This window comes from Bifidobacterium vespertilionis (assembly GCF_008698145.1).
Taxonomy (GTDB): Bacteria; Actinomycetota; Actinomycetes; order Actinomycetales; family Bifidobacteriaceae; genus Bifidobacterium; species Bifidobacterium vespertilionis.
Genome location: NZ_RZNZ01000002.1, coordinates 228,896 through 285,927, shown reverse-complemented (window position 1 = coordinate 285,927; position 57,032 = coordinate 228,896). Strand labels below are relative to the sequence as shown.

Annotated in this window: 54 protein-coding genes, 1 tRNA gene and 2 pseudogenes (2 of these 57 running past the window's edge); 21 read left to right on the top strand and 36 right to left on the bottom strand. The window is 64.6% G+C overall.

The window, feature by feature from the left end:
- The 6 genes and pseudogenes from gmk to efp form a co-directional block, all read right to left on the bottom strand.
- Positions 1-4: the start of a guanylate kinase gene (gene gmk, locus EMO90_RS02560; RefSeq protein WP_150353279.1), read on the bottom strand. Its footprint begins 608 nt before the window's first position; only the first 4 of its 612 coding nucleotides appear in the window; the start codon lies at positions 2-4; the stop codon falls past the left edge of the window.
- Positions 5-398: 394 nt separating this feature from the next.
- Positions 399-1,232: pseudogene (gene pyrF, locus EMO90_RS02555) on the bottom strand (orotidine-5'-phosphate decarboxylase); the annotation flags it as partial.
- A 68-nt stretch (positions 1,233-1,300) separates the two neighbouring features.
- On the bottom strand, positions 1,301-4,684 hold the full coding sequence (gene carB / locus EMO90_RS02550; protein WP_150353280.1) for a carbamoyl-phosphate synthase large subunit: 3,384 nt from the start codon (positions 4,682-4,684) through the stop codon (positions 1,301-1,303).
- Between the two features lie 3 nt (positions 4,685-4,687).
- Entirely contained in the window at positions 4,688-5,878 is a 1,191-nt protein-coding gene (gene carA, locus EMO90_RS02545) for a glutamine-hydrolyzing carbamoyl-phosphate synthase small subunit (protein ID WP_223849659.1), read from the bottom strand.
- Between the two features lie 58 nt (positions 5,879-5,936).
- Entirely contained in the window at positions 5,937-6,494 is a 558-nt protein-coding gene (nusB, locus tag EMO90_RS02540) for a transcription antitermination factor NusB (protein WP_150353282.1), read from the bottom strand.
- A gap of 34 nt (positions 6,495-6,528) precedes the next feature.
- On the bottom strand, positions 6,529-7,092 hold the full coding sequence (efp, locus tag EMO90_RS02535) for an elongation factor P (RefSeq protein ID WP_150353283.1): 564 nt from the start codon (positions 7,090-7,092) through the stop codon (positions 6,529-6,531).
- A gap of 257 nt (positions 7,093-7,349) precedes the next feature.
- Here efp and EMO90_RS02530 point away from each other — a divergent pair, with 257 nt between their 5' ends.
- The 8 genes from EMO90_RS02530 (at position 7,350) to EMO90_RS02500 (ending at position 14,060) form a co-directional block, all read left to right on the top strand.
- Positions 7,350-7,577, top strand: a complete 228-nt coding sequence (locus tag EMO90_RS02530; protein WP_150353284.1) for a hypothetical protein — start codon at positions 7,350-7,352, stop codon at positions 7,575-7,577.
- A gap of 62 nt (positions 7,578-7,639) precedes the next feature.
- Positions 7,640-8,272, top strand: coding sequence for a hypothetical protein (locus EMO90_RS02525; protein WP_150353285.1), 633 nt, complete (start codon positions 7,640-7,642; stop codon positions 8,270-8,272).
- 426 nt (positions 8,273-8,698) lie between these two features.
- Positions 8,699-8,923, top strand: coding sequence for a hypothetical protein (locus tag EMO90_RS12325; RefSeq protein ID WP_223849660.1), 225 nt, complete (start codon positions 8,699-8,701; stop codon positions 8,921-8,923).
- Positions 8,902-10,302, top strand: a complete 1,401-nt coding sequence (locus EMO90_RS02520; protein WP_223849661.1) for a beta strand repeat-containing protein — start codon at positions 8,902-8,904, stop codon at positions 10,300-10,302. Before EMO90_RS12325 ends, EMO90_RS02520 begins: the two co-directional genes overlap by 22 nt.
- A gap of 84 nt (positions 10,303-10,386) precedes the next feature.
- A complete protein-coding gene (locus tag EMO90_RS02515) occupies positions 10,387-11,142 on the top strand; it encodes a hypothetical protein (protein WP_150353286.1) in 756 nt (251 codons plus the stop codon).
- Positions 11,143-11,325: 183 nt separating this feature from the next.
- Complete coding sequence (locus EMO90_RS02510) at positions 11,326-12,192, top strand: DUF3737 family protein (protein ID WP_223849662.1); 867 nt, start codon at positions 11,326-11,328, stop codon at positions 12,190-12,192.
- Positions 12,189-13,472 (top strand): MalY/PatB family protein, encoded by a 1,284-nt coding sequence (locus EMO90_RS02505; protein WP_223849663.1) that lies wholly within the window; start codon positions 12,189-12,191, stop codon positions 13,470-13,472. The genes EMO90_RS02510 and EMO90_RS02505 overlap by 4 nt, the downstream gene beginning before the upstream one ends.
- 60 nt (positions 13,473-13,532) lie before the next feature.
- Entirely contained in the window at positions 13,533-14,060 is a 528-nt protein-coding gene (locus EMO90_RS02500) for an NAD(P)H-dependent oxidoreductase (RefSeq protein ID WP_150353287.1), read from the top strand.
- Positions 14,061-14,081: 21 nt separating this feature from the next.
- Here the strand turns inward: EMO90_RS02500 and EMO90_RS02495 are convergent, their stop codons facing one another.
- Complete coding sequence (locus EMO90_RS02495; RefSeq protein ID WP_150353288.1) at positions 14,082-14,666, bottom strand: TetR/AcrR family transcriptional regulator; 585 nt, start codon at positions 14,664-14,666, stop codon at positions 14,082-14,084.
- Positions 14,667-14,727: 61 nt separating this feature from the next.
- Between EMO90_RS02495 and EMO90_RS02490 the strand changes: the two genes are divergently transcribed.
- Entirely contained in the window at positions 14,728-15,363 is a 636-nt protein-coding gene (locus tag EMO90_RS02490; RefSeq protein ID WP_150353289.1) for a sugar O-acetyltransferase, read from the top strand.
- Positions 15,364-15,484: 121 nt separating this feature from the next.
- Complete coding sequence (locus EMO90_RS02485) at positions 15,485-16,093, top strand: sugar O-acetyltransferase (protein WP_150353290.1); 609 nt, start codon at positions 15,485-15,487, stop codon at positions 16,091-16,093.
- A gap of 20 nt (positions 16,094-16,113) precedes the next feature.
- On the opposite strand, the gene EMO90_RS02480 is transcribed toward EMO90_RS02485, so the two are convergent.
- The 3 genes from EMO90_RS02480 to EMO90_RS02470 all read right to left on the bottom strand — a co-directional run bounded on the left by EMO90_RS02480 (position 16,114) and on the right by EMO90_RS02470 (position 18,455).
- The gene (locus tag EMO90_RS02480) at positions 16,114-16,521 is read right to left on the bottom strand and encodes a cupin domain-containing protein (protein ID WP_150353291.1); all 408 of its coding nucleotides are present in this window, start codon (positions 16,519-16,521) and stop codon (positions 16,114-16,116) included.
- Between the two features lie 68 nt (positions 16,522-16,589).
- Positions 16,590-17,879, bottom strand: a complete 1,290-nt coding sequence (locus tag EMO90_RS02475) for an MFS transporter (protein ID WP_223849664.1) — start codon at positions 17,877-17,879, stop codon at positions 16,590-16,592.
- A 105-nt stretch (positions 17,880-17,984) separates the two neighbouring features.
- Positions 17,985-18,455 (bottom strand): MarR family winged helix-turn-helix transcriptional regulator, encoded by a 471-nt coding sequence (locus EMO90_RS02470; protein WP_150353293.1) that lies wholly within the window; start codon positions 18,453-18,455, stop codon positions 17,985-17,987.
- 137 nt (positions 18,456-18,592) lie between these two features.
- Between EMO90_RS02470 and EMO90_RS02465 the strand changes: the two genes are divergently transcribed.
- Entirely contained in the window at positions 18,593-19,177 is a 585-nt protein-coding gene (locus tag EMO90_RS02465; protein ID WP_150353294.1) for a TetR/AcrR family transcriptional regulator, read from the top strand.
- Positions 19,178-19,262: 85 nt separating this feature from the next.
- Here EMO90_RS02465 and EMO90_RS02460 read toward each other — a convergent pair whose 3' ends face one another.
- Complete coding sequence (locus tag EMO90_RS02460) at positions 19,263-21,974, bottom strand: ABC transporter permease (protein WP_150353295.1); 2,712 nt, start codon at positions 21,972-21,974, stop codon at positions 19,263-19,265.
- Between the two features lie 11 nt (positions 21,975-21,985).
- Positions 21,986-22,687, bottom strand: coding sequence for an ABC transporter ATP-binding protein (locus EMO90_RS02455; protein ID WP_150353296.1), 702 nt, complete (start codon positions 22,685-22,687; stop codon positions 21,986-21,988).
- A gap of 290 nt (positions 22,688-22,977) precedes the next feature.
- On the opposite strand from EMO90_RS02455, the gene EMO90_RS02450 reads away from it, so the two are divergent.
- Positions 22,978-23,496 (top strand): NAD(P)H-dependent oxidoreductase, encoded by a 519-nt coding sequence (locus tag EMO90_RS02450; protein WP_150353297.1) that lies wholly within the window; start codon positions 22,978-22,980, stop codon positions 23,494-23,496.
- Here EMO90_RS02450 and EMO90_RS12320 read toward each other — a convergent pair.
- Together EMO90_RS12320 and EMO90_RS12315 are read right to left on the bottom strand one after the other, a co-directional pair.
- Complete coding sequence (locus tag EMO90_RS12320; protein WP_223849665.1) at positions 23,472-24,017, bottom strand: LysR family transcriptional regulator substrate-binding protein; 546 nt, start codon at positions 24,015-24,017, stop codon at positions 23,472-23,474. The two genes, EMO90_RS02450 and EMO90_RS12320, sit on opposite strands and share 25 nt — an antisense overlap.
- Positions 24,007-24,402, bottom strand: coding sequence for a LysR family transcriptional regulator (locus tag EMO90_RS12315; RefSeq protein WP_223849666.1), 396 nt, complete (start codon positions 24,400-24,402; stop codon positions 24,007-24,009). The genes EMO90_RS12320 and EMO90_RS12315 overlap by 11 nt, the downstream gene beginning before the upstream one ends.
- Positions 24,403-24,528: 126 nt before the next feature.
- Here EMO90_RS12315 and EMO90_RS02440 point away from each other — a divergent pair, with 126 nt between their 5' ends.
- Complete coding sequence (locus EMO90_RS02440; protein WP_150353298.1) at positions 24,529-25,869, top strand: MFS transporter; 1,341 nt, start codon at positions 24,529-24,531, stop codon at positions 25,867-25,869.
- Between the two features lie 14 nt (positions 25,870-25,883).
- On the opposite strand, the gene EMO90_RS02435 is transcribed toward EMO90_RS02440, so the two are convergent.
- The 4 genes from EMO90_RS02435 to EMO90_RS02420 form a co-directional block, all read right to left on the bottom strand.
- Complete coding sequence (locus EMO90_RS02435) at positions 25,884-26,687, bottom strand: methyltransferase domain-containing protein (protein ID WP_150353299.1); 804 nt, start codon at positions 26,685-26,687, stop codon at positions 25,884-25,886.
- Between the two features lie 108 nt (positions 26,688-26,795).
- Entirely contained in the window at positions 26,796-27,596 is an 801-nt protein-coding gene (locus EMO90_RS02430) for an SDR family NAD(P)-dependent oxidoreductase (RefSeq protein ID WP_150353300.1), read from the bottom strand.
- Positions 27,597-27,653: 57 nt separating this feature from the next.
- Positions 27,654-28,310 carry a GNAT family N-acetyltransferase gene (locus tag EMO90_RS02425; RefSeq protein WP_150353301.1) on the bottom strand — a complete coding sequence of 219 codons (657 nt, stop codon included), beginning with the start codon at positions 28,308-28,310 and terminating at the stop codon, positions 27,654-27,656.
- A gap of 66 nt (positions 28,311-28,376) precedes the next feature.
- The gene (locus EMO90_RS02420) at positions 28,377-29,252 is read right to left on the bottom strand and encodes an SDR family NAD(P)-dependent oxidoreductase (RefSeq protein WP_150353302.1); all 876 of its coding nucleotides are present in this window, start codon (positions 29,250-29,252) and stop codon (positions 28,377-28,379) included.
- A 154-nt stretch (positions 29,253-29,406) separates the two neighbouring features.
- Here EMO90_RS02420 and EMO90_RS02415 point away from each other — a divergent pair, with 154 nt between their 5' ends.
- Positions 29,407-30,021: a TetR/AcrR family transcriptional regulator gene (locus EMO90_RS02415; protein ID WP_190971925.1), complete on the top strand. Its 615-nt coding sequence runs from the start codon at positions 29,407-29,409 to the stop codon at positions 30,019-30,021.
- A 97-nt stretch (positions 30,022-30,118) separates the two neighbouring features.
- Here the strand turns inward: EMO90_RS02415 and EMO90_RS02410 are convergent, their stop codons facing one another.
- From EMO90_RS02410 to EMO90_RS02400, 3 genes are all read right to left on the bottom strand, one after another.
- The gene (locus tag EMO90_RS02410) at positions 30,119-30,793 is read right to left on the bottom strand and encodes an endonuclease III domain-containing protein (RefSeq protein ID WP_150353304.1); all 675 of its coding nucleotides are present in this window, start codon (positions 30,791-30,793) and stop codon (positions 30,119-30,121) included.
- A gap of 23 nt (positions 30,794-30,816) precedes the next feature.
- Entirely contained in the window at positions 30,817-31,344 is a 528-nt protein-coding gene (locus EMO90_RS02405; protein ID WP_150353305.1) for a PadR family transcriptional regulator, read from the bottom strand.
- Between the two features lie 69 nt (positions 31,345-31,413).
- Positions 31,414-31,791, bottom strand: a complete 378-nt coding sequence (locus EMO90_RS02400; RefSeq protein WP_223849667.1) for a type II toxin-antitoxin system HicB family antitoxin — start codon at positions 31,789-31,791, stop codon at positions 31,414-31,416.
- Between the two features lie 255 nt (positions 31,792-32,046).
- Between EMO90_RS02400 and EMO90_RS02395 the strand changes: the two genes are divergently transcribed.
- The gene (locus EMO90_RS02395) at positions 32,047-32,433 is read left to right on the top strand and encodes a hypothetical protein (protein WP_150353306.1); all 387 of its coding nucleotides are present in this window, start codon (positions 32,047-32,049) and stop codon (positions 32,431-32,433) included.
- Positions 32,434-32,490: 57 nt separating this feature from the next.
- On the opposite strand, the gene EMO90_RS02390 is transcribed toward EMO90_RS02395, so the two are convergent.
- The 12 genes from EMO90_RS02390 to rpsL form a co-directional block, all read right to left on the bottom strand.
- Positions 32,491-33,291 (bottom strand): MazG family protein, encoded by an 801-nt coding sequence (locus EMO90_RS02390; protein WP_190971926.1) that lies wholly within the window; start codon positions 33,289-33,291, stop codon positions 32,491-32,493.
- Between the two features lie 48 nt (positions 33,292-33,339).
- Positions 33,340-35,859, bottom strand: coding sequence for an excinuclease ABC subunit UvrA (locus EMO90_RS02385; RefSeq protein ID WP_150353308.1), 2,520 nt, complete (start codon positions 35,857-35,859; stop codon positions 33,340-33,342).
- 74 nt (positions 35,860-35,933) lie between these two features.
- Positions 35,934-36,974 carry a zinc-dependent alcohol dehydrogenase family protein gene (locus EMO90_RS02380; protein ID WP_150353309.1) on the bottom strand — a complete coding sequence of 347 codons (1,041 nt, stop codon included), beginning with the start codon at positions 36,972-36,974 and terminating at the stop codon, positions 35,934-35,936.
- Positions 36,975-37,098: 124 nt separating this feature from the next.
- Entirely contained in the window at positions 37,099-38,907 is a 1,809-nt protein-coding gene (locus EMO90_RS02375) for a 1-deoxy-D-xylulose-5-phosphate synthase (protein WP_223849668.1), read from the bottom strand.
- Positions 38,908-39,207: 300 nt separating this feature from the next.
- Positions 39,208-39,621, bottom strand: a complete 414-nt coding sequence (locus EMO90_RS02370) for a GntR family transcriptional regulator (RefSeq protein ID WP_223849669.1) — start codon at positions 39,619-39,621, stop codon at positions 39,208-39,210.
- On the bottom strand, positions 39,618-40,649 hold the full coding sequence (locus EMO90_RS02365) for a hypothetical protein (protein ID WP_150353310.1): 1,032 nt from the start codon (positions 40,647-40,649) through the stop codon (positions 39,618-39,620). Before EMO90_RS02365 ends, EMO90_RS02370 begins: the two co-directional genes overlap by 4 nt.
- Entirely contained in the window at positions 40,649-40,981 is a 333-nt protein-coding gene (locus tag EMO90_RS02360; RefSeq protein WP_150353311.1) for a hypothetical protein, read from the bottom strand. Before EMO90_RS02360 ends, EMO90_RS02365 begins: the two co-directional genes overlap by 1 nt.
- Before the next feature lie 209 nt (positions 40,982-41,190).
- Positions 41,191-42,300 carry a DUF2974 domain-containing protein gene (locus EMO90_RS02355; protein WP_150353312.1) on the bottom strand — a complete coding sequence of 370 codons (1,110 nt, stop codon included), beginning with the start codon at positions 42,298-42,300 and terminating at the stop codon, positions 41,191-41,193.
- A 146-nt stretch (positions 42,301-42,446) separates the two neighbouring features.
- Complete coding sequence (gene tuf / locus EMO90_RS02350) at positions 42,447-43,646, bottom strand: elongation factor Tu (protein WP_150353313.1); 1,200 nt, start codon at positions 43,644-43,646, stop codon at positions 42,447-42,449.
- A 174-nt stretch (positions 43,647-43,820) separates the two neighbouring features.
- Positions 43,821-45,947: an elongation factor G gene (fusA, locus tag EMO90_RS02345; RefSeq protein WP_150353314.1), complete on the bottom strand. Its 2,127-nt coding sequence runs from the start codon at positions 45,945-45,947 to the stop codon at positions 43,821-43,823.
- Between the two features lie 30 nt (positions 45,948-45,977).
- Positions 45,978-46,448 carry a 30S ribosomal protein S7 gene (gene rpsG, locus EMO90_RS02340; protein ID WP_150353315.1) on the bottom strand — a complete coding sequence of 157 codons (471 nt, stop codon included), beginning with the start codon at positions 46,446-46,448 and terminating at the stop codon, positions 45,978-45,980.
- A 6-nt stretch (positions 46,449-46,454) separates the two neighbouring features.
- Positions 46,455-46,826 (bottom strand): 30S ribosomal protein S12, encoded by a 372-nt coding sequence (gene rpsL, locus EMO90_RS02335; RefSeq protein ID WP_093960336.1) that lies wholly within the window; start codon positions 46,824-46,826, stop codon positions 46,455-46,457.
- A 678-nt stretch (positions 46,827-47,504) separates the two neighbouring features.
- On the opposite strand from rpsL, the gene EMO90_RS02330 reads away from it, so the two are divergent.
- From EMO90_RS02330 to EMO90_RS02320, 3 genes and pseudogenes are all read left to right on the top strand, one after another.
- The gene (locus EMO90_RS02330) at positions 47,505-49,412 is read left to right on the top strand and encodes a bifunctional ADP-dependent NAD(P)H-hydrate dehydratase/NAD(P)H-hydrate epimerase (RefSeq protein ID WP_150353327.1); all 1,908 of its coding nucleotides are present in this window, start codon (positions 47,505-47,507) and stop codon (positions 49,410-49,412) included.
- Positions 49,413-49,493: 81 nt separating this feature from the next.
- Positions 49,494-50,378 carry a YwiC-like family protein gene (locus tag EMO90_RS02325; RefSeq protein ID WP_190971927.1) on the top strand — a complete coding sequence of 295 codons (885 nt, stop codon included), beginning with the start codon at positions 49,494-49,496 and terminating at the stop codon, positions 50,376-50,378.
- 151 nt (positions 50,379-50,529) lie between these two features.
- Positions 50,530-51,637: pseudogene (locus tag EMO90_RS02320) on the top strand (IS30 family transposase).
- A 181-nt stretch (positions 51,638-51,818) separates the two neighbouring features.
- Here the strand turns inward: EMO90_RS02320 and EMO90_RS02315 are convergent.
- Positions 51,819-52,286 carry an NUDIX domain-containing protein gene (locus EMO90_RS02315; protein ID WP_150353839.1) on the bottom strand — a complete coding sequence of 156 codons (468 nt, stop codon included), beginning with the start codon at positions 52,284-52,286 and terminating at the stop codon, positions 51,819-51,821.
- Between the two features lie 120 nt (positions 52,287-52,406).
- A tRNA-His gene (locus EMO90_RS02310) sits at positions 52,407-52,482 on the bottom strand.
- 108 nt (positions 52,483-52,590) lie between these two features.
- On the opposite strand from EMO90_RS02310, the gene EMO90_RS02305 reads away from it, so the two are divergent.
- From EMO90_RS02305 to EMO90_RS02295, 3 genes are all read left to right on the top strand, one after another.
- Entirely contained in the window at positions 52,591-53,634 is a 1,044-nt protein-coding gene (locus EMO90_RS02305; protein WP_190971980.1) for a glycosyltransferase family 2 protein, read from the top strand.
- A 129-nt stretch (positions 53,635-53,763) separates the two neighbouring features.
- On the top strand, positions 53,764-54,789 hold the full coding sequence (locus tag EMO90_RS02300) for a threonine aldolase family protein (protein ID WP_150353841.1): 1,026 nt from the start codon (positions 53,764-53,766) through the stop codon (positions 54,787-54,789).
- Between the two features lie 82 nt (positions 54,790-54,871).
- Complete coding sequence (locus EMO90_RS02295; RefSeq protein WP_150353842.1) at positions 54,872-56,254, top strand: MATE family efflux transporter; 1,383 nt, start codon at positions 54,872-54,874, stop codon at positions 56,252-56,254.
- A 28-nt stretch (positions 56,255-56,282) separates the two neighbouring features.
- Here EMO90_RS02295 and EMO90_RS02290 read toward each other — a convergent pair whose 3' ends face one another.
- On the bottom strand, positions 56,283-57,032 hold the 3' portion of the coding sequence (locus EMO90_RS02290; protein WP_150353843.1) for a glycosyltransferase. The gene runs 405 nt beyond the window's last position; only the last 750 of its 1,155 coding nucleotides appear in the window; its start codon lies beyond the right edge, outside the window; it ends in the stop codon at positions 56,283-56,285.

Genomic DNA, 57,032 nt, shown 5'->3' with positions numbered 1-57,032 from the left:
TCAAACTGCGTCCTTTCTAAGAACTGTGGCGAATATTGCGCCGACTGCAAAAAACGTCAGCGGGTTCCGGCGGGACTCGCCGGGCTAGACTGGGCGGGACGGACCGCGGGAGCGGGCTCGGAATCCGTCGCCGGCGTCTTCGTCTCGTCCTCGTCCTCACCCGTGTCGGAGGCAGAGGCAGCGGGAGCGGGGGCCGAATCGGGCTTCGCAGACGGTTCAGCCGTCGCAGCGGTATCTTCGACCGGCTTCGTCTCTTTCGCATCGGTCGCGGCCGCAGCGGCATCAGTCGGAACCGCAACCGCAACCGGAACGGGAGCGTCGGGCGTCACGGGTGCCGAAGATGAGGACGAAGGCGTATCAAAGGCGGCCAGCGTCGCGGACTCCTCGTAATCATCAGGCTCCTCGGTGGCCTCAAGCAGCGCCTGACGCACATCGAGCGCGATAGACTCGGTGGCCTGCGCCAGCATGGCGATGTCCGGGCCGTGCGAGGCGATGAAGCGGGACACGGTGACGAGCACGTTGCCCTTGGTGCCTTTGAACACGGTCTTCAGGTCCTTGGCCTCGGCGCCCTGCCAGCCGTAGCCAGGAGACAGGATCGGGCCGGTGAACTTGGCCGGATCGACGCCGGCGTCCTTTATCCACTGGCCGATGGTCGCGCCGATGATCAGACCGACGGAGCCCATGCCCTCAACGCCCTGATTGTGCTTCTGGGCGGTCGCCGCGATGCCGAAGGCGACCGTCTTGCCCTTGTAGTCGCCGCTCTGGCGAATGGCGGTCTGCAGGCTCGCGCCCTCCTCGTTGGAGGTCAGGGAGGCGATGAACACGCCGCGGCCGTTGTCCAGGGCCTCTTCGATCAGACCGGACAGCGATCGCGCGCCGTAATACGGCAGCAGGGTGATCGCGTCGGCCAGCAGCGGGGCACCCGGCTTGAAGTAGGCGTCCGCGATGGCGGAGATGGTGGTGGACAGGCCACCGTGCAGGCAGTCGACGATGGTGATGATGCCCATCTGACGCGCCGCATAGAGCACCCGCTCGAGCGCCGCGAAGCCCTTGGCCCCGTAGCGCTCGAACATGGGCGCCTGGAATTTGACCGCCGCGGCCCTGCCGTGTGCGGCCTGGAGCATGCGCATGGCGAAGAGCTCGGCGCCCTCCGCGTCCACGTTGTACCCCCAATCGGTGAGGATCTTCCGGTGCGGGTCGATGCCCACACATAACGGACCGTATTGGTCCATGCACTTCCTGAGTCGCAGACCGAAGTCCGACTTCATTGCATTCTGTTCTGCCCCACCGATTGTGTCCATCAGAATTCACGGCTTTCTAGCTCGAAGAGCTGCTTGGAATGTTCCTGAATGCTCATGATCTGATAGTCATTATTGCGCACGGCCTCGATCGCCAGCAGCACGGCCGAGAACTCGGTCATGGTGGTGAACTGGGGCAGATCCGCTGCAATGGCGGCTGCACGGATGGAGTAGCCGTCCGAGCGGGAGCCACGCGAGTTCGGCGTGTTGAGGATCATGTCGATCTGGCCGTCCTCGATGAGCTCGACGACGTTCTTGCCCACCGAGCCGCGCGCGTGGGTGACCTTCACCGGGGCTTCCGGATCGGAGTCGACGCGCGTGTTGATCTTGTCCACGATCTTCGAGTCGATGCCGTAGCGGCTCAGCACGGAGGCGGTGCCCTCGGTGGCCCAGATCGTGAATCCAAGCTCCACCAGTCGCACGGCCATGAGCGGCAGCTGCTTCTTGTCCGCGTCGTTCACCGAGATGAACACGTTGCCCTTGGTGGGCAGGCCGCCGTCATACGCGGCGAGCTGGCTCTTGGCGAAGGCGTGCGGGAAGTCGCGGTCGAAGCCCATGACCTCGCCGGTCGAGCGCATCTCCGGGCCGAGGAGGATGTCCACGGTCTTGCCCACGGGGGTGCGGAAACGCTTGAACGGCAGCACGGACTCCTTGACGGCCACCTGCTGGCCCGGGCGGATGATGCCGCCGTCGCCCTTGGGCAGGAGCAGACCGTTGGCGCGCTGGTCGGCGATGGTCTCACCCACCATGATGCGCGCGGCGGCCTTGGCCAGCGCCACGCCGGTGGCCTTCGAGGCGAACGGCACGGTGCGGGAGGCGCGCGGGTTGGCTTCGATCACGTACAGCGTGTTCGCCATGAAGGCGTACTGCACGTTGACCAGTCCCTTGACGCCGCAGCCCTTGGCGATGGCGTAGGTGCCCTCGCGAAGCCTGCGGATCTGGTCGTCGGACAGCGTGCACGGGGGCAGCGTGCAGGCCGCGTCGCCCGAGTGGACGCCGGCCTCCTCGATGTGCTCCATGATGCCGCCGATGTACAGCTCCTCGCCGTCGAACAGGGCGTCCACGTCGATCTCGATGGCGTCCTGCAGGAACTTATCGATGAGCAGCGGGCTGGGGAGCCTGCCGGAGACGACCGTGTCGGCCTTCGCCTCGTCGAGCGCGCGGTTGACGTACTTGGTCAGCTGCCTGTCGTCGTACACGATCTCCATGCCGCGGCCGCCGAGCACGTAGCTCGGGCGCACCAGCACCGGGTAGCCGATGTTGTGGGCGGCCTCGCGGGCCTCCTCGAGGCTCAGGGCGGTGCCGTAGCGCGGGGCGTTCATGTGCTCGCGGGCCAGGACCTCGCCGAAGAGCTCGCGGTTCTCCGCAAGATCGATGGATTCCGGAGTGGTGCCGAGGATCGGCACGCCGGCGGCCTTCAGACGTGCGGCGAGCGACAGCGGGGTCTGGCCTCCGAGCTGCACGATCACGCCCTTGACCGGGCCCATCTTCTTCTCCGCCTCGTAGATCTCAAGCACGTCCTCGAAGGTGAGCGGCTCGAAGTACAGGCGATCGGACATGTCGTAGTCGGTGGACACGGTCTCGGGGTTGCAGTTGACCATGATCGTGTCGTAGTCCTTGCCGAGCTCCTGCACCGCGTGCACGCAGGTGTAGTCGAACTCGATGCCCTGACCGATGCGGTTGGGGCCGGAGCCGAGGATGATCACGGCCTCGCGGTCGCGCGGGCGCAGCTCGGACTCGTCGGCGTAGCAGCTGTAGTAGTACGGCGTGACCGCGTCGAACTCGGCGGCGCAGGTGTCCACGGTCTTGTAGACCGGACGCAGGCCGTAGCTCCAGCGCAGCTCGCGCACGGTGTTCTCACCCTCGTCCCCCAGACCGCGCAGATGGGCGATCTGCAGGTCGGACAGGCCGGCCAGCTTGGCCTTCTTCAGCAGGCGCGGGGTCAGGGTCTCGGCGTCGCGCACCGCAAGGGCGGTCTCGTTGATGCGGCGCAGCTGCTCCACGAACCACGGGTCGATCTTGGTAGCCGCGTGGATCTGCTCGGGCGTGGCGCCGCCCCACATGGCGCGCTGGATCTGCAGGTAGCGGTGCTCGGTGGGGACCTTGATGGCCTCGAGCAGCTCGGCGACCTCCGCCTCGGAAGGCTTGTCGCCATCCCAGCTGAAGCCCATGTGACGCTTGTCGATGGAGCGCATGGCCTTGCCAAGGGACTCCTGGAAGTTGCCGCCGAGGGCCATGGCCTCGCCGACGGACTTCATGGAGGTGGTGAGCCTCGGATCGGCGCCCGGGAACTTTTCGAACGCGAAGCGCGGCACCTTGGTGACCACGTAGTCGATGGTCGGCTCGAAGGAGGCCGGCGTGGACTGGGTGATGTCGTTGCGGATCTCGTCCAGCGTGTAGCCGAGGGCCAGCTTGGTGGCGATCTTGGCGATCGGGAAGCCGGTGGCCTTGGAGGCCAGGGCGGACGAGCGGGAGACGCGCGGGTTCATCTCGATGACGATGATGCGGCCGGTCTGCGGATGCACGGCGAACTGGATGTTGCAGCCGCCGGTGTCCACGCCCACGCCGCGGATGATCGCGATGCCGATGTCGCGCAGCTTCTGGTACTCGCGGTCGGTGAGAGTGAAGCAGGGGGCCACGGTGATGGAGTCGCCGGTGTGGACGCCCACCGGGTCCACGTTCTCGATGGGGCAGACGACCACCACGTTGTCGTTGCGGTCGCGCATGAGCTCGAGCTCGAATTCCTTCCAGCCCTCGATGCCCTCCTCGATCAGCACCTCGTCCGTGGGCGAGTAGTGGATGCCGGCGCCGGCGATGCGGTGCAGCTCCTCCTCGTTGTGCGCGATGCCAGAGCCGAGGCCACCCATGGTGAAGCTCGGACGGACGACCAGCGGGTAGCCGAAACGCTCCGCGATGCGGTCCACCTCCTCGAGGGAGTGGGCGATGTCCGAACGGGCCGACTCGGCGCCGGCCTCGTCCACGACCTTCTTGAACAGCTCGCGGTCCTCGCCGCGGTCGATCGCCTCAAGGGAGGCGCCGATCAGCTCGACGCCGTACTTCTTGAGGATGCCGGCCTCGCCCAGCGCCATCGCGGCGTTCAGGGCCGTCTGGCCGCCCAGCGTGGGCAGCAGCGCGTCGGGGCGCTCCTTGGCGATGATCTTCTCGAGGATCGGGGTGGCGATCGGCTCGATGTAGGTGGCGTCGGCCATCTCCGGATCGGTCATGATAGTGGCCGGGTTGGAGTTCACGAGGATGACGCGGATGCCCTCCTCACGCAGCACGCGGCAGGCCTGCGTGCCGGAATAATCGAACTCGGCGGCCTGTCCGATGACGATCGGGCCGGAGCCGATGACCATCACGGACTTGATGTCAGTGCGCTTGGGCATGTGTCACTTACCTTCCTTGGAGCTCTTCATCAGGTCGACGAAACGGTCGAACAGATAGGCGGCGTCGTGCGGGCCGGCGGCCGCCTCGGGGTGGTACTGCACGGAGAACGCGGGGATGTCCAGGCACTGCAGGCCCTCCACCACATCGTCGTTGAGGTCGATGTGGCTCACGCGCACCTTGCCGTACCTGCCGTCCGCATACGGGGAGGCGACCGGCTCGCCCTTGGGGGCGTCCACGGCGAAGCCATGGTTGTGCGCGGTGACCTCCACCTTGCCGGTGGTCAGGTCCATTACGGGCTGGTTGATGCCACGATGGCCGAACTTGAGCTTATACGTGCCGAAACCGAGCGCGCGGCCCAGAATCTGGTTGCCGAAGCAGATGCCGAAGAACGGATAGCCGGCGTCCAGCACCTGGCGCAGCAGGTCCACGACGGCATCCGCCTCGCCCGGATCGCCCGGACCGTTGGAGAAGAACACGCCATCCGGGTTGAGCTCCTGAATTTCGCTGAACGTGATGGTGGAGGGGACCACGTGCACGCGGCAGCCGCGCTCGGCCATGCGGTGCGGGGTCATGCCCTTGATGCCCAGATCCACGGCGGCGACGGTGAACAGCGGCTCCTTGCCTTCGAAGTCGCCGCACGGCTCCACCGTGTACATGGCCTTGGTGCTCACCTCGTTATACAGGCTCAGGCCCTGCATCTGGGGGGTGGCCTTGACGCGCTCGAGCAGCTGCTCCACGGTCTTTTCGCGGCCGTCCGCGTCCACAAGCTCCTCGCCGGAGAAGATGCCGGCGCGCATCACGCCCGCGCTGCGCAGGTGGCGCACCAGCTTGCGGGTGTCGATGCCGCTGATGCCCACGATGCCCTCGGCGATCAGATCGTCGTCCAGGCTGCCGGTGGCGCGCCAGTTGCTGACGACCGGGCTGGGATCGCGAACCACGTAGCCGGCCACCCAGATGCGGCTCGACTCGGGATCCTCGCGATTGACGCCGGTATCGCCGATGTGCGGGAAGGTCTGCACCACGATCTGGCGGTCATAGCTGGGATCGGTCAACGTTTCCTGGTAGCCGGTCATGCCGGTCGCGAACACGATCTCTCCAGTGGTCGCGCCGCACGCGCCGAACGGCTCGCCGACGTAGACCTGTCCGTCCTCCAGAACGAGGACGGCATCCTCCGGGGAAAAGCTCAGGTTCACCACAACCCCCTTGTTATTTCAAGTTATTCGTACTTACCATAATCGCCGGCGCGGACGCTCAGTCGGCCTGCGTCCCGGCGGTTTCGGAGTCCTCCGCGGGCGTGTCCGCGGCGGTGTCCTCGCCATCGGCGCCTTCGGATCCATCGGCCGTCTCAGCCGCCTCGGACTCCTGCGCGGCCTCCGCCTCCTCCTTGGCCTTGCGCGCCTCGCGCAGGGGCTTCTCCTCGGAGCACACGGCGGACAGCAGGCCGTGGATGAAGCTGGGCGAATCGGCGTCGGACAGGGACTTCGCCAGCGTCAGCGCCTCGTCGATGGCCACCATGTCCGGCACATCGTCGTTGAACAGGATCTCCCACACGCCGATGCGCAGGATGTTGCGGTCCACGACGGCCATGCGGCTGACCTTCCAGCTGGTGGACCGGGCATTGAGAACGCCGTCGATGTCGCGACGGTGCTCGGCGACGCCACGCACGATCTCGATGGCGTATTCGGGAAGGGGGGTCTGCGCGCCGGGATGTTCGATGCGTTCAGCAAGAAGGGACAGGATATCCTGTCCCTTCTCATCCGCTTCGTACAACGTATTCAGCGCCCTCTTGCGAGCGGTGGAACGTGCCATGTGAAGCTTTCTCCTTGTGGTCCTCGGTTGAGAATCAGTTCTCGCGGCCGATGTAGGAGCCGTCGCGGGTGTCGACCTTGACCTTGTCGCCCTCGTTGATGAACAGCGGGACCTGGATCTCGGCGCCGGTCTCGACGGTCGCGGGCTTGGTGCCGGCGGTGGACCGGCTGCCCTGCAGGCCGGGCTCGGTGTGGGTGATCTCGAGCACCACGGAGGCCGGCAGTTCGACGTTCAGCGGGTTGCCATCATGGAAGGAGACGATGCAGTCGGTGCCCTCGAGCAGGAACTTGGCCTGATCGCCAACGAGCTCTCTGGGGATGTAGGTCTGGTCGTAGGTCTCCATGTCCATGAACACGAAGTTGTCGCCGTCCTCGTAGGAGTACTGGAGGTTGCGGTTGTCCACGGTCTCGAACTGAATCTTCATGCCGGCGTTGAAGGTCTTGTCCACGATCTTGCCGGTCAGGACGTCCTTAATGGTGGTGCGGACGAAGGCCGGGCCCTTGCCGGGCTTCACATGCTGGAACTTGATGACGGTCCAGAGCTTGCCGTCCAGGTTGAGGACGGAACCATTCTTGATGTCGTTGGTAGTCTGTGCCACGTTATTCACCTATTTTCAAACTAGCGTATGGGGCAAACCCAAAAATTGCCTTGGCTATTATGCCACAACCCGCATACAGCGCGTCGCATCATGGCCAGGAGCAATCGTTCCCCGCCCGCACGCCCGCTTCTCAGCCGATGCGCAGGCTTCGGACAGATGATTCCGGGCGACGCCGAAGGCTTTCCCAAGCGTTGGCGCAGGCCGCATTGGGGAGCAGCGCGTTCAATCGAAGGCAACCCCACGAAAGGATGGCCAGCATGAACGCCAACATCAATTCACACCAATCATCCCGACTCCATGGCTCCGGGCCGCGTCGATTCGCCGGCATCGCCGCCGCGCTCCTGTTGGCCGCCGCCCTTGCGATGGGGTTCGCGGTCGCCTCAACCGCGCAGGTGGATGACTCCCCCGCGCGGCAGGCCACCACCGTCAGCCAGTTCGAGGAGGCGGTGGGCGACTCCTCGGATGAGGCGCCGATCACCGTGTGATCGAGCTATCCGGAGCCCCGCCATCTCCACCATCAACCCCGCCATCAACGAAAGGACCAATCATGACCAATACCGTCAATGGGGGCAACAACCCCGCCAAGGTCTCCGGAGATTCGGCAGACGGCAACGCAGCCGACTTCGACAGGACGAAGGCGATCGCCGCGGATCCCACACCCGCCAAGCGCTCTGAAGCCTCCGACCAACCCACCCCGCAGGATCAGCCGACGCAGCCCATGCAGCCGGCTCAGGCTGCGCAATCCCCACAGGCTGCGCAGCCGCCGCAACCCGTCTCCGCGGAACCTGTCCAAGGCGCACAGCCCCAAGCCGCACGGATTCCCCAGCCCAGCCAGCCCTCCCCCGCCGCACCTGCCGCATCCATCCCAGGCGCATCCACCCCAAGCGCGCCGATTCCCACGGTCGCCGGTCCGAAGCCGAACAAGGCTCCGGGCGCATGGACGCTGGCATTCAAGTCGATCGACAGGAAGGTCTGGGCCATCTTCGCCGCAGGCGCGCTGGTCTTCGGTCTGGCCGGCGGAGCGGCAAGCGCGGCGCTGGTCTCATCGTTCGACGGCGGCTCCCATTCCGGAGGATTCAGCCGACATGTGAGGATGTCCGGCAGCGGCTCCTCCGACGGCTCCATCGGGCGTTCCGGTGGAGCCTCGCAGGGCGGATCAGGCGAAACGCGCGCCTCCTGATTCGAGATCCCGCCGGCCCGGTGTGCAGCACAGACTGGGCGAAACCGATCATAGCATTCGCAAACTGGGCGGATCGGTTCATTCAGAGGCCGATTTTGCGGTCTGGATGAACCGATCCGCCCAGTTTGCGTCATCGACCGGGGCGGCCAATTGACATCCGCACCCATCCTGCCTCCAAGCGGTCGGTGGCGAACGATAGCCCTTTGGGGTTTCGTCCGCCACCGGCCGCCGTTCGTATACCCGTCCATGCCCCGACTCCCATGCCCGCAGCTTCATTGCCATGCACCCGCAGCACAATCCAGAAACCTCCCAGACAACGTCCAGAGACTCTTGCCCAACCCCCTAGCGCACATTGCGTGGACTTTGGACAAGCGCCGAGGCGCAGACCGTTCAATGGAGGCATCGAACACGAAAGGACGGTCGATTATGAACAGGAACACCATCGCGGCGGCGCATGCCCCGCAGACCCCTTCCCTGGTCACCGGCAAACTCGTCGCCATCGTCATGGCGGCCTCCCTGACCGCCGGATTCGCCGCCGGGGCGATCGGCACCGCCATAACGGGCAGCGCCACCACGTCCGCCGGCGGCAGCCAATCCGCCATGGGCACGCCCCGAACGGGACGGGCGGCATGGGCGGCGCGAACACCATGACCTACGACTACACGGGCTCCTACTCCGGCGCGATCACCGCCGACGGATCCTCGCAGTCATCCAGCGGCGAAACGATCAGCGCCTCGGACACGGACCAGAACGCCGCCCTGGCGCAAAACGGCGGGACGCTCACCCTGAACGGCGGCACGCTCGCCAAGTCCGGCGACGGGTCGAACGACGACAACAGCAACTTCTACGGCACGAACTCCATCGCGCTTACGGTTGGCGAAGGCTCCACGCTGGTGCTGGACGGCACCCGGCTGACCGCATCCGGGTCCGGATCGAACGGCGTCTTCGCCACCGATTCGGGCACCGCGCTGGTCCGAGGCGCGACGATCGAGACCACGGCGGACAACTCGCGCGGCCTCGACGCCACCTACTCCGGCACGATCCTCGCGGGCAACGTCACCGCCAGCACCCAGGGCGATCACAGCGCCACAGTGGCCACCGACCGCGGCGGCGGATCGGTTTCCGTGACCGACTCGACCCTGTCCACGGCGGGTTCCGGATCCCCGCTGCTGTACTCGACCGGCGACGTGCAGGTGAGCAACGTGACCGGTACCTCCACCGACAGCCAGATCGCCGGCATGGAGGGCTACAACACGATTCTGATCAAGGACTCCACACTGGAGAGCACCAACACCGACCGCACCGGCTCCGATCCGATCGCCAACGGCGTGATCATCTACCAGTCCACATCGGGCGACGCCGAATCCTCCACCGGTCAGCACGCCACCTTCCAGGCCGTGGACTCCACCCTGAAGTCGGCGATCGAATCGGGCTCGATGTTCTACTTCACCAACACCACCGCCGACGTGGTGCTCTCCAATACCACGCTCGACTTCGACACCTCGAAAGCCACGCTGATCAACGCCTCCGGCAACGACGCGAACAACTGGGGATCCGCCGGATCGAACGGCGCGACCGTGAACTTCACCGGCCGCGCCCAGACGCTCGAGGGCGACGTGACCGCCGACACGATCTCCACGGTGAACCTGTATCTGCTCGAGGGCAGCACCTGGACGGGATCGGCGTCGATCACCGAGAACGCCTCCGCCGGCTCCGGCTCAACGTCCGAAGCGCCGATCTGCGTGAACGTGGACGGCACCTCGACATGGGTGGTGACCGGGGACACCACGATCTCCGCACTCAACGTCGCATCCGGCGGCAAGGTGGTCGACGCATCCGGCAGGACGGTGACGATCGTGGCCGACGGACAGACCGTCGTCAGCGGCACAAGCGATGTGACGGTGACCGTGACGGGCTCCTACTCCACGACCGTGGAGGCAGGGACCGACACCGAAATCGCCGACGAGACCATCGACCGCACCGCATACGACGACCAGTTCGGCACCTCCACATCGTGGACCATGGCCTAGCGGCGGAACACGATCCGCCGCCGGCCGCCCATCACCCACTTCAATCATCCACCACATTCGTCGCATAACGCGAAAGGACCAATCATGACCGAAAACAACACGGGTAACACCAACAACACGGGCAACGCAACCAACAACGGACTCTTCAACGGCACCGGCAACGCGAGCCCGTCCCCGACCGGCGGAGCCCCGCAAACCCAGCCGATCCAGACCCAGCAGACCGCCCAATACAGCCAGACCGCACCCGTTCCGCCGGTCAACGGCACGCAGCCGGCATGGGGCCAGTACGCCCCGGCGCAGCCCGCCCAGCCCATGCAGCCGGGACCGTATGCGCCGGCCACCCGCCAGGACGGCGGCGCGGCCAAGATCGGCGGCAAGCTCTGGGCGGCGATCGGCGCGGTGTCGCTGGTCTGCGGACTGATCGGAGGGGCCGCCGGCTCCGCGGCCGTCGCGGCGGTCGGCGGATCGGACTCCGGAACGGGCTCGGGCCAGCAGATGCAGATGCCGGGCGGAGGCTCCGGCAACGGCGGATTCGACGGCAACGGCCAGTCCGACGGATCCTCGTCCGGCTCAGGCTCCTCCGGGTCCAATTCGGGCAACGGATCCTCTGACGGCAACGGCATGGGCCAGCCGCCGAGCGGAGGCATGGGCGGACAGTCGGGCAACGGCTCCAACCAATCCGGCAACGGGCAGTCCGGCAACGGCAACGGTTCCGGCTCCTCGTCCGGCTCAGGCAACGGGAAGTCCGGCTCCTCCAACGGCTCCGCTTCGAACTCCGGTTCCTCCAGCTCCAGCACGGACACAAGCGAATACAACGAATCCGACACCCTGACCATGTAGCCCATCCGGTGCGGCTGCCGCGCATAGCTTCCATCCATTCGCGGCAGCCGCACCATGCATTGTCCCAGCCCCGGAAACCCCGGCCCCGATCCCCCGGCCCACCGCTTGACTTCAAGTGCTCGAAGTCACTAAGACTGCCCGTGTAGGCACATATCACCACGGACCATCGAAAGAGGGAAGATCGTGACCGAAACCCTGCAACGCGGCGACGAACGGGCGACCGTCAGCCAGCAGCTGCTCACCGGCGAGCGAGCGGCGTTCTTCGCGCGCAACACCACATACGTCGACACCATTTTCGCCGATGGCGAATCACCGCTCAAGCATGCACGGGACATCGAGCTGATCGGGTGCTCGTTCCAATGGAAGTACCCATTGTGGTACTGCGAGAACGTCATCGCGCGCCGATGCACCTGGTTCGAAATGGGCCGCGCCGGCGTTTGGTACACGAACCACCTGCTCGTGGAGGACTCAACGATCGAGGCCCCGAAGAACTTCCGCCGCTGCCGGGACCTGACTCTGCGCAACGTGGACCTCACCCACGCCGAGGAGACGCTGTGGAGCTGCACGGACGCCACGCTGGACAACGTGGTCGCCAAGGGGGACTACTTCGGCATGAACTGCGAGCGGGTCACGGCGGACAACTTCCGCCTGGTGGGCAACTACCCGTTCGATGGGGCGCGCGACATCACGGTCCGCAATGCGCGGCTCGTGTCCAAGGACGCCTTCTGGAACACCGAGAACGTGACCGTGGAGCATTCCTACATCTCCGGCGAGTATCTGGGATGGAACTCCCGGAACCTCACATTCGTGGACTGCACGATCGAAAGCCTGCAGGGCCTGTGCTACGTGGAGAACCTCAAGCTGGTGAACTGCCGCCTCCTCAACACCACGCGCGCCTTCGAGTACTCCACGGTGGACGTCACCGTGGATTCGCGCATCGGCAGCGTGATCAACCCCTCCGGCGGCGTGATCCGCGCGGAGGCGATCGACGAGCTCACCTTGGACGCTGCGCGCGTGGACCCGTCCGCCACGAGGATCGAGACCGCATGATGACCGGGAAGACAACGGCGGGGAACCCGATCGCACCCGCATCCGAAGCATTCGACTTCGACGTTCGGGTGGATCGTTCCGGCACGCACGCTCTCAAATGGGAGGAGGCCGACGGCGCGCTGCCCATGTGGGTGGCGGACATGGACATTCCCACCGCGCCGGCCGTCCGCGAGGCCATCGCCCGCCGGGCGGCCAACGGCGTGTTCGGCTATTCCACGGTCCCGGACGAATGGGCACGGGCGTACGCCGACTGGTGGGGTGCCCGGCACGGGCTCACCATCCGCCCGGAGGAATTGGTCTTCACCACGGGCGTGATCCCGGCCATCTCCAGCATGGTGCGCAAGCTCACCACCCCGGCGGAGAACGTGGTGATCCTCACGCCGGTCTACAACATCTTCTTCAACTCGATCCTCAACAACGGCCGCAACGCGCTGCAATCGCCGCTGCGCTACGAACGGTCGGCAGATGGCGCGACCGGGCGCTACACGATCGACTGGGCCGACCTGGAGGCGAAGCTCGCCGATCCGCAGACCACGCTGATGATCCTGTGCAACCCGCACAATCCCACCGGCGCGATCTGGGATCGGGACACGCTGGCCCGCTTCGGATCGCTGTGCGCCAAGCACCATGTGACGGTGATCAGCGACGAGATCCACTGCGATCTGACCGACCCGGGCCACGGCTATGTGCCGTTCGCCTCGGTGAACGAGGAGTGCCGATCGATTTCGGCGACCTGCCTCGCCCCCACCAAGGCGTTCAACATCGCAGGTCTGCACACCGCCGCGGTGCTGGTACCGGATCCGGCGCTGCGGCACAAGGTGTGGCGCGGGATCAACACCGACGAGGTGGGCGAGCCGAACGCCTTCGCGATCGACGCGGCCGTCGCGGCATTCACGCAGGGCGGACCGTGGCTGGATGCGCTGCGCGGGTATCTGGCGGGCAACAAACACGAGGCGGCGCGGATGATCGCCACATACAACGCATCCGCGCCCGCCGATCGACGCGTGGCCCTGTGCGAGGGGCCCGCCACCTATCTGCTGTGGCTGGATTGCTCGGCGTTCATTGATGGCCCGTCGGCCGTCCCCGCATCCGCGCCCGCAAGGTTCCGGGACACGGACGAACTGTGCGATTGGCTCACGCGCGAGCACGGCGTGATGTTCTCCCCCGGCGGCCATTTCGGCGGCAACGGGCGCAACTTCCTGCGCATCAACGTGGCCTGCCCCAGGGCATCCGTGCGAGATGGCATCGGCCGGCTGCTGGAGGGCCTGAGCGAACGATAGAATGATCGCAGTGCGGGCGCGACCGCAACGCGGCCCGCAGGAATCACAAAGGAGCTTTCCATGTCCAAGAACGTGCTGGTGCTGGTCTTCCATCCGGATCTGGAAGGCGCGTCCCGTATCAACCGGGCGCTGGCCCATGCGGCCGCGGATACGCCGGGCGTGACCGTGCGCGACGAATACGCGCTCTACCCCGATCTTCGCATCGACGTGACCGCCGAGCAGGATGCCCTGATCCGCGCCGACCGCGTGGTCTGGCAGTTCCCCGTCTACTGGTACTCCTCCCCCGCGCTGCTCAAGCAGTGGGAGGACGAGGTGCTCGCGCTCGGATGGGCGTACGGCGAGGGCGGAGGACGTTTGGAGGGCAAAGAGCTCATGTGCGCGGTGACGGCGGGCAGCACGTCCGACCGCTACACTGCCGAAGGCGACCACGGGCACACCATGGGCGAGGTGCTCGTGCCGATGGAAATCACGGCGAAGTACGTGGGCATGCCCTGGATCAAACCGTTCGCCGTGTACGACACCTTCAATCTCACGGACGAGCAGGTCGCTCGTGCGGCGCGTGACTACGCGCAGGCCATTACCGCCTGAACGCCGGCCGACCCGGCTCCATCATCGCGCTCCAGACGTCTCCCCGAAAGCCACGCGACGGATGGCCTCGCGCAGCGCCGCCGGATCCTGCCACCCGGTGCCCAGGGCGCGGTGCAGCGTGAGTCCCTCGATCATCGCGTCGAGCGCGGATGCGGTGGCGGGATCGAAGAATCGGCCTATCTCCGCCCTGCTCGAGGCCATCCAATGGTCGGTGATGTCCCGGTAGGCGGGATCACGCGCCGCAATGGTGTACAGCTCGAGGTTGATGTTCAGGTCGCCCCCGGCGAACAGCGGATCCTCCTCGATGTATGCGGCGATCGCCTCGCACGCATCCCGGGGCGAGCCCGTGGCCCGCATGCGCGCGGCGAAGCGGGCGGCGCTCCTCCGTGCGAACTGGTCGAACGCCTGGTGCAGCAGGTCCTCCATGCCCGCGAAATGGTAGGTCATTGAGCCGAGCGGAACCCCGGCCGCCGCGGCGACCACGCGATGCGAGGTGCCCGCCACGCCGCGTTCGGCAACCACCTTCAGGCACGCGTCGATGATGCGCTGCTTGCGATCGGGGTCAAGCCGCCGCCCCCGTACGGCGGCTGGTGCTGTTTCGGTCATGCGTATGACCATACGCATCGATGGATACATTCGTACCACCACATCGTGTACGATCGTACGCATGACTGATACGAGCAACACCAGCACCGCATCCGCAACCACCGACGGCCGTTCCATGAAGGAGCTCATGCTCGCCGGCGAATACTATGTCAGCTCCGATCCCGAGCTCACCGAGGAGCGCGAGCGCGCCAAGGACGTCCTCTTCGACTTCAACGCGATCCGCCCCACGCGCCGCGCCGAGCGCGAGGAGATCATCCGCGGCTTGTTCGGCCATGTGGGCGCGAACTGCTGGATCGAATCGCCGTTCAACTGCGACTACGGCTACAACCTGTCCGTCGGGGACAACTTCTATGCCAACACCGGCTGCTGCATCCTCGACTGCGCCCCGGTCACGATCGGAAACAACGTGTGGTTCGGCCCGAACGTGGGCATCTACACGCCCGAGCACGCCTTCGACGCGGCGGAGCGCACGGCCGCGTGGGAGCACAGTCTGCCGGTCACGATCGGCGACAACGTGTGGGTGTGCGGCGGCGCCACGATCGTGGCCGGCGTGACGATCGGCGCGAACAGCGTGATCGCGGCCGGGGCGGTGGTCACCCGTGACGTGCCGGAGGGCTCGCTCGTGGGCGGGGTGCCAGCACGCGTCATCCGACCGATCACCGAGGCGGACCGGCACGGGTTCCCGATTGCCCGATAGCCGACGATTGCGCCATGGACACGACGATTGCGACGCGACGCGGACCGCACGAGCCGATACACTGGTCCACGCAATGATTGCGCAAACAAATGCATGACCACAGCGGTTTGAGGAGCTTGACATGGACAATGCGGCACGGCGGGCGCAGGGGCTGCCCTACCACTACGACGACCCGTCCATCATGGGCGGCCAGCTCGAATACCAGGAGAAGCTCTGGGAGTTCAACCAGACCCATCCCACGGACGTGGAGGGCAAGGCACGGCTGCTCAGGGAGATGTTCGCCGAGATCGGCGAGGGATGCCATGTGGAGACGCCGGCCCACGCGAACTGGGGCTTCCGCCATGTGCGCATGGGCCGAGGCGTGTACTGCAACTCGAACTTCACCTGCGTGGACGACGGCGAGATCACGATCGGGAGCTACTGCATGTTCGGCCCCAACGTGGTGATCGCGACCGCCGGCCACCCGGTGCTGCCGGTGCTGCGCGAACACCACTACGTGTACGCGATCCCGGTCACGATCGGGCGCAACGTGTGGGTGGGCGCGAATGTGACGATCCTGCCCGGCGTGACGATCGGCGACAACTGCGTGATCGGCGCGGGATCCGTGGTGAGCCACAGCATCCCGGCCGATTCGGTGGCCTACGGCGCACCTTGCGAGGTGGCGAGGCCGATTGGGGACAAGGACCGGGAGTTCTACTTCAAGAACCGCCGCCTCGACGTGTGGGAATAGCGGGCGGCTCACGCGGCCCCTCAGGAGAGCCGACGGTAGGTCTCCTCGTCCACGGGCTCGAGCCATTCGTTGGAGGCGCCCTCCCGCTTGGGCATGATGGCCACGTGCGCGAACGCCTCGGTGGGCGCGGCCCCGTGCCAATGCTTGGTTTCCGGCGGAATATAGGCCACATCCCCCGGCTTGAGCTCGACCGGGTCATGGCCTTCGATCTGGTAGTAGCCGCGACCGCCCACCGCCAGCAGGATCTGGCACACCCCATGGTGGATGTGCCAGTGGTTCGTGCAGCCGGGCTCGAAGGTGACGTTGGCCACGCTCACCTGATCGTCCGCCGCCAGCGGGGCAAGGTAGCTTTGACCTTCGAAATACTGCGCATAGGCGTCATTGGGGTCACCCAGCGGGAAGGCGCTCGGATTGTTCGACAGGGTCATGATCGTTCCTTTCGTTTGCAACGCTTGTACAGGACGATTCCGACGCTACGAACCTCAAGCGCTTGAAGTCAAGCCACATGCCCTTCGCCACCCACGGCCGACGTGCGGCGCTCCTGCACGGACAGCCACACGCCGACGGGCACGGTGGCCACGCCGCACACGATGAAGATGACGGCGATGGGGATAACGTCCGCGAGCGGCGCGAAGAGGGCCATGCCGATCGGCATGGCGAAGGTGGCCATCGTGGTGTCCAGCCCGAAGACGCGGCCCACCATGGATTCGTCGGATTCGGACTGCAGGACGGTGCGCAGCGGACCCGCGCACACGGCGGTGGCGATGCCGTTGAGCACGTCGATGACGAGGTAGGCCAGCAGCCCCGGAGCCACTCCGAGCCCCACCACGGTGACGGCGTAGAACACGATGCCCCAAGCGGCCACGCGCATGGGATTGCGGATCAGCTTGGCGCCGATGGTGGACATGATCGCGCCGCCGAGCAGCATGCCGATGCTCCATCCGAGTTCGTTGGCGGCGAGTTTGTCCGAGGCGGTGGAGAGATTCACGAACCAGAGGTTCAGATCCACGCCCTCGTATTCGCGGGCCATGAGCAGCAGCGTCAGGTTCATGGGTGCCACGGAGATCAGACAGACGGTCGCGTCGGCCAGAATGGTGGACCGCAGACGCGCGCGGCCCATCACATAGGACAGGCCGGCCTTCAGATCGGCGACCACGCGCGCCGGGCCGCGACCGGATCCGTCCCCGTCGCCGGTTCGCCTGCGCGGCGCCCTGATCATCGCCACAAAGCCCACGCCGATCACGGCCGTGGTCACATCCACCAGCAGGATGGACCACAGCGGCACCATGTTGATGAGCACTGCCGCCACGGCGGGCGCGACGATCATGTTGGCCGAGTTGATGACGCTGAAGATCGAATTGACGCGCAGCAGCTTGCCGGAGGGCGTCACATCCGGGATGAACGACTGGACGGCCGGCGACTGCACGCCGGCGCCCGCCGAGCGGATGAGCAGCACCACGAAGATGAAGGCGAGGTTGGCCCAGCCCGTCGCAAAGCTCACGGACAGGAGGACCGTCACGCCGGCGATGATGAGGTCGGGCAGCATGATGAGCAGTTTGCGGTTGTGCCGGTCCGCCCAGGAGCCGCCGAAGATGGAGACGACGCCCTGGGGCAGTACGCCGAACAGCGTGGCCATGAGCAGCGCAGTGCCGGTCTGCTCCTGCAGGACGATCCACCACCAGATGGCGTATTGCACGATGCTTGACCCCAACAGGGAGAAGGCCTGGCCGGTGAGCAGCAGCGCCACGCGGCTCCGCCACGCACGATCGGCGGATTGCGGTTCCATATGCATGGTTCCTTTCATGACTCTGATTGCGGTTCACGATGCAACGGAACACCATATTGTCCCAATATGGGACAAATGTCAATTCAAGGGACGCCGGGACCCCATTCACACCTTCGCGTTGCGTAATTGAAGACGGAATTCCCGGCCGAAGATCTCCATGCCGCGAAGCATCTCGTCGCGCAGGGCGGGATCAAGCCCGCTCATCGCCCGATACTCGGCGGCACGCTCGGGGGCGACCAGCGCATTGCAGTGCCGACGCCCCTCCTCGGTGAACCGCACGGCCTTCACACGTCGGTCCCCCTCCGACTCCTCAAGCCGCGCATACCCTTGTTCCACCAGCGATGAAACCACATTGTTGACCGTCTGCCGGGGCAACATCGTGTATTCGCAGATCGCCCGCTGCGAGGCGCCGTCATGGTCGTAGAGATAGTCAAGCACGCACATCACGCTGTCCGCCACGCCCAAGCGGCGCGAGTAATCGGCGAGCGCCACGTCGATGCGGTGCAACTCGTCGAAGAACCGGTCCAGACGGTCTCCGATCGCTCGATCCGCCGAGATATCTCCCCCATCCGACATGCCAACCCTTTCCACAACAATTGTCCTAATTGAAGACAAGTATACGCATCTCCGCCACCGTATGGAAGCCGTCACCAAAATTCGATATACTGTCTAGTTATTGGGAATCACCACGCACAAGCACATCGGAGGCATCGATGGGACGACCGAAGTCTGGCGACGTCAGCGCCACGCAGAAGATGCAGGAGACGTTCTGGCAGCTGCTTGCCGCCAAGCCGTACGACCAGATCACCGTAAGCGACATCACGCGCACGAGCGGTCTCAATCGCAGCGCGTTCTACTACCACTACGCCAACATCCCCGAATTGGCGGACGATGCGATCGCCGCACTGTACGCCAAGACGGCGGTGTCCACGTTCATCGCGCGCATCATCCACAGCCCCACCGACGCAACGGCCGAAGAGGGGTACATCCGGTTCATCAGCGACCAGGATTATCTGGCCAGCGCAAGAAAGGTAATCCTCATCGCCGGCCCGCACAGCACGCCGGGACTCGTCCGGCAGCTTAAGGACTTCATCATCGAGGTGTGGCTGAGGATCCTCATGATCGACCCGAAAACGCTCGACGACGCGCAGCGGGTCACTCTGGAATTCGCCGTCAGCGGCATTCTGGGCATCTTCGGATGGGCCCCCTCCGCCGGCAATCCCAGGGACATCGCGCCTTTGATCCGCCAATCGCACATACCCGAGACCATCGCACAGCTGGTCAACTCCCTGAAATAAGCCTCAATGCAGATGGGCCCTGAAGCCCGACCCCGCTGGGATCGGACCTCAGGGCCCATCTGCATTCACCTTACGAAGGCACCCGTCACTCCGGGCTCTTGAGCGCGCCGACCATGTCGATGCGATCAAGGGATCTGTTCGTGGCCCGGCTCACCAGCCAGGTGAACAGGAACGCCAGCGCGGCGGCGATCACATAGCAGTACCACGCCACGTTCGGCACGATGTTCATGCCCGGCAGGTCGAGCATGCTCAGCAGCCCGCCGATCAGCAGACGGCCGGAGGGCAGACCGAGCGCGATGCCGATCGCGGAGAGCAGCAGCATCTCCTTGTTCACATAACCGTGGACCTCGCGGCGGCGGAAGCCCAGAACCTTGATCGTGGCCAGCTCGCGCTCGCGCTCCGAGATGTTCGTGCTGGCGAGCGTGTAGAGCACCACCACCGCCAGGATCGCGGCCATGGCCACGATGAAGCCGATCATGACGAAGAAGATCATGAAGCTTCTGGCGAAGTCGCGCATCTGCTTATCGGAGCTCGACACGGACAAATACCTGTCCTGCGAGGCAAGGCCGTCCGCGAACGCGATCCGGGCGTCCGCGTCGCCGTCCAGCTTGATGAGATCGGCGTTGACGGCGAGGTCCGTGTCCGCATCCACATCGAACGCGGTGCGCCATGCCGTCTCGGTCATGATCACCACGTTGCCGGTGTAGTACTGGGCCACCCCGGTGACGGTCACATCCGCCGCGTTCATCATGGCGTCGGCAAGATTCACCGTACCGCCGTTCGCGAGACCAAAGGTCTTGGCCGCGCTCGCGCTCACGATGGCACCCGAATCGTCCAGGGACAGGGCAGTGCCGTCCGCGGTGTGCAGGTTCAGGTAGCCGTCAACCGATTCGCCGTCGGGCACGACCATGAGCTGCGCGGTGAGCTTCGTGCCGTCGCCGTCGGACGAGCCGGCCGAGGAGGAACCGGACGCCACGGACAGAGTGCCGGATTCCAGATGCAGCGGCAGCGTGCCGGATACCGCAGCATCGGCGTCGAGGTCCCTCTGGGCGTCGTCGTGGTCGGCCGGCTTGGTGATGGCCATCACGTCGTACGTGGAGATCTCATCGAACTGGCGGGGTATGAGCGTGAACGCGGAGCTGGCCATGCCGAATCCGGCCGTCATGAGGGCCGTGCAGCCGAGCACGCCGACGATCACCATGAGCGCGCGGCTCTTATAGCGGAACAGGTTGCGCGCGGTCACCTTGCCCAGGAAGCTCAGGTGGTTCCACACGAATCCGATGCGCTCGAACACGGTGGTCCGGCCGGCCTTGGGAGCCTTGGGACGCAGCAGTTCGGCGGGCTGGAGGGACAGGGACTTCGCGCACACGGCCATCGCGCTGCCGCAGATGAGCACCACGAACAGCAGCACGCCGCCCACGCCCACGGTCCAGTTGATGATCAGCGGGTACGAGGGCAGCACATAGAGGATCTTGAGCATGCGCCGCGTGAACACGAACGGCAGCCCGATCAAGCCCAGCAGGTCACCCAGCAGACCACCGGCGAGACAGGCGGCCAGCGAGTACATCAGGTACTTCACCATGGTTTCGCCCCGCGTGTAGCCGAGCGCCTTGTAGGTGCCGATCAGCTGGCGGTCCTCCTCCACCATGCGTGCCACGGCGGTGAGGCTCACCAGGATCGCGATCACCAGGAACAGGATCGGAAACAGCTTGCCCAGACGTCCGATCATGTCGCCTTCGGTCTTGACATCGGCGTAGCTGGTAAGGGCGGCGCGGTCGCGGACGATCCACTGGGCGTCCGGCACGGCGTCGTTCACCTTGTCCCGAATCGCCTGCTCGGCGTCGGCGAGCTTCTGCTTCGCCGCGGCCTTCATGGGATTGGCGTCCGGCATAGCGTCAACGGCCTTGCGCTGGGAATCAAGGGAGGCCATGGCCGCATCAATGGCATCATCGCGCACGGTTTCGGTGCGCGCCCGCGTGCGCTCCGACTCGATGGCCTCGATGCCGGATTTCGCCTCGGCGAGCAGACCGTCGTAATCGGTGCCGTAGGTGTCCAGATCGGCCGCCCCGGAGACGGTGACGACGGCGGACGTGTAGGGGGCGTCCCCGTCGGCGACGGCGTCAGCGGAGACGAACATCGCATAGACGGTCTTCGTGCCGGAGACCAGGGCCAGCGGGCCGTCGGGGTTCACGATGTCGTTCGGATCGACGACCGTGCCCACGATGGTATACGCGCCGTCCGCGAAGGTGTCGGAAGCATCCTCGTCCGACGAATCGGAGCTTGCCGACGATGCCGCGGAGGCCGTGGCGCCTGCGTCCGGGGAGAACTCCAGTGTGTCGCCGAGGGCCTTGCCGCTGTTCGCAAGGTACTGCCGGGTGACGGCGATCTCGTGCGCGGCTTCGGGCAGACGTCCGTCCGTCAGGTACGGCAGGTCGAGGCCGCGGTCGTTGAGCGCGGTCACGGTGGCGGAGGCCTGCCTGCCGTCCACCTTGGTGGTCGCGCTTTCGGATCGGACGCCGGCCGCATCGGCCACGCTGTCCACGCCGCGCAGGGCGGTGATGTCGTCATCGTCCAAGCCAAGCGTGGAGACGATGCTCACGTCGTGCATCGACTGGCCGTCGAAGAATTCGTCCAGACCGGCCTTGAGATCGACGCTCACCGAGCTCAGGCCGCCCATCATCATCACGCCCACCGCGCAGATCACGGCGATGGCGGCGAAGCGCTTGCCGTTGCCGCGGATCGCGCGCCATGCGTCCTTCCACATGGCCGCATGGGAGGTCTTCCTGCGAGTTGCCATATTCGCGCCTCCTACCACTCGATGTCCGCGATGGGGGTGGGATTCGCGTTCGCGGTGATCTCGGTGACCTTGCCGGAACGGAAGCGGATCAGGCGGTCGCCCATGGGCGCAAGCGCGGAATTGTGGGTGACCAGCGCCACGGTGATGCCGCGCTGACGGCAGGCGTCCTGCAGAAGCTGGAGGATCTGCTTGCCGGTGTTGTAGTCAAGCGCGCCGGTCGGCTCGTCGCACAGCAGGAGCTTGGGGTTCTTGGCCAGAGCGCGGGCGATGGCCACGCGCTGCTGCTCGCCGCCGGACAGCTGGGCCGGGAAATTGCCCAAGCGCTCGCCCAGTCCCACCTTGACCAGGGTCTCGCGCGCATCCAGCGCGTCCGGGCAGATCTGGCTGGCCAGCTCCACGTTCTCCAGGGCGGTGAGGTTGGGCACGAGGTTGTAGAACTGGAAGACGAAGCCCACATCGAAGCGGCGATAGTCGGTCAGCTCCGCCTCGCTCGCATGGCTGAGGTCGCGGCCGCCGATCACCACGCTTCCGGAGGTGGCGCGGTCCATGCCACCCAGAATGTTCAGCGCGGTCGATTTGCCGGCGCCGGACGCGCCGAGGATGACCGCGAGCTCCCCCTGCTCCACGTCGAAGGTGGCGTGGTTCAGCGCCAGCACCGCCGATTCCCCTTCGCCGTATTGACGCACGACGTCATGGAATTGCAGGAAAGTCATGATGGTTCCCCTCTTGTATGGTTCCACTTGCATTCTTACGGCCGGATCATTCGACCACGGCCGGGCGATGCCCGATTTTATTCATCATGGTGTTGAATAAAAATCCTCACCGTGGGACATTGTGATGGGTTTCGCGCCCACCGATTCCCACAGTGACCGGACCCATCCCAACCGTTCGCCCGAAGCATAACCCCCGTTCAATCTCCGCATGGTCTGCGAAAGTAATATCGAATGCAGATATTTCACTTCGAAATATCTCAGCTGAGAATATAGTCGCAAAGGAGACCACCATGAAGACCCTGGTGCTGCTGTTCCACCCGAACTTCGACCAGTCCCATGTCAACGCCGCGCTGGCCAAAGCCGCCGGTGAACTGGACAACGTGACCGTGCGCAACGAATACGCGCTCTACCCGGATGGCAACATCGACGTGAAGGCCGAGCAGCAGGCCATCGAGCAGGCCGATCGCATCGTCCTGCAGTTCCCCCTGTACTGGTTCTCCGCCTCCGCGCTGCTCAAGACCTGGGAGGATCAGGTGCTCGAGCATGGCTGGGCATACGGTTCCGAAGGTCACGCCTTCGAGGGCAAGGAGTTCACCGTCGCCGTCTCCACCGGCTCCCCCGAGGCCAACTACCAGCCCGACGGTGCCAACCGCTTCACGATCGATCAGGTCCTGATCCCGTTCCAGGGCACGGCCAACTACATCGGCGCGACGTGGGTCAAGCCCTTCGCCACCTACGGCGCCTTCGGCATCACCGACGAGGCGCTGGCCGAAGCCGCGAAGAACTACAAGGCGTTCCTGTCCAAGTAGTCCGCATCCGTTGCGCCCGCAAGCCGCCCGATCCGCCCCACGAACGCGCAGACCTGCGGCTGCGGGCGCAGCGGGTACAGCAGCCCATAGGACAGGCTCACCCGTTCGCCCCAATCGACGGGCACATTGACGAGCTGCGGATGGACATTGGCCCACATGGGCTTGGAGATCAGCAGATCGCCGGCCTGGGCGCAATCGTTGAACGTGGACAGATCGTAGTGGTCGATGTCCACCAGATCGATCGACGGCATGCGTTCCAGCAATTCGCGCGCGCGATCGTTGCCGCCATGGCCGCGACGCATCAGACGGATGCGCGTGCCGGCAAGATCGGCCAACGTGATCGTCCCGCGACGGGACAGCGCATGGTCGCGTGGCACCGCAACGCACAGGGGCTCGTCGCCGAGCGGCAGCATCCCGCAGACGCCCCGCCAGTAGTCGGCGTCGAAGGCCGTGGAGATCACATCCACCGCCTCCCCCAGATGCGCGATGATGTCGTCGATCGAACTGCGATCATCCGGCATGGAGACCAGCTCGAGGCGGATGTCCGTATGGCGCCCCGTCGCGCTGCCATAGGTCCAGCACGCGACGCCCGGAGCGGAGCGTCGAAACGCCCAGACGCACCGGCGAGGACTCCCCATCCCCTTGGCCGTCCAACCACCGCGCGCGTCTGATCGCATCATCGCACTGCCGCATGATCGGCCGCGCATCCTCCACGAACACCCGTCCCGCAGCCGTCAGTTCCACTCCTGTGCGGGATCGGGTGAAAAACCTCACGCCGCATTCCGACTCGAACGTATTGATCTGCTTGGCCAGCGCCGGCGTCGAAATATGAAGCCTGCGGCCGGCCTTGGCGAAGCTGCCGGTCTCCGCCGCGGCGATCACCGCATCCAAACGCCTGTCGTACATGCGCCCCTCCCCACCGCTTACATAAACCATTGGTTCATGTCTTATAAACCAAAAGCATCCATAAACCGCTGGAATTCATTGTATTGCGAGCATACCATGTGATTCGCAACAACTGGAGGGAAACACATGACCAAGAAGACAAGCCCCGTGCCGGCCACCGCGGCGGCCGCGATCGCATCATTCCTGTCCGGCATGGACGTACTGATCGTCAATGTGGCCCTGCCCACGATCGCATCGGAGCTCGGCGGGGACATGGCCGTCCAGCAATGGGTGGTGGACGGCTACACGCTGCTGTTCGCGGCGTTGCTGTTGCTCTCGGGCAGTCTCGCGGACCGCTTCGGCGCCAAGCGCGTGTTCATGGCGGGCACCGCGCTGTTCGGCGCGGCCTCGCTGTTCTGCTCGTTCGCCGGCTCGATGGCTGCGCTCGTGGCCGGCCGATGCATGCTCGGCGTGGCATCCGCACTGATTCTGCCGGCCTCGATGTCACTGATCAACGAGGCGAATCCCGACCCACGCCGTCGCGCATGGGCGCTGGCCCTGTGGGGTGCGGGAGGAGCGTCGGCCTCGGCGGTCGGTCCCATGCTGGGCGGTCTGCTCACGCCGATCCACTGGAGTCTGGTGTTCGTCATCAACATGCCGTTCTGCCTGTTCATCCTCGTCATCGCGCCCTACATCCGGATGTCGCCGAAACGGCCCGCGCGCTTCGACTGGGTGGGGCAGACGCTGTCCCTGGCGGGCCTCGCCGCACTGGTCGCCGGCATCATCGAGGTCGGATCGCTTGGGTTCGCCCATCCGGTCACACTGTTGCTGCTGGCCATGGGCGTGGCGGCGCTGGCGGCATTCGCGTGGTCCCAGTCCAAGGTCGCCGCGCCGATGATGCCGCTCGGCCTGTTCCGCGTGCGAGGCATGCAGGTGGCGTTGCAGATCGGCTTCATCATGATCTTCAACTGGTACGGCATGGTGTTCATCTGCACGATGTTCCTGCAGAACCAGCTCGGCATGGGCGCGTTCGCCGCGGGTCTGGTCTTCGTCCCGTCCGCATTCGTGACGATTGTGGGCAATCTCGTGGGAGGCCGCATCATCACCGCCCGCGGATCGCAATTCTCCATCACGCTGGGGCTGTGCATCATGATCATCGGCTTCGCATTCGAATTCCTTAGCCCCACACCCATTCCCGTATGGGCCATCGCGACGGGTCTGAGCGTCGTAGGGTTCGGCGCGGCCATCACCACCCCGGCGGCGGCGGGTGTGGTGCTCGCCAGCGTCGACGGTTCGCAGGCCGGCATAGCCAGCGCAATGTTCAACACCTTCCGTCAGGTGGGCGGCGCCATAGGCGTGGCGGTGTTCGGCGTGGTCGCAACCTTCGTCCCGTCCCTGGATGTGGCGCTGCGGTCGGTGTTCCTCGCCAGCGCGTTGCTGCTCGTGTACACGCTCGCCTTCGAGGCATTGCGCTGGCGGGAACGGTGATGCGGGCCGAAGACTCACCTCACGGCGGTGAAGAAGAACCGCGGGAACGGGAAGATGATGCTGCCGTCCGACTGCGTGTCATAGGCGGCGCGGACGCGGGCCAGGACCTCGGTCTCGAATTCCTCGCGGGCGGTATCGTCATCGCCCAGCGCCTGCAGGTACGGACGCAATCCCGTGCCGCGATACCACTCCATGATCGCCTCGTGTGAGGGCAGCGTGTGCATGTACGTCGTCTTCCACATGCGGAAGGACGATGCCTTGGCACGCAGAATCTCCCAGTACTCGGGCGGTGTGAGATTGTAGAACTCGCGCTGCTGAGGCAGCATCGCGCCGAATCGCGGCCCATGCACCACCGAGGCGATGATCCGGTGGATCGGTTCCTCGTAGTTCATGGGCGTCTGCACGGCGAGCGTGCCTCCCTTGACAAGCCGGGACATGAGTCGCGGAATCAGGCGTTCGTGGTCCGGCACCCACTGGATGCAGGCGTTGGAGAAGACCACATCGAAGTCCTTGGGCAGTTTGGCGAAGCGCTTGGAATCGGACACGTCGCATAGGGCGAAGTCGATGTCCGGATGGGCCTTGCGGGCCGCCTCGATCATGTCCGGGGAACTGTCCACGCCAAGGATCCGCGCATGCGGGTACCGCTCGCGCAGCACGGCGGTGCTGTTGCCCGGACCGCAGCCGATGTCGAGCACCCTGCGCACGACCGTTTCGCCGTCGGCGTTCGTCTCCGGCGGCAACTGCGCCGCCAGATCGCGCGACGGCTGCGTGCGTTCCGTCTTGAATCTCAGATACTGCTCCGAATCCCATTGAACCATGGCTTCGACTGTAACGCCGGGTTTCACGGGCATGATGCGATTGGTCGAATCCCGGACCGCGGTCCGAATGGTGAAATATATGCCGGAGCGCTGCCGCCCGGAACCCAGTCAGTTCATGTACACACCGCCATTGACGTCGATCGCCTGGCCCGTGACATATGCCGCATCGTCGCTGGCGAGGAACGCGACCACGCCGGCCACATCCGCCACCTCGCCAAGACGGCCCAGGGGGATATGCAGGGACGAGAAATCCGTGCCGGCGGTCATGTCCGTGCGGATCACGCCCGGACACACGGCGTTCACGCGGATTCCGTACGGCGCGAGGATCTTGGCGTAGCTGCGGGTGGCCGAAAGCATGCCTCCCTTGGAAGCGGCGTAGGCCACCGATCCGGACACGCCGCCCACGCGGGCCGCCAGCGAGGAGATGTTCACAATCGCGCCGGACCGCTGCGGCTCCATGATCGTCGCCGCCTCGCGGACGCACAGATGCGCGCCCCGCAGATTGACGTCCAGCACCCGGTCCCATTCACCGGCATCGAGCTCGCCGAGCGGCGTCGTGGTGTAGATGCCCGCCGAGTTGACCAGCACATCCAGTCGCGGCAGACGTTCGCGCACCTGTCCGAAGAGTTCCTTGACGGCACCGGGATCAGCCACGTCCGCAGTCAGACCAATGGCATCGCACCCATACCTGTCCGCCAGCTCGGCGGCGCTCTCCTGCGCTTTGGACGCGTCGCGGCCCACCAGCACCGCACCGGCCAGCCCCTCGGCGGCCATACGATCGGCCACGGCCAAGCCGATACCGCGGGTGCCGCCGGTCACCACCGCATATTTGCCGGCGAACCGCTCGCCGTTGGCAGCCCTGCCCGCCGCATTGCCCGCATTGTTCGCGATCGTCGCATTAGCGCTCATTGCGCGCCCCTTTCATGATCATGCTCGACAGTATAGGAGGCCGAAGCAATACCGATGTCAGACTCGTCCGTCATACAGATAGAACGTCGTCCCATCGCCGTTGGACCATGCGAGCGGCATCTCCCCGCAACGGACGAGTCCCAGATGATCATAGAAGCCGAAGTTGCAGGTGGTGTCGGTGAACAGAAAGAAGCGTTCCACACCGGCCGCCCGGAACGTGCGCATCATGCGATCGAACAGCCGGCGCCCCACTCCCCCGCCCCGCACGTTCGCCTCCACCAGCAGCAGGGTGACCTCCGCGTCATACCGCCCGCGATCCCGGGTCGCGTCGCGCAGCAGTCGATCGTCGGCGGCGTTGATACGCAGCATGCCGCGAATGCCCCTGCGTCCCTCTCGCGACGCCAGCAGCGGCAGCAGGATTCCGGCCGCCCGGCGCAGATGGCGCAGGGATGACAGCATCCGCCGCCATGACCGACGACCCGCGACTCCTCCCAGAATCACGCCGGACAAGCCATCCGGCGTTTCCGACACCCACGCCTCGGTGGTCCGGGACAAGGTGGCTTCGAAATCGGCTTTGGCCAGCGCGCGCGACACCCGCGTATCCATGTCCGGATCCCCGTACCACATGCGGCGCACCATCTCGATGAGCGCCGGATAGTCGTCGCGGCTCATGGGCCTCATGATCATGGCGTCGCACGGCGTTTGAATTCGCATTCGGCTCATACGCCCATTGTCGCATACGCGGCCGCGCCGATCGCCCGCCCCGGACCGCGCCGGGAATCACCCCAGCCAGCGATTGCACGCCTTGGCGCAATACTCCCAGATCCACCGCTGTCCTTCCGGATCGCTCCATTTGGGATTGATCCGCTTGGGCTTGCCGTTGCCCCAGAACTCGCCGCTCACGCCCTCCACCGCGGGGGACGTGGCCATGAGCACGCTGGTGCGGGCGCCATGCGCGGCCGACCGCATGAACGGCGTCCACAACGCCAGCACCAGCCGCATCAGCGGGCTCTTGCCGGACTCGCGCTGCAGCCCGGTGAACGCCGATCCCGGCTCCACGGTGTTCACGGTGACGTTCGTCACGCCTTCGGCCTTGAGACGCCGGTCGAACTCGCGCATGAGCCACCATGCGTAGCGCTTCGACAGCCCGTAGGCACGCGTGAGCGAGTAGTGCCGTTCGAGCTCCACATCATCGCGGAGCGCCGGACCGCCCTGCCGGTAGGATTCGCTGGCCACCGTCACCACACGCGCCGACGCACTGCGCCTGAGCATGGGCATCAGCAGGCTGGTGAGCAGGAACGGCTGCAGCGTGTTGATCGCGAAGGTCTTCTCATGTCCCTCCGCGGTGGTCTCACGCGTTGTGCCGAACTGCCCGCCCGCATTGTTGATCAGCACGTCAAGATGGTCGTACGAGGCTTCAATCTCCGCGGCGAACCGGGCCACGTTCGCTATGAGGGACAGGTCGGCGATATGCGCGTGCACGTCCGGGTTCCCGCTGCGCTCCATGATCCACCGGCACGCCTCCCGCGTCTTGTCAGGGTTGCGCCCATGCATCACGATCGTGTGCCCCTGTTCGGCGAGCGCCAGAGCGGTCTGCTTGCCGATGCCGCCAGATGCGCCCGTAATGAGGATGATCCTCCTGCTTTCATTGTCCATGTCCGCCTCGCTGATCGCTCATTCGATGACGATCCGCAACGTTCCCGCATTCGTCATCGATGTAACATATGTGACATCAATGACGGTAGCCAAGACGCGCCTCCGTCCGCAAGCCGGCACGGCACGGACATGACAGATGAGAGGGATTTGTGACATGACGGACGATCACAGCATCGGACATCCCACCGGACGGGAGCGGCGTCTCGCCACCCTACACCGCAGCAACGCGGAGTCGAACGCCTTTGTGCGAGAATGCATCGAGGGTGCGCTCATCCAGCTCATGGCCACCAAGCCGTTCGCCGCGATCACGGTCACGGACATCGCCCGGCGGGCCGGAGTCTCCCGCAATGCGTACTACCGCAACTACCCCTCCAAGGAGGCCATTCTGGAGGATTATCTGCGCGGCGTGATCGAGGCCATGTCGGCAATCCTGACCGCCTACGATCCGGTCACGCAGACCCGGGAGAGCTGCATGGCGTTGCTGGCCGCGGTGCACGACTTCGCGCCACAGTATCGCCTGCTGCTCGACGCCGGCTACGGTCCGCGCATCCGCGAGACTATGCGCGACCACATGAACGCCAGCACGCCGCAAAGCTCCTACGGACCGCGGTACGCCGCATCCTATTGGTCCGGAGCAGTCTGCGCAATGCTTGAGGATTGGATACGCGCCGGATTCGATACGCCGGACCGCGATCTGGCGGACCTTATGACCGATCTCATGCACCGGGGGATAATCGCGGCAGCCGATCATGGGATCGGATGCGCATAAGGTGTGCAGAAATGAATATTCACATTGCTTTGAATACTCGTTTTTCCCCCTCGATACGATCAGGTGCGGGCGACATCGGCGTCTTCCCCCTGCGACCTCATGCGTTCGGAGCCTTCAATCTCCATCGCCAGTCACCGAGAAACGACTTGGACTTCGCGTCGTCATCTCGGCAAGTCTTGCCAAATTCGTCGATCAGACCATGGAATTCCTTGAGTTCCGCCACATCCAGACGCGTCGCAAACACAGCCGGCGTCACGGCATCGTGAAACTTCGGATAGCCCAGAGGTGCCTCCCATCCAAGGAACGCGAACAGGCGCCGGGCATAGGTGTCGGCCACGAACGCGCGGCGGGAGAACACATACAGCACAAGATCGTCGGCCGTCTCCCCGCCCACGCCGAACAGGCCAAGCAGTTCGCGGCGCAGATCGCCGTCGGACACATCCGCCACAGTCTGTGGGTCCGCATCGCACCGATCCACGTACCATTGGCTGAGCGCGATCAGCGCCTTGGATTTGTTGCGATGGAAGCCCGATGGCCGAATGAGATCCTGCAGCCGCTCCCGATCCGCGACCGCGATCGCATGCGGCTCCAGCATGCCGGCGTCCCTGAGCGCGGCAAGGGAGCGCTCGACATTGCCCCATGCGGTGTTCTGTGTGAGCACCGCGCCGACCATGATCTCATACAGGGTTTCGGCGGGCCACCAGCCGGTCGGACCGATGCCGCGCAGCATCGCGCGGTACAGCGCCTCCAGAAATTCCGGTGATGGGGACATGCCGGAAGCCCCTTGCGACTCCGTCACTCCTTGATGCCGAGCTCCCCGGTCAGCCACGCGCGCTCTGCCGCGATTTCGGCGTCATGGATGGAGATGTTGGCCCTGCGGTACTTGTCCGTGATCGATTCGTTGTCCAGCGGCTCCATGCCATCACTGTACAGCCGGCGCACATCGCCGTCGAGCACGCCCAGCCGACGGCGCAGCACCGCCCGGCGATCCTCCTCATCCGGGATGATGGAGAGGAAGGACAGGACGACCGACCACTTGGTGATGTCCGTGAGCATATAGCCATTGACGCCCTTGAGTTCCTCGATGAGCTTGCTGCGGCCTAGAGGCTCCAGATGGAACTGACGCAAACGGCGCCCGTTGACCACCTCGAAGCTCTCCCCGATGTAGCCGGCCTTGAGGAAACGGCCGGTGACGGTATGCAGCGTGCCGTCGCTGAACGGACGCGCATAGCCGTTCAGTCGCTCCATCTTCTTGCGCAGGCGGTATCCGCACGCCGACCCCTCGGCGAGGAACCCCAAAGTCATGATCTCAACAACGTTCATATCATTCACTATAACTCATTCTGATATATATCCACTTCGACTTCGTCCCCAGACGAATCGGCGACGCCCTTACATCAGACGGGACTGGACCAAGCGGTTGATCGACACCCCTTGCTCCGCGGCCTCGATGGCCAGACGTCTGTGCATCTCCGGCGGGATGCGGACCATGAAACGGCCGGAATACTGCCGGTCCTCGTACGGCACAGGCACATCCTCGCCCTTCGCCCTCATGGCGGCAAGCCGCTCCGCGACCTGCATATGCAGCCCCATCAGCGCCTCAGCCGACGATTCGGACACCTCGATCAGATCCGGAAGCTCCGCCACCGTGCACACAAAGCCCTTCCGGGATTCCGACCACAGGATGCGGTACACATAGCGGTCCTCGACCGGGCGCGTAGGCATCGGGTGGCGGGGCGCATGGGCCCTCCCCGCCGCTTTGCTTCCCACACCGGCCTCCCCTGCGCCGGCATCAACACCGCTAACCGGGGATTCACTCGGATCCTCCGCCATGGCATGCCCTCCAATCTCGCGATCCGTTCAACGCGTCCCCATATTAGACGATTTCCCGCCGGGGACAGCTCCGGCCGCCGCCCTCATTGCGACACGCCAACATTTCAAAAATCGAACATCTGTACTATATTTATAGATATCAATATTGATACCAACCCAATCCAAACACCAAATCACCGAAAGGATCACACCATGTTCGTCATTCAGTCCACCATCGCCTTCGCCGATCCCGAACCCGACTTCGAACCGCTGCCGTCCCCCATGCTGCTTGGCAACCCGGCTTTGGAGCAATCGTTGTCGATGCGGTTGGCGCCCATGGAAACCGCCTATCCGTTCCCGGCACAGCCATCCGCCATCGATTCGCACCCCGTCATGCCCATGCCATGCCCCGCAATGCCATATGATGCTTACGCGGATCAGGAGGACAGCATTCCCCTTGCATATCTTTTGGGATCGCTTGCCTCGCGCCAATATGAACCGAACTGCTTCGAAGCCCGGCAACCTGATGCGGACTGCCAGTGTCCGTATTGCGTACGGCATCGCCCCTCGGTGGGATTCCTCTACAACGGGGAGGAATAGGGAACTGCCATGCCCCGAATGGCGCCTTTGCCATTCAGGGTATGATCGGCCGCAATGCTAGGCCGTCTCACCAGTCTTGATCGTCCGCTCGCATGCGGCGACGGCAGCTTCGGCTGTCCGTAGACGATTCCTCAAGGCCGCCTCAATATCCACCCCGTCGGCCTGCGCACAACGGATGATATCGAGGATCTGATCCGCATAGGCATCCGGCGTATGCTCACCGCCCTTCGATTCCGAGCCATGGATCGAATCGAAGACGGCGAACAGCCGCTCCGCGTTCGGGGATTTTGCGATGCGAGATGCCACCTTGGCGGCCCGGGGCAAGGCGCCCTGCGCATGGGAGATGCCGTCGAGCACGGACTGCCGGTGCTTCTCGCGCTGCTTCATCCGCTCCCACAGGGCCAACACGGCTTCGGGGGATTCCTCTTCATCGGCTTCCGCACGCGCTTCGCGATCCGACGCGAACACATGCGGATGGCGCGTGATGAGCTTGTCCACCAGACGATCCGCCACTTCACCGATGTCAAACGGATCATCGGGATCGGACTCGCACACCCTTGCCTGGAATACGGACTGCAACAGCACATCGCCGAGTTCCTCACGCATGTTGGCTCTGTCCCCCGTCTCCACCGCGTCCACATACTCGTATGTTTCCTCAAGGAGGTTCTTCAGCAATGAACGGTTCGTCTGCTTGCCATCCCAAGGGCATCCGCCCGGTGAATACAGGATGTCCACGACCGCCCTGACCCGGTCCAGCGCCGTGGGCGCGTTGAGCACCGGATCCAGTTTCGAGCACTGCTCGAAGCCTTCCGGCAGCCTGTATCCGCGATTCATGTTTCCCTCGGTTTCCTCCGTCATGACATCTCCTTTCCACTGGACAGCATCAACCATACGCGGCAATCCTCTTCATCGGACTTCGGGTCCCGCCGCACCGAGATACCGGCCGGTGATGCTGTCCGGGTTTGAAGCGATGTCGTCGGGAGTGCCTGTGGCGACGATGCGACCGCCGGCCTCACCGCCACCGGGTCCCATATCGATGACGTAATCGGCATTGGCGATCACGTCAAGATCATGCTCGATGACGACGACGGTCGCGCCGTTGGCCACCAGACGGTCGAACACGCCAAGCAGCACCCGCACATCCAGCGGGTGCAGTCCGATGGTCGGCTCGTCGAACACGAATACGGCATCCGACTGCGCACGTCCCATCTCGCTGGCAAGTTTCAACCGCTGGGCCTCGCCTCCGGAGAGCGCCGGCGTTGGTTCGCCAAGCGTCAGGTATCCAAGACCCAAATCGTGCAATACGGCAAGCCGCCCACGCACTTTCCGCAGGTCGGCCAACGCGTCCAGCGCCTCGTCGACGCTCATCGCCATAAGCTGAGGCAGGGTCAGCATGCGGCCGTCCTTCGAACGTCGACGAATGGAGTCGGCCGCAGAGGCATACCGGGATCCATGGCAGTCGGGGCATTCGATGTCCACGTCGGGCAGGAACTGCACATCCAGCGAAATCGAACCGGTCCCATCGCATGTCGGGCAGCGCAGGCGCCCGGTGTTGTAGGAGAAGTCGCCGGCCTTCCAACCGGCGGAGGCGGCCTCCTCGCATCGGGCGAACGCCCGGCGCAGGTCATCGTGCACGCCGGCATAGGTGGCCACGGTGGAACGCACATTCGCGCCGATCGGCGTGGCATCGATGAGGTTCGCCCGTGCAATGCCATCAGCTTCAACGGTGCGCACATGGGCGGGAAGGACCGATCCTTCGGCATTCGCGCGCAATGCCGGGATCAGCGATTCCAGCACCATCGTGGTCTTGCCCGATCCGGATACGCCGGTCACCGCCACGAGACGGCCACGCGGGATGCGCACGGACAGGGGCTTGACGGTGTGCAACGGGCCCGTGTCCATGCGAATCGTCCCACGCTCGAACATGCGCTGGGGTTCGCAGATCGATCGGACCCGTTCGGGGCCGCTTTCGCACAGGAACGGCGCGATGCGGCTGTCCGGAGACGCAGCCACATTGCCCACCGTCCCCTGTGCGATCACATGCCCGCCTCCGGCACCGGCCACCGGTCCCATCTCGATCAGATGGTCTGCGGCCTTGAGCACGCGCACATCATGGTCGACCACCACCACGGAATTGCCGTCATCCACCAGATCGCGCATCACGCCGAGCAGACCGTCCACGTTCGAAGGGTGCAGGCCGATGGATGGCTCGTCGAGCACATACATGACGCCGGTGGTGCGGTTGCGCACGGCGCGGGCCAGCTGCACGCGCTGACGTTCGCCGGTCGATAGCGTGGACCCCGCGCGGTCAAGGGACAGGTAGCCGAGACCGAGCTCCGTCAGACGCTTGGCCACATCGAGGAACGATTCGCCGATGTTCCGGGCCATCGGACGCATCGGCGGATCCAACGTCTCAGGCACGCCCCTCACCCATTCCACGGCATCGGACAAGGTCATCGCGGTCGCCTCGGCCAAATTGATGCCGCGCACCTGCGGCTCTCGGGCCTTGGCACTCAGCCGGGTGCCGCCGCAGTCCTTGCACGGCTTCTCCTCAAGAAAGCGCGCGACGCGTTTCAGCCCCTTCTCATCCTTGGCTTTGGCGAGTGCGTTCTCCACAGTGTAGACGGCGTTGTAGTAGGTGAAGTCGAGTTCGGCGAAGTCATCGCCCTTCTTCGGACGGTACAGGATGTGCTTCTTCACCGCCGGACCGTTGAACACGATGTTCCGCTCCTCGGGCGTGAGGTCCCGGAACGGAACGTTCGTGCGCACGCCCATGGCGCCGCACACCTGCTTCATCAGGTCCCACATGAGCGAACCCCACGGCAGGACTGCGCCGTCATCGATCGATTTCGACTCGTCGGGCACCAGCGCCGCGCGGTTCACCTCGCGTACCACGCCCGTGCCGGAGCATGAGGGGCAGGCGCCTGCGGAATTGAAGGCCAAGGACTCGGCTCCAGGACCATGAAATGTGGCACCGCAACGAACGCATGTGATGGGCAGTTCCGCGGCGACATTCAGTGTCGGCGCATTGCGAGTGCCGCAATGCGGGCACACGTGGGAGCCGACGCGGGAAAACAGAAGACGCAGGCTGTTGAGCAGCTCGCTCATCGTGCCGAACGTGGAGCGGATGCCCGGCACGGCGGGGCGCTGGTGCAACGCAAGCGCCGCCGGCACATGCAGCACGTCGTCCACCTGCGCGCGGCCGGCCTGTGTGAGCCGTCGACGCGTGTAGGTGGACAGCGCCTCAAGATACCGGCGCGAACCCTCCGCATACAGCACGCCCAAAGCGAGCGAACTTTTACCCGAGCCGGAGACGCCGGCGATGCCGACCAGCCGGTTCAGCGGCACATTCACGCTGATGTTTTTGAGATTGTGCACGCGCGCGCCGCGCACCTCGATTGCCTGGGGACCATGTTCGACCGTCATGCGGCCCATTGTAGAACCGGCTGCATAACCGGCCCGGACGGAACCGGTATGACGGTCGTCACGGGTTAAGGCCGTCAGAAGCGGATGAGCGACTTGATGACCTTGCGCTGGTCCATGGCGTCGTAGGCGTCCTGAATGTGATCGAGGTCGTACTCGGCCGTGAACACGCGACCGGGGTTGATCTCATGGTTCAGCACCGCGTCAAGCAGACCATTGAGGTCATAATGGCGCACGGGGGCCGGACCGCCCTTGATGCCAAGGTTGCGGTAGAAGGAGCCTTCGGCGCTGATCGTCACGTCATGCGGCAGACCGACGCGGCCGATCACGGCACCGGCGCGGACGAGACCGACGGCCGTGTCGAAGGACTGCTTGGAGCCAACGCATTCAAGCACGGCATCGGCGCCATAGCCGCCGGTCATGCCAAGCACCTTGTCGATCGCGGCCTGGTCGCGCTCGGCCACCACATCGGTGGCCCCGAACTCGCGGGCAAGGGCAGCACGGTCCTCGTGGCGGCTCATGGCGATGATGCGCTCCGCACCGAGCATCTTGGCACCGATCACGCCGCACAAGCCCACGGCGCCATCGCCCATCACCACCGCGGTGTCGCCGGGCTTGACCTCGGCGGACACGGCGGCGTGATAGCCGGTGGACATCACATCGGAAATGGTCAGCAGAGAGGCCAGTGTGGCATCGTCATAGTCCTCGGGAGAACCGGGCACCTTGACCAATGTGCCGTCGGCTTCGGGCACACGCGCGTATTCCGCTTGGTTGGCACCGAAGTATCCGCCGTGCGGGCAGCAGGATTCAAAGCCGGCCTTGCACACCGGGCAGGTGCCGCAGCTGTACGGGAACGGGACAACCACGAAGTCGCCAACCTTGAAGTCGGCCACAGCGGAGCCGACCTCCTCGATCACGCCGATGCCCTCATGACCGATCTGGCTGTGGACGGCGTGCTCGCTCAGGCCGCGGAAGTACCACAGGTCGGAGCCGCACACGCAGGTGCGCACCATGCGGATCATCGCATCGGTCGGCTGCTCCACGCGCGCCTTGGGCACTTCCTCGACTTCCATGCGTCCGGGGCCCATGAACATCGCAGCCTTCATCATGTCGCTCATATCGTTCTCCTTACATCCGAGCAACGGGTTCCAACACCCACAACCGTATGAAGTTCGAGCGCTCGAAGTCAAACACGGCGATGATGCACCGCCGACGCACATGCGACGCCACGCACCTGCCGAGTCAGCCCAGCATACGCCGAATGTCCGCCACGATCGCCGGCACGGTTATACCATTATCGGCCAGCAGCCGGTCGGGATCATACCGGTCGGGGAAGGACTTGGCGATACCGTAGGTCTTCACACGCATGGCGGTCGGCCCGTAATATGCGGCGATCTTCCCGCCGAAGCCGCCTTCGAGCTGTCCGTCCTCCAGCGTCACAGTCACACGGTGATCGGCCTGCAGGCCATCGAGCAGGTCACGATCCAAACCGGTGATGAACTTCGGGTTGATGAGCGTCGCCTTCACGCCCAGTTCGGCGTCCAAGACGCCAACCACCCGCTCGCCCAGTCCGTAGAAGTCGCCGAGGCCAATCACCGCAGCATCATGGCCACGCCGCGTGATCTCATACCGATCAAGCTGCCCATAGTCGGTCGTATCCGGTTTGCCCCGCGAGACAACCCCGCCATATACGGGCACGCGGATCGCTACCGGATGCTCCCGTTGGGTCACGGCCCAGCCAAGCATGGCGAAGTACTCCTCCTTGCAGGTGGGCGCAAGGTACACAAGGTTGGGGATGTTGCCCATCATGGCGATGTCGTAGAAGCCCAGATGCGTCACGTCGTTCATGCCATACACGCTGGCGTCGAAGCTCAGCAGCACGGCCGGATTGCCGTTGACGCACAGGTCCTGGATGAGCTGATCGTAGGCGCGCTGCACAAACGTGCTGCAGAATCCGTAGATCGGGATGCCTCCGCCGCGCGCGATGCCGGAGGCCATGGCCACGGCCTGCTCCTCGGCGATGCCAACGTCCACGAACTGCTTGCCGGCCTTGCGGCGAAGCTCCGGGGTGAAGCCCATGACGGTGGGCGTGCCGGACGTGATGGCCACCACGCGCGGGTCCTCGCGCATGCGGTCCAGCAGCCAAGCGCCGGTCAGATCCTCGTAGCTGTCGCACCCATCGGAGTCCGTATCCGTCGCGGGCCGCGTGGACGCACCGGTTTTCGGATCGAAATGCCCGTTCCAGTGCCAAGATTCCTTGTCGGCCACAGCCGGCGCGAATCCACGGCCCTTCTGGGTGTGGACATGCACCACGACCGGATGGTCAATGTCCTTGACGGCTCCAAGCGCCTCGATCAGCGCAACCGCATCGTTGCCCCGCTCCACATAGCGGTAATCGAAGCCAAGCGCTCGGAAGATATTGTTGCGTGACAATCCCCCGCTTTCGCGCAGCTCGCGCAGATGGCCGTACAGGCCGCCGTGATTCTCCGCGATGGACATCTCATTGTCATTGACGATGGCGATGAAGTTCGTGCCCATCTCGCCCACGACGTCGAAGCCCTCAAACGCCTCGCCGCCGGATAACGACCCGTCGCCGATCACCGCGACCACATTGTAGGTTCCACCTGTCAGGTCACGCGCCTTGGCAAGGCCGGATGCAAGCGACATGGACGTGGACGTGTGGCCCATGTTGAACCAGTCGTGTTCGCTTTCGTTCGGATTCGTGTAGCCGGAGTCCTCGTCCCATTTCGCCGGATCGGTGAACGCCTCACGTCGTCCGGTGAGGATCTTGTGCGTGTAGCTCTGATGGCTCACGTCGAACACGAAACGGTCGCGCGGCGAATCGAACACATAATGCATCGCGATCTCAAGCTCCACGGTGCCGAGGTTCGGCCCCACATGCCCGCCATGCGCACCGAGTTTGGTCAGTATGACAGCGCGGATCTCCGCCGCCAATTCGGGCAGTCGGCTGATCGGCAGTTTCTTGAGATCTGCAGGTGAATCAATATGGTCGAGCAGCATGGTCACTTCCTTGGTTTCTATGATCGGCATGCGGATACTGGCATGCGAAGACACTGGCATCATAGGAACCTCAAGCGGCTCGAAGTCAAATCCCGCGCATGACGGAACCGCAACACAGTTTCTTCCCATACGGTTTTCCAGGATTCTTTCCAACCTGCGGCCCCGAAATCGCAGATTGGAAAGAATCCACATGTACGGGGCGAACAACGTATTCCAATGTGCAGATCATTTCCAGTCCACGAGCGAAGGGCCGCAGGTTGGAAATGATCTGCATGGCGAGTGGCAACAAGCGGCGGGCGGCCGACTGGCAGACGACCGGGTTGCGCGTCGTCACCATTTGGCGCGCAGCGCATTCACCGCCTCATCGAAACTCACGTCCAGCCTGCGCGCTTCCCGGACAAACGATTCGGCGGCGGCCAGCAGTGGATCCGGCAGCCTGTCGACTCGCCGCACGCGTGCCGCGCGCCCCAGACCGGTGTCGATCAGCCCCTGTTCGGCCAATTCCGCATAGGCCTTGGCCACAGTGCCGGGCGCGATGCGCAGGTCTCCGGCCAGCTGTCGCACCGAAGGCAGTTTGTCGCCGCCCTGCAGGGCACCCGTACGGATGGCGGCCTCGATCTGCCCGCGAATCTGCTCGTACACCGGCATGGGATCGTCATCACGAACCACGACCCGCAGCTCGCCGGCATCTCCAAGCAGCGGCGGTACCCCGGCCGTCGTCGTCTGCTCCTCGCGCCCGGTCATCGCGCGACCGCCTTCCACGGCGCATGTCCCGCAGGCGCGACCGCATGCGTCCCGCCCCACAGCTTCACCACAGCGAACACGGCCATGGCAAGATATACAAGTGCGAGCACACCCAGCAGTCCTCCGGTCACCATCTGCAGCGCACCCAAAGTGGGATACACATCGTCCGCATAGGAGGGCGGCAACGTATCGAAATTGGTGCCGACCAGACGGGTCGCATTGCCTGCGAAATACAGCACGCCGGCGGCATAGGCCAGCATCGATCCGGTGGACAGAAACACAACGAACCTGCTCATCGCCGAACGCCACAGTCGATCGGACTCCCCATCGCATTCACCAGGCGCTGCCGGGGTGTGTGAGATACGCCTCAGCGCGACGCAGACGAGCACGATCAGCAGCACGGTGATTCCGATCAACGGCAATGCGTAGTACACGCCCGGAAACGGACCGGACTCGCCGCCCACCACACCGCCGTAGGAGTTCTCCTCCGTCAATCTGATCGACCGTCCGGCCCCATCGCCATCAGTGGTTCCCATGCATGCGGTGATGGTCAGATACCCGATCAGCAACACGGCCACCACAATCGGCTGGATGAGCACATACCAGCGGGTGTAGGTCCATGGTTCACGAGTCCGCAACGAGGCGACGCGCACGCCTCCGGTTTTCCGGGAATCATTCTCCACGGCGCGATCGCCATATGGCAGCGCGGCCAGCCCCGCGACAATGCAGGATGCCACGCCGGGCAACAGAGCCAAATTGAGACCATACCGCAGCATGCCTCCACTCACCGAGGCGATCACTGCGACCGCCACAACACCGCACACGCATATGAGAATCCTGCGGCGAGCGATGGCTATCGCGGCGGCGGTGCCCTGCGCATCGGACGTTCCGACACGAGCCGGCTTGAATTCCAATGCCCGATTCATGGCCACAAGCGCAACGACGACCACGATCATCACGATCGCGCTCAAACCGATCAGGGCAAGCCACGCCACCAACGCGTCCATCAGCGACATCAGCCCCAGCATCAGGCACCCCGCTTCCCGGATCGTGATGCGAGCGCCCCGCACACCACTTGGGCGACGAACAGCAACACCACAACGATGATGAACGGCGATTCATACATGGCGTAGAAATCGGCCATGTCGATCTGCGCGACCGGGGCGGCACCCACGTACACAATGACGGCAAACACGCCGGATAAGGCTGAAAGCGCCAAAGCGGGTGCGACAGCACCCACGGCAACTCCTCCTGGGCGACGGCGCAACCTCGCCAGCGCCGCAACGCTCACGACGGAAACCACGACATAGAACAACACCGCCCACGTTGGCAGCATATCGATGGACAGCAGATCATCCATGACCACTCCTTATTTTCGCGAAATTCCACGGACCTGCAGCAGATCCTAGAACTGTATCATTCTTATGACACAGTTCAAGTGTACCACAAGAATGACACAGTTTGCGAGAGCGGCGTTGTGCTGGACAAGGCAACCTTCCGACAGGAAAAATCAGGGAATCGGGTAACCGAATAACCGAGAGTCCGGAGCCGAAGTCCCCTTCCAGTCCGCTACTCCCCCGCCCGTTCCACAGGTCCGGGCTTCACGGCCGAGGAAATCAGCCCGCCCACAATGGCGACCATGGCATCGCGCTCATCGGATGCCACGTTTCGAGTGGCGAGGATCATGGCGGGCAAGGACTGCGTCCAGTGTGCGGTCAGTTCGCCGAACGTCCGGTATCCGCCCGACTCAAGGATCGCGAACAGGTTCTCGATGAACAGGCGGCGACGCTCATCGTCGTATTTGTCCATCCAGTCGTTGATGACGCCGGAGGCATACTGCGCGCTGGCATTGAGACCATCCGCACGTACGAACACGCCGTCCTTCACCTGCCAGTTCAGCCCGAAATGCTGCATGATGCTCACGCCGGCGCTTTTCACCACGGTAAACCGGTCGGCGGCACTGGCGTCGCCGCGTTCGAACAGCATGCCGACGATCGAAGCCTCGGGCACGGTTTTGTGTATTTTGCTCGCAATGCGTGCAAATCCGGTCCCCTCAAGAAACGACGGGTCGAAACCGGGCCCATCATGCGAATACACGGCTTCAATGCGCTCCTGCACATCGGCGGGAGCTTCGGCTGCGGCATAGATGGCAAGATTGCCGCCCTTGGAATGTCCTCCCACAAGAATCATCCCATGCCAACGAGCCGCCACCTCGCGCAGATAGCGAGCGGCGGCCTCCTGCGAGGCGATCGGACGACGGAAGGCCATCATGAAGTCCTCCTTCCATCCCATGATCGACCCGTCGGTTCCACGAAAGGCGATATAGAGCCGGCCGTCGCCCAGATCGAATGTGCAGGCGGAGAACTGCATGGCCTCATCGGCATCGTATTCGTCCACATAGCCGCCGATGCGAATATGACGCCACCGTGGACTCTCGGACATGGCCCGGATAAGCTCCACGTTCATCTGCGGTGACCAGATTGATCCGAATATCGCGTCATACGCTTCGGCGCGCAGCAGCGTGTGGAGCGGCACCATATTGGCGGACGGATGACGTGGCACATCCTGCGGCATCCGCGCATAAGCGAGTTGGGACAGCGCCAGACTGTCGACTTCATTGAACGGACGGTCGGCGAACACGGCGAAATCGTTACGGATGTCATCTGTGATATTGCCCATAGCCTCATGATACGCGTCTCACAACACGCGCGTACGGCATGCACAAGCCATCGCAAATACGAAAAATCCCCTTGGGTGTTAAACCCAAGGGGATTTTCTAGGTCGCTAGTTCAGATCAAGCGCACCTGATCACTGTCTGATGAAAATCAGGCGAGGATCTTGGTGACTCGACCGGAGCCGACGGTGTGGCCACCCTCACGCACAGCGAAGGTCAGGCCCTCCTCCATAGCGATGGGCTGGATCAGCTCAACGGTGAAGGTAGCGTGATCGCCAGGCTGAACCATCTCGACGCCTTCCGGCAGCTCGATGACGCCGGTGACGTCGGTGGTGCGGAAGTAGAACTGCGGACGGTAGTTGGAGAAGAACGGCGAGTGACGGCCACCCTCGTCCTTGGTCAGGACGTAGACCTCACCCTCGAACTTGGTGTGCGGGGTCACGGAGCCCGGAGCAGCCACAACCTGGCCACGCTCAACGTCGGTACGGTTGATACCACGGAGCAGCAGACCGGTGTTGTCGCCAGCCTCGCAGGAGTCCATCGTCTTGTGGAAGGTCTCGATGGAGGTGACGGTGGTGTTCTGGGTCGGACGGATGCCGACGATCTCGACCGGGGAGTTGACGGCCAGCTGGCCACGCTCCACACGGCCGGTGACGACGGTACCACGGCCGGAGATGGTGAACACGTCCTCGATCGGCATCAGGAACGGCTTGGCGAGATCGTGGACCGGGGTCGGGATGTACTCGTCGACGGCGTCCATGAGCTTCTTGATCTGCTCAACCCAGTGCTCGTGATCCGGAGCGTCATCGTGCAGAGCGCCGTAGGCGGACACGCGGATGACCGGGCAGTCACGATCGAAGCCGTTCTCGTCGAGGAGGTCACGGACCTCTTCCTCAACGAGCTCGATGAGCTCCTCATCGTCGACCATGTCGCACTTGTTCAGGGCAACCAGGATCTTCGGGACGCCCACCTGACGGGCGAGCAGCACGTGCTCGCGGGTCTGAGCCATCGGGCCATCGGTGGCGGCCACAACGAGGATGGCGCCATCCATCTGAGCGGCACCGGTGATCATGTTCTTCACGAAGTCGGCGTGGCCCGGGCAGTCCACGTGAGCGTAGTGACGCTTCGCGGTCTGGTACTCGATGTGGGAGATGTTGATGGTAATACCGCGGGCGGCCTCTTCCGGAGCGGAATCGATCTGGTTGAAATCGTACTCGGTGTTCAGATCCGGGTACTCTTCGTACAGCACCTTGGAGATGGCAGCGGTCAGGGTCGTCTTGCCGTGATCGACGTGGCCGATGGTACCAATGTTAACGTGCGGCTTAGTACGCTCGTACTTTTCCTTTGCCATATGTGTAGTCCTCCTGGACTCTCGTAGTTTGCCGGGCGCTTAGCAGTGCGCCAGACGTTCGCTACTGATTTACTGGGTTTCTGGGTTTGTGCCACAGACGAGCCCTGAACCCAGTCAACGCTAATCTATATTAGCGTTGACTGGGGACAGACGCCACTACCGTGGCAACGCGTGTCACTCGCCGCGCTGGGCCTTGATGATCTCGTCGGAGACGCTCTTCGGGACCTCGGCGTAGGAGTCCATCTGCATGGTGAACATGGCGCGGCCCTGGGTCTTGGAACGCAGATCGCCGATGTAGCCGAACATCTCGGACAGCGGGACCTTGGCGTCGATGACCTTGACGCCGGTGGCGTCGGTCATGGACTGGATGTTGCCACGACGCTGGTTCAGATCGCCGATGACGTCGCCCATGTACTCCTCAGGAGTACGGACCTCCACGGCCATGATCGGCTCGAGGATGACCGGCTTGGCCTTCGGTGCAGCCTCCTTGAACGCCATGGAACCGGCGATCTTGAAGGCCATTTCGGAGGAGTCGACCGGGTGCATCTGGCCGTCGTACACGGTGGCCTTGACGCCCACGACCGGGAAGCCGGCGAGCACGCCGGACTCCATGGCCTCCTTGACACCGGCCTCGATGGGTCCGATGAACTCGGCGGAGATGTGGCCGCCGGTGACCTCGTTGACGAACTCGAAGGTCTCGCCGGCCTCGGTGTCGAGCGGCTCGAAGTTCATGAACACCTTGGCGAACTGGCCGGAACCACCGGTCTGCTTCTTGTGGGTGTAGACCTCGTTCATGACGGCCTTGCGGATCGTCTCGCGGTACGCGACCTGCGGCTTGCCCACGTTGCACTCGACCTTGAACTCGCGACGCATACGGTCGACGATGATGTCGAGCTGGAGCTCGCCCATGCCGGCGATCAGGGTCTGGCCGGACTCCTCGTCGGAGGTGACCTGGAAGGTCGGATCCTCGTCAGAGAGCTTGGCAAGGGCCACGGCCATCTTCTCCTGGTCGGCCTTGGTCTTCGGCTCAACGGCCACCTGGATCACCGGATCCGGGAAGGTCATGGACTCGAGGGAGATCGGGGCGTTCTCGGCGCACAGCGTCTCACCGGTGGACACGTTCTTCATGCCCACGAAGGTGTAGATGTTGCCGGCCTCGGCGGCGTCCACCGGGTTCTCCTTGTCGGCGTGCATCTGGAAGATCTTGCCGATGCGCTCCTTCTTGCCCTTGGTGGAGTCGAGCACGGTGTCGCCGGGCTTGACGGAACCGGAGTAGACGCGCACGAACACGAGCTTGCCGTAGAACGGGTGCGTGGAGATCTTGAAGACCAGGGCCGCGAACGGATCGTCGACGGTCGGGTGGCGGTCGATCTCAACGGACTCGTCGCCGGGCTTGTAGCCCTTGATGGCCGGAACGTCCTCGGGGCTCGGCAGGTAGTCGATGACGCCGTCGAGCATGGGCTGAACGCCCTTGTCCTTGAACGCGGAGCCGCAGAAGACCGGGAAGGCGCGCTTCTCGATGGTCAGCTGGCGGATGCCGGCGCGGACCTCTTCCTTGGACAGATCGCCTTCCTCGAAGAACTTGTTCATCAGTTCGTCGTTGGCCTCGGCCGCGGCCTCCACGAGCTTCTCGTGGTACTCCTGGGCCTTGTCCTTGTACTCGTCCGGAATCGGGTCCATGTTGTAGTGGGCACCCAGCTCGTCGCCGGTGTTCCAGTCATAGGCCTTCATCTCGACCAGGTCGATGACGCCGGTGAAGTCGTTCTCGGCGCCTATCGGCAGCTGCATGACGATCGGGTTGGCGCCCAGCTTCTCCTTGATGGTGTCCACCGAGTAGTAGAAGTTCGCGCCCAGCTTGTCCATCTTGTTGATGAAGCAGATGCGCGGCACGCCGTACTTGTCGGCCTGACGCCACACGGTCTCGGACTGCGGCTCCACGCCCTCCTTGCCATCGAACACGGCGACGGCGCCATCGAGCACGCGCAGTGAGCGCTCCACCTCGGCCGTGAAGTCCACGTGACCGGGGGTGTCGATGATGTTGAGCTGGAACTTCTGCTCCGGATCATGGGTCTGGCGGTTCCAGAAGCAGGTGGTGGCGGCGGACTGAATGGTGATGCCGCGCTCCTGCTCCTGAGCCATGAAGTCCATGGTGGCAGCGCCATCGTGGACCTCACCGATCTTGTAGCTCTTACCGGTGTAGTACAGAATACGCTCGGTGGTGGTGGTCTTACCGGCGTCGATGTGCGCCATGATGCCGATGTTGCGGATCTGATGCAGATCAGAAAGCACGTCAAGTGCCATGAGTTTTCCTTAGCTCTCGAACTTAGGCGATTACCAGCGGTAATGCGCGAAGGCCTTGTTGGCCTCTGCCATCTTATGAGTATCCTCGCGACGCTTGACAGAAGCGCCCAGACCGTTGGAGGCGTCCAGGATCTCGTTGGCCAGACGCTCGGCCATGGTCTTCTCGCGACGGGCGCGGGAGAAGTCCGTCAGCCAGCGCAGGGACAGCGTGTTGGCGCGGCCCGGCTTGACCTCGACCGGCACCTGGTAGGTGGCGCCGCCGACTCGGCGGGAACGGACCTCGAGGGACGGGCGGATGTTGTCCAGGGCGCGCTTGAGGACGGCCACCGGCTCCTGCTCGCTCTTCTCCTTGACGATGTCAAGAGCGGAGTAGACGATGTCCTCGGCGATGGACTTCTTGCCGTCCAGGAGGATCTTGTTGATCAGCTGCGCGACGACGGTGGAACCGTAGATCGGATCGGGCAGCAGGATGTGCTTCTTGGAGGGTCCTTTACGAGACATAATCTATTACTTCGCCTTCTTTGCTCCGTACAGGGAACGACCCTGCTTGCGGTCCTTGACGCCCTGGGTATCGAGCGCGCCACGCACGATGTGGTAGCGCACACCCGGCAGATCCTTCACACGGCCGCCGCGCACGAGCACGATGGAGTGCTCCTGCAGGTTGTGGCCCTCGCCCGGGATGTAAGCGGTGACTTCGATACCGGAGGAAAGGCGCACACGGGCGACCTTACGCAGAGCCGAGTTCGGCTTCTTCGGGGTGGTGGTGTAGACACGGGTGCACACGCCGCGGCGCAGCGGGCTGCCCTTCAGGGCCAAAGTCTTCGACTTCTTCGGCTTCGGCTGACGTCCCTTGCGGACGAGCTGTTCAATAGTAGGCAACTTGAATTCTCCGATTCAATGGTTCTTCTTATTCGTGAGGCCGCGTCGCTGCGCCCGCACTCCCCCGAACCCGCGGACGCACGCGCCCGCAATCGGAAAAGACAGCCCAGCCCACCGGCCCGATGGCCCTCTCGCCTCTCGCCGCCGCATTGCTGCGCGCGATCCAAATGGCTCGAAGGATATCCCAGCCCACACGCCTGTCACATAAGGCATGCCGCTGGCACACACAAGAGATCAGTATACCACACCCTTGGACAACAAACGGCCCGGAGGAGACCATGTCACTCCGGGCCGCCGTCAAGATCATAAGCGAATGAGTTTGAGCGAGGCCTAAACCGCTGCCTCAACTCAGTTATTAGTGTACCCGATTGGACCATCCCCAAGCCAATCGACGGCGTGCCGCAATCCCAATGTTCCGTAGTGTTCATCCGGGATTCAAATATCACACGCAAGCGCACGGAATCGATCGCGATCGAACCTCCGCAAGGCCGGCGCGGCGCGGCCCCGCGAACGCGACACGCACGGTAGAGTGGGACGGGAAGATCCACAAGGAAAGGGGCGGAGACGATGGAGTCGCTATTCGACTACGACGATATTGAGGAGTTCGACCGGCTGGACGGCTTCGGCGCGGGAAGCGATGGCGGCTTCCCGTACGGCGACGGTCCCGAAGACGGCGACATGCCGGGCTACATATCCTTCCCCGCCAGCGCATGGCGCGCCGAGCAGGTGCGGGACATGGAGCACCCGCTGCTGGACCGGGGCGTGCCGCTGATGCGCATGGCGGCCGATGCGGCCGCGCACGTGGCCCGGACGATGCTGGAACGGCAGGACGACGCCCCCGCCATCACCGACACGCACATCCTGCTGTTGGCCGGGGCCGGGGACAATGGCGGCGACGGCCTGTTCGCCGCGGCGGAACTGGCCAAACTAGGCGCATCCGTGGCGTGCGCGGCGGTCGGCCGCTCCCTGCATAAGGAAGGTCTCGCCGCGCTCCGCGACGCCGGCGGCGCGGTGTTCGCGCTCGATCCCGAGGCCCGGATCCCCGACGTCGATCCGCCGGCCGACGAGGATGATGCAGACGATCTGCTCACCCATCTCATCAGCATGTACGAGGCCAGCGATCTGGTGCTGGACGCCATGACCGGCATCGGCGCGACCGGCGCCCTGCGCGGCACGGCGGCCAAGGTCGCCAAGGAGATCGCCGCCGATCGCGCACGCGCCCGGACCCCCGGCACCCCACTGGGCGAACAGGCCTCGCAGTATCCGCTCGTCCTGGCGATCGACGTCCCGTCCGGCGTGGGCGTGGACGACGGCACGCTGCCCGGCGTGTGCATCCCCGCCGACGTCACGGTGACGTTCGGCGCGCTCAAGCCCTGCGCGCTGCTGCCCCCCGCGTCCAATATGTTCGGCCAGATCGTGCTGGTGGATTTCGGTTTCGACGCATCGCACACGCCGGTCGCCGTGGAGGCCGCATCCGCCCATGGGGCGAGCGACCATGTCCGCCTGCCGCGCATCGGAGACGACAAGTACGCGCGCGGGGTGGTGGGACTCATCACCGGATCGGACGCCTATCCTGGCGCGGCCGTGCTCTCCACGTTCGCCGCGGCGCGCTCCGGTGTGGGCATGGTCCGCTATGTGGGCCCCGATCGGGCGCAGCGGATGGTGCTCGACCGCCTGCCCGAAGCGGTGCTCGGCGAAGGCCGGTGCCAGGCGTGGGTGGTCGGTTCCGGCGTGCCCGATGGCGACCATGCGCAGGAGGGCGATCCGCAGCGCGAAGCCATCCGCCAGCTGCTTGAGCCGTATGCGGTGGCCGAGGCGCACTGGCCTTCGCCGGAGACGCTGATGACGATCGGCCTGGACGATCTGCCCGACTCCATGGAGGATTGGCTCGCTCTGCTGGCCCCCACGTTCGACGACGGGCAGGAGACGCTCCCGCCGGTCGTGGTGGATGCCGGCGCGCTCGATCTGCTGCCCGACCGCGTGCCGCCGCAGGTGGTGATCACGCCTCACGCCGGCGAGCTCGCCCATCTGCTGCGCGTGCGCGGCGAGGCCGTGGACGCCGACGATGTGCGACGCGATCCGCTGACCTGGGCGCTGGCGGCATGGCGGATCACTGGTGCGACGGTCCTGCTCAAGGGCGCGATCACGGTGGTCGTGGGCAGCGACGGCCCGGACAAGCCGCGCGTGATGGTCAGCGGCAACGCCCCCGCATGGCTGGCCACGGCCGGATCGGGCGATGTGCTGGCCGGATCCATTGGCGCGCTGCTCGCCCAGAACGCGGCCGATGGCAAGCCGGTGACGCTCATGGCGACCGACATCGCCGCAGCCGGCGCGTACATCCACGGCCTGGCCGGGCAACTGGCATCCTCGTCCGTCCAATGCGCGCGGCCGGTGCCGATCATGTACGACGAGGATCCCGACACGCTCGCCGATCTCATGGCGCCGGCGTCGTCGCAAACCCACGGCGCCATGCCGTTCGGCGTGACCGGCAAACCCGTCGTCGCAAGCGATGTGGCCGCTCAGCTGCCCCACGCCTTCGCCCTGATCGGTTCCCTCGGCGCGCGCGCCACCGGCGACGGACAGTGAGCGCTGAACGGCGATTCCCCGTTCATTCCGCCCGGCATCCGCTCTGGCATGTCGGGCGGAATGCCCTTAGTCTTGATCGTCATGACTGACGAGAACACCACTTCCGGCGTGTCCGACGAGACCCCGCGCCGTGCTTCCCAAACGAAACCGCCACGACGGCCCAAATCGAAATTCTCCCGCATGTGGGTGCCGAATCAGCCGGGCGCATGGGTCATGGTGCTCACCCCGGCCCTTGCGGGGACGATCGCCGGCGGCGTGTCCTGGCGAAGCGTCTGGACCACCGTGGCTTGGCTGGCCTGCTACTGCGCGCAGTTCACCACCGCGCGCTGGATGGTTTCGCATGGCCAGCGTCGCTATATGGTCCCCGCGCTGTCCTATATGGCGGCGACCTGCGTGATCGGTCTGCCCCTGCTGGCGCTCACCCCGCAGCTGTTGTGGTGGGCGCCGTTCTACATCCTCGTGGCTGCTGCGTCGTTCGGACTCGCATGGATGCGTCGCGACCGCGGGCTGCTCAGCCAGACCGTCGCGGTCATCGCGGCCGGAGGCATCGGCGCCGTGACCACGGGACTGGGCACGCGGTATTTCCCGGACGGCATGTTCTCCCCCGCCGGCATGATGATCGGCGCTATCTTCGCGGTGTTCGAATTCGGCCAGTTGCTGTTCGTGCCCAGCATGGCCGTAGGACGGGCCGGACGCGGCAACCGCGCCGATCGTACCGACCGCGCTTCCGTTCCGCGCGGCTACTATGCGGCATCGGTCGCCGTGAGTGCGGCCATGGCGGTCGCCGGCTTCGCGCTTATTCCCGCATACGGCCCTGCGCTGGCCGTGGCCGCACTGATTCTGCTGGCCCGAGCCACGGTCCTGCCCGTCCTGTCCTCGCGCGGCGTGGTCCCGCCGCTGACCGCCGCCCCCTGCGAAGTCGTCACCAGCCTCGTGATGCTCATCGCCGTCGCCGTCAGCTTCTGAACGGACTCCCCCGCGACGACCGCCCTATGTCATCCTGAGCGAAGCCCGAAGGGCGGAGCCGAAGGATCCTTAACCCGGGTTCTAAATAGAAGCGCAACACCCGCTCTATGGTTGGAAGTGTTCAAGTTCAACCCAGGAAGGTGCTGCGCCCATGAAGAAAGTGTATTCCCACCTGTCGGCCGAGGAACGCGTTCGGATCGACGAACTGCGCAACAGGGACGGCCTTGGGGTCAACGAGATCGCCCGCAGGACCGGCCGCGACAAATCCACCATCAGCCGCGAGCTCAAACGCGGCCTCAAGGTTCGCGTCCAACGAGAACGACTCCTACCGTCCGTACCGGCCGAAACGCCTGAAGACGGGCGCATGGACCGCGCGCCCGTTCTACTCGGCCATGACCGCCCAGCGCAAGGCCGAGACACGCGCCCGCAGGTCGCGCAAGCCCCTGCGCATGGCGTACGACCCGCTGCTGTCGTGGGTGATGGACGCGCTGCGCAAGGGATGGACGCCGGAGCGGATCGAGGGACGGCTCAAGGTCCAGTTCCCGGACGACCCGCGCATGCGGATAAGCCACGAGTGCCTCTACCGGTGGATCTACGCCAAACCGCAGCAGACGCTGGATCTCAGGCAGTACCTGCCGCGCGGCAAGCGGCGCCGCACGCGCGCCAAGGGCCGCAGGTCGAAGGGGCCGAGGATCCCCATGCGCGTGCCGATCGCCGACCGGCCCAAACGCGTCGACTCGCGGCATGAGTTCGGCCATTTCGAGTCCGACACCGTCATCGGCACGGCCCCCTCGAAACGGTGCATCGACACGCAGGTCGAACGCAAGAGCCGCAAGCTGTTCGCCCGGTTCATCCCCGACAAGAGCGCGCTGGCGACCGCGCGCGCCGAATACGACATCTATAGCCGCATCCCCGCGCCCGCGCGCATCGACCGCACCTGGGACAACGGCACGGAGTCCTCCTGCCACCTGCTCGTGGACGAGGCGCTCGGCATGCCCGCCTACTATGCGGACCCGTACTCCTCGTACCAGCGCGGCACGAACGAGAACCGCAACGGCAGGATCCGCCGCTACCTGCCCAAGGGGACCAGCTTCGACGACCTGTCGGACGAGGACCTGCAGGCCATCGTCCAGGAGATCAACGACACCCCGTTGAAGGTCCTGAACTGGGAAACGCCCAACGAGGTTTGGTACCGCGAGCTCGGCAGGGTACTATTGCGGCAAGACCATCCAAAGACGGGTGTTGCACTTACAAATTGAATCCGGGTAACCTTCCTGCACTATGACTTTGTGCGAAAATGACGAAGGATCCTTCGACTCCGGTCTTCGGTGTCCGGCTGAGCCGGACCGTCGCCGCCTTGGCGGCGGCTCCCTTCGCCTACGGACAGCCCACCGGGCTGTCCGCTTCACGGCTCAGCGCTCAGGATGACGAAGACTCGCCTCAGGCGTCCTTCTCGGCGATGTCGGGGTCGACGGCGTCGAAGTGGCCCAGAGCCTCGAGCACGAGCGGCGAGGCATTGCGTGGGTTCATGGCGATCTTGGCCATGTAGCAGCAGCCATCGGTGTCGCTGGACGTGACCGACTCGTCGGCGGCGCCCACGACGGCGCGGGCGATCTCGAAGGTGTGCACCAGCGTGCGGGGATTCTGATCGTCATCGGTCCACTCGGTGGTGGCGCGGGAGATGAAGTAGTCGTTGCCCTCCACCAGATCGGCGCCGGTCTCCTCGCGGATCTCGCGGCGCAGCGTGTCCTCGCGGGTCTCGCCGGCTTGCTGACCTCCGCCGGGCAGATCGAACTTGCCCTTGTACGCGCCCTTGGTCTTCTTCACCACCAGCAGCTTGTTCGCGGTCGGGTCCTCGATGTACCCGTACACGCCGTGGTAATAGTCGACCTCTTTGCTCTCGCCCATCGGATGATCCTTTCTCGTGAATCCCCCACCATCATGTCACGTCCCGCGTTTCGACGCACCCCGGTGTCTTAACATATCGCAAATACAAAAAATCCCCGGGCCAAATGACCCGGGGATCCGTGGGGTGGATAACGCGGCTCGAACGCGCGACCTGCTGAACCACAATCAGCTGCTCTACCTGCTGAGCTATATCCACCATGTGTTGGCGTTTTTCGCAACAGGTGAATACTATACACGCTTTTTCCAGAGATCAAAATCCGGCGTGTCTCAGCGTGTCGCACACTCGTCGCGTATGGTGGAAACCATGAATACTGCCGCAAACACCACCTCGCATGAGCCCCATGGACCCTTGGTCAGCATCGTCATCCCCGTCTACGGAGTGGAGCGATATCTCGACGAGGCGGTCGCCGGTGTGGTGGGCCAGACCTACCGCAATCTGGAGATCATCCTCGTGGACGACGGCTCCAAGGACAACTGCCCGGCCATGTGCGACATGTGGGCTGCGAAGGACCGGCGCATCCGCGTCATCCACCAGGAGAACGCCGGCCTATCCGCCGCGCGCAACGCGGGTCTGGCCCATGCGACCGGCGACTGGATCTACTTCATGGATTCGGACGATGCGATCGAACCCGGGCTGGTGGAGTCGTGCTTGGCCGCCGCATACACGCACGACGCCGATCTGGTGATGTTCCGGTTCGACACGATCGACGGGATGGGCCGACCGATCAAATCGCAGTACCGGCAGAACGACTACGACGACGTGCAGGTGCTCACCCCGGAGGAGACCCTGCGCAAGCAGCTGCAGTTCGAAATCGAGGGCTACTTCTGGGCGTTCATGGCCAAGGCGGGCATCTACAAGGACCACGGCTTCTCCTTCCCCGTGGGCCGCAAGATCGAGGATCTGGCCCGCATCTGCAACGTGATCGGCGAATCGCATCAGGTGGTGCGCATCCCCGAGACCCTGTACCACTACCGCCTGCGCTCGGGTTCGATCATGCGCGGATGGAACACCGAGATGCTGGGCGACTGGCTCGAGGCGGCGCACGACCGCTCCACGTACATCAGCGATCGCCACCCCCAGCTCATCCCGTTCATGGCCCTGCAGACGCTGATGTTCCTCGGCAACATCGAACCGGAGATGATCCGCCAGAGCCTGATGTTCGGCCTCAAGCTCGACCCCGAATCGCAACGCCGCTACCGCGCCCGCATCAACGAGTTCCTGGACGAGCTGGGCGAATCGCAGAAGCTGCCGGAGCGCGTGCGTAAGACGATCGACATCATCCGCATCGGCATGGAGAGCCGCGAGAACCGGGAGAACAAAGGGGACAAGGACGGCAAGATTCTCTGAAATCCAAGACCTTCTGAAATGCCACATTGCGGGACCGTTGCCCAGAATGTGAAATCAACGCGGCGGCACGCCTATGATGGCGACGAACGCATGCGCACGTGGCGCGTGCACCAGATAAGGGAGAGGGACATGCTGTCGTTTGAGAACGATTATTCCGAGGGCGCGCATCCGGCGATTCTGGAGCGCATCGCGCGCGCGAACATGGACCAGTACCCGGGCTACGGCTCGGACGAGGTCTGCGAATCGGCCAAGGCGAGGATCCGCGAGGCCTGCCAGGACGAGGACGCCGAGATCTTCTTCCTCGTGGGCGGCACGCAGACCAACCAGGTGGTCATCGATTCCATGCTCTCCGAGGTGGAGGGCGTGGTGGCGGTGGAGACCGGCCATGTGAACGTGCACGAGGCCGGCGCGATCGAGGCCACCGGGCACAAGGTCCTCGCCCTGACCGCGCACGACGGCAAGATGGACGCCAGCGAGCTGGACGACTACTGCGCCGTCTTCATGGCCGACGGCAACCGCGACCACATGGTCTGGCCGGGCATGGTCTACATCTCCAACCCCACCGAATACGGCACGCTGTATTCCAAGGCCGAGCTCACGGCCCTGCACGATGTGTGCCGCAAGTACGGCATCCCGCTGTTCGTGGACGGCGCCCGACTGGGCTACGGTCTCACCGCGCGCGGCAACGATGTGACGCTGCCCGATCTGGCCCGGCTCGCCGACGTGTTCTACGTGGGCGGTACCAAGGTGGGCGCACTCATGGGCGAGGCGGTGGTGTTCACGCACCATAACATGCCCAAGCACTTCCTGACGATCGTCAAGCGCCACGGCGCGCTGCTGGCCAAGGGCTTCCTGCTGGGTCTGCAGTTCGACACGCTGTTCACCGACGGTCTGTACACGGCCATCGCGCGCAACGCCAACGAGCAGGCGGACCGCATCCGCGAAGCGCTCGTCGCCAGGGGCTACGAGATGCCGCTGGTCAACACCACCAACCAGATCTTCGTCACGCTGGACGACGACCGCTACCGCGAGCTCGGCGCCAAGGTGCGCCTGAGCTTCTGGGAGAAGCCCGACGCGGGGCACACCACCGTGCGCATCGCCACAAGCTGGGCCACCACGCCCGAGCACGTGGACCAGCTGATCGCGCTGCTGTAAACACGACACAAGCACGCGACACGATCGGAAAACGCCGGAAAATCTGACGGATGGGGACATTATTGCGCGCAATAATGTCCCCATGAGCAACAGCAACGACGCCTCCACCCGCGATCTGACCCAAGGCCGCCCGATCGTCCAGATCCTCCTCTTCTCCATACCCCTCGTGGCCGGCACCCTGTTCCAGCAGGTGTACAGCTTCGCCGACTCCGTGGTGGTCGGACGTCTCATCTCCGATGCCGCACTGGGCGCGGTGGGCACCACCTACTCGCTGAACTTCCTGACACTGGGCTTCGTGCAGGGCGCGTGCATCGGCTTCTCCATCCCCGCCTCGCAGGCGTTCGGGGCCAAGGACCACGCGGAATTCCGCCGATACGTCTACAACGGCGCATGGATGTGCGTGATCCTGAGCGTGGTGTTCACCATCACGTTCACGCTGCTCGCCCGGCCCATGCTCCAGCTCATCAGCACGCCGGACGACCTGATGGACATGGCCTGGCAGTACATCACGGTGATCTTCCTGGGCATCCCCTCGGCCGTGCTGTACAACCACTCGGCCGCCCTGCTGCGCGCGGTGGGCGATTCCCGGCATCCGTTCTATTTCCTGGTCATCTCCTGCGCGATCAACGTGTGCTTCGACGTCTTCTTCATCGTGGTGTGCCACATGGGCGTGGTCGGATCGGCCCTGGGCAACATCATCGGGCAGGTATTGAGCGCCGGGCTCAACTGCTGGTGGGCGTTCACGCGGATCCCGATCTTCCGGGAGTCCCTCTCCCCCGCCCTGCGCGCCGACATGCGCTGGTCCGGTCGCCATGTCCGCCGTCTCGCCGTGGTGGGCCTGCCGATGGGCTTCGAATACTCGGTCTCCGCGATCGGCGCGGTCCTGATGCAGAATTCGATCAACCTGCTCGGCACGGCGGCCGTGACCGCCCAGACCGCCGGCGAGAAGATCCGCCAGCTGTTCACCCTGCCCATGGAGAGCGTCGGCATGGCCATGGCCACCTACGCCGGGCAGAATCTGGGCGCCAAGCGGCTCGATCGCATCAAGCAGGGTCTGGTCTCCGGCACGGTCATCCAGGCCGTGTACTGCGTGGTCTGCTTCGTGGTCATCCGCCTGTTCAACCGCCCGCTGGTCGGTTCGGTGCTGGGCGATGCGGATCCGCGGATCACCGACGACGCGGCCCTGTACCTGACGCTCATCAGCTGTTTCTTCATCATCCACGGCACGCTGATGATCTTCCGCAACACGCTGCAGGGCATGGGCTACTCCACGCACGCGATCATCTCCGGCGTGGGCGAGCTGGCCGGCCGCGCACTCGGCGCATGGCTTGCGATCGTGGGCTACGGCTATCTGGCGATCTGCTATTCGAACCCGCTGGCGTGGGCGTTCGCGCTGGCTTACTGCATGGTGATGGTCACGGTGATGATCCGCCGCAAGATGCGCGAGTTCACGGCCCTGCACTGAGCCGATCCCGTTGCGGGCGGCTGCGCCCCTAGGCGGCTTGGCGTTCGCTGTCCGCGATCGCCTCGCGCTCCATGTCCACGAACCGGCGCACGCACGATTCGATCGAATAGTGCTCGCGCGTGTGCTCGGCGTATTTCTCGCCCCACTCGGCCAACTCGCGCGGATGGTCAAGCCACCAATCGATGCGATCGGCGAGCGCGGCCGCGTCCCGTGCGGGGAAAAGCGATTCGTCGAGCAGGGCGAACTGCCCGGCGGCGGACAGCTCCGATTCGGCGATCACCGGCACGAGTCCGGACGCCATGCCCTCGATCACGCTGAGCGATTCGATGTCCACGATCGAAGGGTGCACAAGCAGGTCGCAATCGCGCAGGAATGCGGGCATCTGCGCGTTGCGGTGGAACCCGATGTAGGACGGGTTGGGCAGCAGGCGCTTCGCCCGGCGCCTGAGGTACCGGGCGCGCGGGCCGGTGCCGGCGATGTGCAGCTCGATCTGCCCGGCGTGCCGGCACATGGCCGCCGCGCGGATGAGCGTGATGTGGTCCTTCTCCCTGGCGAGTCTGCCGGAGGCGACCACGCGGTACCGCCACGGTTCGGGCTCACCGGCCGCGCGCTGCCTCTTGGGCGTGAAGCGCGGCGAATACCCGTTGGAGATCACATGCAACTTGGCCTTGTAGCCGTGATCGCGCAACTGCCTGGCGATCATCTCCGTGGGCGTGTGGATGTGGTCCACACGCCGGTAGAGCCAGTACCGGAACAGCGCGTACATGAAGTCGTTCAC

Excerpts from the sequence above, each read along its gene's own strand:
- EMO90_RS02520 (WP_223849661.1), top strand. The coding sequence starts at position 8,902 with ATGGGCGGCGCGAACACCATGACCTACGACTACACGGGCTCCTACTCC.
- EMO90_RS02450 (WP_150353297.1), top strand. The coding sequence starts at position 22,978 with ATGAAGACCCTGGTGCTGCTGTTCCACCCGAACTTCGACCAGTCCCAT.
- EMO90_RS02410 (WP_150353304.1), bottom strand. The coding sequence starts at position 30,793 with ATGTCCCCATCACCGGAATTTCTGGAGGCGCTGTACCGCGCGATGCTG.
- EMO90_RS02305 (WP_190971980.1), top strand. The coding sequence starts at position 52,591 with ATGAATACTGCCGCAAACACCACCTCGCATGAGCCCCATGGACCCTTG.
- EMO90_RS02355 (WP_150353312.1), bottom strand. The coding sequence starts at position 42,300 with ATGGGCAATATCACAGATGACATCCGTAACGATTTCGCCGTGTTCGCC.
- EMO90_RS02530 (WP_150353284.1), top strand. The coding sequence starts at position 7,350 with ATGAACGCCAACATCAATTCACACCAATCATCCCGACTCCATGGCTCC.
- EMO90_RS02315 (WP_150353839.1), bottom strand. The coding sequence starts at position 52,286 with ATGGGCGAGAGCAAAGAGGTCGACTATTACCACGGCGTGTACGGGTAC.
- EMO90_RS02455 (WP_150353296.1), bottom strand. The coding sequence starts at position 22,687 with ATGACTTTCCTGCAATTCCATGACGTCGTGCGTCAATACGGCGAAGGG.
- EMO90_RS02495 (WP_150353288.1), bottom strand. The coding sequence starts at position 14,666 with ATGACCGAAACAGCACCAGCCGCCGTACGGGGGCGGCGGCTTGACCCC.
- EMO90_RS02425 (WP_150353301.1), bottom strand. The coding sequence starts at position 28,310 with ATGCGAATTCAAACGCCGTGCGACGCCATGATCATGAGGCCCATGAGC.
- tuf (WP_150353313.1), bottom strand. The coding sequence starts at position 43,646 with ATGGCAAAGGAAAAGTACGAGCGTACTAAGCCGCACGTTAACATTGGT.
- EMO90_RS02480 (WP_150353291.1), bottom strand. The coding sequence starts at position 16,521 with ATGACCCTGTCGAACAATCCGAGCGCCTTCCCGCTGGGTGACCCCAAT.
- EMO90_RS12320 (WP_223849665.1), bottom strand. The coding sequence starts at position 24,017 with ATGCCGGATGATCGCAGTTCGATCGACGACATCATCGCGCATCTGGGG.
- EMO90_RS02460 (WP_150353295.1), bottom strand. The coding sequence starts at position 21,974 with ATGGCAACTCGCAGGAAGACCTCCCATGCGGCCATGTGGAAGGACGCA.
- EMO90_RS02440 (WP_150353298.1), top strand. The coding sequence starts at position 24,529 with ATGACCAAGAAGACAAGCCCCGTGCCGGCCACCGCGGCGGCCGCGATC.
- EMO90_RS02365 (WP_150353310.1), bottom strand. The coding sequence starts at position 40,649 with ATGCTGGGGCTGATGTCGCTGATGGACGCGTTGGTGGCGTGGCTTGCC.
- EMO90_RS02490 (WP_150353289.1), top strand. The coding sequence starts at position 14,728 with ATGACTGATACGAGCAACACCAGCACCGCATCCGCAACCACCGACGGC.
- EMO90_RS12315 (WP_223849666.1), bottom strand. The coding sequence starts at position 24,402 with ATGTACGACAGGCGTTTGGATGCGGTGATCGCCGCGGCGGAGACCGGC.
- fusA (WP_150353314.1), bottom strand. The coding sequence starts at position 45,947 with ATGGCACTTGACGTGCTTTCTGATCTGCATCAGATCCGCAACATCGGC.
- EMO90_RS02505 (WP_223849663.1), top strand. The coding sequence starts at position 12,189 with ATGATGACCGGGAAGACAACGGCGGGGAACCCGATCGCACCCGCATCC.
- EMO90_RS02465 (WP_150353294.1), top strand. The coding sequence starts at position 18,593 with ATGGGACGACCGAAGTCTGGCGACGTCAGCGCCACGCAGAAGATGCAG.
- EMO90_RS02395 (WP_150353306.1), top strand. The coding sequence starts at position 32,047 with ATGTTCGTCATTCAGTCCACCATCGCCTTCGCCGATCCCGAACCCGAC.
- EMO90_RS02380 (WP_150353309.1), bottom strand. The coding sequence starts at position 36,974 with ATGAGCGACATGATGAAGGCTGCGATGTTCATGGGCCCCGGACGCATG.
- EMO90_RS02385 (WP_150353308.1), bottom strand. The coding sequence starts at position 35,859 with ATGACGGTCGAACATGGTCCCCAGGCAATCGAGGTGCGCGGCGCGCGC.
- EMO90_RS02435 (WP_150353299.1), bottom strand. The coding sequence starts at position 26,687 with ATGGTTCAATGGGATTCGGAGCAGTATCTGAGATTCAAGACGGAACGC.
- EMO90_RS02500 (WP_150353287.1), top strand. The coding sequence starts at position 13,533 with ATGTCCAAGAACGTGCTGGTGCTGGTCTTCCATCCGGATCTGGAAGGC.
- carB (WP_150353280.1), bottom strand. The coding sequence starts at position 4,684 with ATGCCCAAGCGCACTGACATCAAGTCCGTGATGGTCATCGGCTCCGGC.
- EMO90_RS02525 (WP_150353285.1), top strand. The coding sequence starts at position 7,640 with ATGACCAATACCGTCAATGGGGGCAACAACCCCGCCAAGGTCTCCGGA.
- EMO90_RS02390 (WP_190971926.1), bottom strand. The coding sequence starts at position 33,291 with ATGACGGAGGAAACCGAGGGAAACATGAATCGCGGATACAGGCTGCCG.
- EMO90_RS02430 (WP_150353300.1), bottom strand. The coding sequence starts at position 27,596 with ATGAGCGCTAATGCGACGATCGCGAACAATGCGGGCAATGCGGCGGGC.
- EMO90_RS02360 (WP_150353311.1), bottom strand. The coding sequence starts at position 40,981 with ATGGATGATCTGCTGTCCATCGATATGCTGCCAACGTGGGCGGTGTTG.
- EMO90_RS02415 (WP_190971925.1), top strand. The coding sequence starts at position 29,407 with ATGACGGACGATCACAGCATCGGACATCCCACCGGACGGGAGCGGCGT.
- EMO90_RS02295 (WP_150353842.1), top strand. The coding sequence starts at position 54,872 with ATGAGCAACAGCAACGACGCCTCCACCCGCGATCTGACCCAAGGCCGC.
- EMO90_RS02420 (WP_150353302.1), bottom strand. The coding sequence starts at position 29,252 with ATGGACAATGAAAGCAGGAGGATCATCCTCATTACGGGCGCATCTGGC.
- EMO90_RS02485 (WP_150353290.1), top strand. The coding sequence starts at position 15,485 with ATGGACAATGCGGCACGGCGGGCGCAGGGGCTGCCCTACCACTACGAC.
- EMO90_RS12325 (WP_223849660.1), top strand. The coding sequence starts at position 8,699 with ATGAACAGGAACACCATCGCGGCGGCGCATGCCCCGCAGACCCCTTCC.
- EMO90_RS02370 (WP_223849669.1), bottom strand. The coding sequence starts at position 39,621 with ATGACCGGGCGCGAGGAGCAGACGACGACGGCCGGGGTACCGCCGCTG.
- EMO90_RS02325 (WP_190971927.1), top strand. The coding sequence starts at position 49,494 with ATGACTGACGAGAACACCACTTCCGGCGTGTCCGACGAGACCCCGCGC.
- EMO90_RS02515 (WP_150353286.1), top strand. The coding sequence starts at position 10,387 with ATGACCGAAAACAACACGGGTAACACCAACAACACGGGCAACGCAACC.
- EMO90_RS02300 (WP_150353841.1), top strand. The coding sequence starts at position 53,764 with ATGCTGTCGTTTGAGAACGATTATTCCGAGGGCGCGCATCCGGCGATT.
- EMO90_RS02470 (WP_150353293.1), bottom strand. The coding sequence starts at position 18,455 with ATGTCGGATGGGGGAGATATCTCGGCGGATCGAGCGATCGGAGACCGT.
- EMO90_RS02330 (WP_150353327.1), top strand. The coding sequence starts at position 47,505 with ATGCCGGGCTACATATCCTTCCCCGCCAGCGCATGGCGCGCCGAGCAG.
- EMO90_RS02375 (WP_223849668.1), bottom strand. The coding sequence starts at position 38,907 with ATGCCGATCATAGAAACCAAGGAAGTGACCATGCTGCTCGACCATATT.
- rpsG (WP_150353315.1), bottom strand. The coding sequence starts at position 46,448 with ATGTCTCGTAAAGGACCCTCCAAGAAGCACATCCTGCTGCCCGATCCG.
- EMO90_RS02475 (WP_223849664.1), bottom strand. The coding sequence starts at position 17,879 with ATGGAACCGCAATCCGCCGATCGTGCGTGGCGGAGCCGCGTGGCGCTG.
- nusB (WP_150353282.1), bottom strand. The coding sequence starts at position 6,494 with ATGGCACGTTCCACCGCTCGCAAGAGGGCGCTGAATACGTTGTACGAA.
- EMO90_RS02405 (WP_150353305.1), bottom strand. The coding sequence starts at position 31,344 with ATGAACGTTGTTGAGATCATGACTTTGGGGTTCCTCGCCGAGGGGTCG.